Below are 54,479 nucleotides of genomic sequence, written 5' to 3'. Positions count from 1 at the left end.
GGTGTCCGGTTCATCGACGAACAAGACGTCTTGCCCAGCCAGGCGATCCGAAAACTGGAAAGTTCCACCGGGGTCAACTTTCCACATGGCTTCCTTCATTACTCTTAGACCGGCCACGTTTCTCGTTCCGAAGAAAAGGTAGTGTCCTGTGTGTCCGTCCTTTGTTATCATTTCGAAGCTCTGGACGTATGGGAATTTGCACACGGTTTTCAGTTGCTCCTGGTACAGGTCATGTAGGAACTTCTTCCGGGCGTGCCCCGCGAGCCCACGCACTTCCTTGAAGCGATCTGTACCGAAGAGTTCAGTCAGGCGTTCATCGACGTTGCCGGCTGAAGCAAACCTGTTGATGGCGTTGAAACTAAAGAAGACAAAGACCTCACACTTGTCAAAGTTGAGCAAGCGTCCTAAGAGTTCAATGGGCAGGCCTGAGATGCCAAAGGGGTCAACAAAAGCGAAGGTCGGTGCAAGTTTCTTCTTTTGCTCCTCAAGGTGAGTTAGCAGGCCCTCCGCCGTGGATTCAAAGTCTCCATGTTCTACGGCGACGCTAACGTTCTCCGGCCAAGGCTTCCGCGCCTCCATTAGCTCATCGACTACCTCGCGGAGTTGCTCACACCGTTTCCGGTCCGCTTCATTGAACAAGAACATGAACTCCCTGTGGGACATGTTCGGTCCATACCCATGATCCAACAGAGTTTCAAGAGCGATGATGGGGGAACCCGGCTCGCCGCCCTCGTATCGTCCGGGACCGGCAAACCCGTCGAAGAATAGGATGCGTCCGTTGTGTCGGCTAAGTATCGGAAACCATCCACCTAGATATCTCTGCAAGAGAGCGTGCTTGGCGGCTGTGTGTGGCTCCTGGTTCCAGATTGTTGTTTTCGACATTTGTTCCCCCAATTTGATCAGTAATCCTGGGCACTATCTGATCACGGCGCAGCGTCACTATTGCTGTGTGACATCCATAGGGCCCGCAATGAAGCAATGCGGCCTTCGCAGATGAACGTGGTTAGGGCGGTCTGAGACTGGCGCCGCGGGGTAGGGCCGTTTCCGGTGCGGCGTGGTGCAGAGGGAAAGAGGTCAGGGCTCCTTTGAATTGGTAGCGACCAAGCAAACCAATACCAAAAGAGACCCTGACATGAATAACTCTATGTCTTGTTCTGATGGCAGCTGGTGCACGCGCGCGGATGCGCTGCTCGGTGTCGATGGCGTCCACGTCAGCTCCGTCACGACCATCCAAGGCGGACTGATTCTGGGCGTCGAGACGGGGGAGGACGTCACCGGCTGCCCCGACTGCGGCGTCGTCGCGGTCGGGCACGGACGCCGGCAGGTCCGGCTCCACGACATTCCCTGTTTCGGCCGCCCGGTGCGGCTGCTGTGGGCCAAGCATGTCTGGCGCTGCCCGGATCCGGACTGCCCGAGGACGACGTTCACCGAGGAGCATCCGCTGGCCGGGCCCCGGGCGAAAATCACCGCCCGTGCCGTGAACTGGGCAACCGACGCGCTGCAGCATTTCGACACTTCGGTATCGGCGCTGGCCCACGAGCTCGTGAGACTCCTGGCACACGGTGTGGCACGGGATCCTGGCCGAGGCCGCGCGGCGGAGCGCTGACACTGGCCGGTTGGTGGGGGTGAATGCGCTCGGCGTCGACGAACATGTTTGGGCCCACACTGGTCCGCCCGGCACCGGGATGGTCACCGGGATCGTGGATCACACTCGTGACGCGGACGGCATCGTTCACGCCCGGCTGCGGGACCTCGTGCTGGGGCACTCGTCACCGAGGTGATCGCGTCGTTCCCGACCTGCTCCATCCCGGAAGTCGCCCGCCTCGGCCGGACACTCAAACAATGGAAGTTGGCGATCCTGGCGTACTTCGACACCAACGGCGCCTCCAACGCCCCCCGAAGCAATCAACCGCGTCATAGAACCACCCGCAGAATCGCCTGTGGCTTCCGCAACTTCACCAACTACCGGCTCAGATGCCTACTCGCCGCCGGAGGCCACCGCCCCTACCGGACGACACAAACCAACCATGCCTAAATGCGAAGGGCCCCTTGAGGAGGCTATGAACCATCAGATGTCGGAAAATTACGGGGGGCTCCCCTTCTTAGGCCTCACCACCCCCAAAAGAGTTCAGTTGGGGACGAATTCGCGCATTGTGACAACGGCGCACAACGATGGCTTCTCCCGGTCAGTCCGCGGTCAGTGCATCCTCATCAGGCTCTGAAGGGCTCAGCTGCTCTTCCAGCGCAGTCGCCACGGCATCGAATTCGGCCAGCGCCACAGTGAGGTCAGCAACGATCTCGCGGGCAATGATGTCAGGGGAAAACAGGTTTTCGAGTTCTTCCAGGGACTCATTGCTCAACCATGTGATGTCGAGGTTGGCTTGGTCCCGAGCGACAATCTCGTCGTAATCAAAGGCCTTAAACCGCTCGGACTCCTTCCGTTGGTCATAGGGGCGACCGGGTTTGCAGCAGGATACGAAGTCGTCAAGATCGGTCCGGCGCAAGGGGTTCTGCTTGAGCGTGAAGTGCATCTTTGTGCGCAGATCGTAGACCCACAGCTTTCGGGTCCAGGGCTGCTCGCTGGCTGGCTTCTTGTCGAAGAACAAGACGTTTGCCTTTACACCCTGGGCGTAGAACAGGCCGGTGGGCAGCCGAAGCATGGTGTGCAGGTCAAAGTCTGTGAGCAGCTTTTTCCGGATGGTTTCGCCAGCGCCGCCTTCGAATAGGACGTTGTCCGGCACGACCACAGCGGCCCGGCCGTTCATGGCCAAGATAGTCATGATGTGCTGGACGAAGTTGAGCTGCTTATTCGAGGTGGTCGCCACGAAGTCTGGACGCTCGATTTCCAGGTCTTCGCGGACCTCCCGCCCGTCCGCCCCAACCATCGTGAGGGAGGACTTCCGCCCAAAGGGCGGATTTGCCAGCACCACCGACCAACGCTCCCCCGGGTCGGCGATGAGGGAATCCTTTACCTCGATCACGGCTTGCCCGTTTGGGCCGCCAATGCCATGCAGGAGCATGTTCATCGCGGCGAGTCGGGCGGTCCCGTCGACGAGCTCTATGCCATGGGCGAAGGTCTCCCGCAGTTTTCGCCGCTCGGGTGGCGTCATAGACTCCGCGTGCTGCTCCGCGTAGTCGTGAGCGACCAGGAGGAATCCTCCCGTCCCGCAGGCCGGGTCGGTGACCGTGTCCACAACCGTAGGCTGCACAATGTCGACGATCGCCTGAATCAACGGGCGTGGAGTGAAGTACTGTCCGGCCCCAGATCCCTTGTCCGAAGCACTCTTAGCGAGCAGTGTTTCATAGGCGTCACCAGCGATGTCCGTGCCAGCAGAGGACCAGTGTTCCTTGTCGATGAGGTCCACCACCAGCCGGCGCAGCTTGGCCGGATCCTGGATTCGGTTCTGCGCCTTGCGGAAGATCACGCCTACCGTGCCAGACTGCTGACCGAGGCCGTGCAGGATGCGGTTGTACTGGGTTTCGATCTGCTCGCCCTTGGCATCTGTGAGCTGCGTCCAGGAGAATTCCTCGGGGATAATCTGCTCCGGCTTCAGTTTCCGGGTGGCTCGCTCGTGCGCCATTTTGAGGAACAACAGGTAGGTCAGCTGCTCGGTGTATTCGAGCACGCCTACGCCGTCGTCCCGCAGAACGTGGCAGTAGGACCAAAGCTTATCGATAAGGCGGCGAGTATCGGTCATTTTAGAGTGCCTCAAGAGTCATGTTCAGGTTGTCGGGAGAGGGCATGCCGGGGTCAATAGCGGCCGCTAGATATCTTTGGGTCAGCCGTCCTTCGAACGCGGTGGTGAGGATAGAGCGGCGAAGATTGTCCGCACGATTCAAGGCACTCTCAAGCGTTTGGTCGAGCCGGTTGAGATTGGCGAGTTGGCCCATAAGCTCGTGGGCAATGCGCTTACTCTCCTCGAAAGGCGGAACGACAACCGGCATCTGCTTGATCTTGGACAGACTGATGGATGCGAGGTTGACGCTCTGCCTCCCATTCCGCTCCGCCCACGCACCGCCGAGGGTGTTGGTGAGAAACGACAGGAAGTAGGGGTCGAGAACGCCGTCTCGGATTCGCGCACGAAACACGTGGTTCTGATGAATGCAATGAGGGACCTGACCTTCCCAGACCCACCCACGGGCGAGTTTGTCTCGGTCACCGCCCTCGTTGAGGAGGACGTCACCTGGCCGAAGTTCAAGTTGAACAGCTTGTTTTTCGGCAACTTTGATCTCAGTGATTTTTTTAAGGTTCAGATGGCCTCGCTGAACATTAGCGACACGGAGATAAGGGCGAGTGATATAGCCGGGGGTGGACTGCTTCTTGGCATCCTTCGTCACGCCACCCACGACTTCTGCGATGTCCCCCAGCCGGGCCGGAGACCACGATACGGGGATATCTGGCAGGTTACCGTCGTGGACATCAGTTGACTCCCATGGCTTGCGTTCTTCGGAGGAGTTTTGACCGGAGATAGCCGCTTGAATCAGCTGCCGTCGTAGTGCCTCGATTCGCACTCGATTGGTCTTCACTGTCATGATGGCCGAATCGAGGGTCATCAAATGGTCCTCGATTTCGGCGACAATGCGGGTTTGCTCGTCGAGGGGTGCGACGGGAATAGGCCACTGCTTCAGGACGGTTTGGCTTATGTTCTTCTGAGTCGCGCCTTTTCCTGCCGCTGCCAGAGCAGCGCGCTGGGACAAAAGGTAGTAAAAAAGGTACATCAGCTTTACGCCAGGGCCAGGCATAGCTGCGGCGATCGCTTGATTGGTCGTCACCTCATGGACGGTCCGGCCTAACTTGCCGATGGACCCATACATCGCAATGAGCAAGCTGCCGGAAGGCACCCATTTCGCGCTGGAGTTCAGCAACCCAAGTTCAGAAATTGAACTTCGGGTGTGGGTAAGCGGCCCGTCGGAGAGATCGCCGATGATCGCCCACGGTATGTGGCCATCGTAGTAGGACGCGGTGCCGGCCTTAGGTGTTCCCCCACTACTCCATTTGGCAACGTCTCCCAATGTCAGCCATTTCCACTTATTAGGAAGTTCCCTCACGCCGTCAGCACCTCGTTGAGCTCCTTAATATAGTCGGCGGCGTTGTCGCCTAGGTCGCGCAAAGCTCCGTCGACTCCCCCTCGTTCGGTGAACGGCGCCTCATCCAGATCGTCGGCGGAGATGCCAGTTGATACTGCTATGACTTCAATCATCCGGTCCAGCCACCATCTTTCCTTGTCGGTGAACTCCGTGCCCGCCTGCTTCTGTTGTGCTAGCCAGCTGGCGTACCGCTCACGGACAAGGTCGGCGTAGGGAACCAGCTCGTCGTCCAGCCCTGTAGCGAACCGCAGTAGCGATACCAGGTCTGTGAGCGTGTGGCGGTCACTGTGGCGCACCTTTCCAAGCTCTACTTTCTCGTAAGCTGCCCATAGCACGTCTGGAGTCCAGTTGTGCGGCGGGCGGGATATGCGCTCCGCCAGCTCCTGGATATCTGGAAAGGACACCCGGCGCTGCCTCGCCTCCGTGAGCAGCTGGAGCGCCGTGATTTCGTCCCGGTGCTCCTGCAAATAGGCCGTCCACGAGTCTACAACTGAACGCGCCAGTGCCGGGTCCACGACCCCGTGGGCGTCCAGCAGCACGTCCTTTGTCACCTCATCGATCACCCGGTCGTGAGTACGGCGCAACTCCAGGATGCGCTGACGCAGTTCCGGATTTGCCGCCAGCGGCTTGACCGCCTGATCCAGGAGCTCCTGAATAGCCTGGTCCTGGTCGGCGGCATCGGCGCTGATAGCAGCCTGGCGGTCGGTGTCCACGGCATCCACAAGATCCCGCACGATACCCTGCAACGGCCTTCCCGCGACGTCGTCGAGCTCCTTCCGTTCCTCCGGGCTAAGTTGCAGTTCCAGGGCGGCCAGACGGGAGGCCAGAGTCGCCGTTTCGTCTTCGGTGAGGGTCAATGATGACGCCTTCTCGAGCAGCCTCTGCAGCGACATGCCCTTTTTCCGGTTCAACGGGGGCTCCACGAAGTCGTGCTCGGTCACGCCAACGGCATCGACGATTACGAAGCGGGTCTTCTCCTTGGCATCGGGCGTAACAGCCTGGAAATCCGTGGATGAGATGGTGCGGGCACCGCGGCCCTTCATCTGCTCGAAGTACTGAGCCGAGCGGACGTCCCGCATGAAAAAGACACACTCCAGCGGCTTCACGTCAGTTCCAGTGGCAATCATGTCCACGGTCACCGCAATGCGCAGGGTCGGAGAAGTCCGGAATGCTTGCAAGTGCACCTTGGGGTCTTTCGCCTGATAGGTGATCTTCGCGGCGAAGCCGTTGCCCTTGCCGAAGACCTCACGGACGGTAGTGACAATCTCCTCGGCATGGGCATCGTCCTTGGCGAAGATCAAGGTCTTCGGCACCGTCTCACGGCCCGGGAAGATGTCGATGAAAAGCCGGTCCCGGAAAGTCTCCAGCACCGTACGGATCTGGGAGCGGGAAGTTACGGCGCGGTCGAGCTGTTTGTTGGTGTACTCGAGGTCCTCATCGAGTGCGACGAGTTTTTGCTCCCGGGTACGGCGGTCGACCTTCGGAACGATGATCCCAGCCTCGATCTTCCCGCCGTGCTCGGAAATCTCGGTCTTGATTCGGAATAGGTCGAAGTCCACGTTGACCCGGTCGGCCACTGATTGTGGGTAGGTGTATTCAGCAACCAAGTTCTGGCGGAAGAACGCGAAGGTCTGCTTGCCTGGAGTGGCGGTGAGTCCCACGACATGGGCGTCGAAGTACTCAAGCACATGGCGCCAGACCCCGTAGATAGACCGGTGCGCTTCATCGACGATCACCAGATCGAAGGACTCCGGCGGCAGCTGAGGATTGTAGGCCACCTCCACCGGTGATTCCGGGACGAAGGCGTCCAGCTGAGGATCGTCTTCGTCAGCTACTTCTTCGTTTTGCAAGACTCGGAACACGCGCTGGATGGTTGAGATGACCACATCCGAGGACTCAAGCATGCCTGCCCGGGTGAGCTTGTCCACGTTGTAATGCTCCGTGAAGCGGCGCCCGTCGTCGGGGTTGCGGTAGTTCTGGAACTCCCCGGTAGTTTGGTCGCCGAGGTTGTTGCGATCCACCAGGAACAGGATGCGGCGGAAGCCTCCATAGCGCAGGAGTCGGTAGGCCAGCGTCACGGCTGTATAGGTTTTGCCGGCCCCGGTGGCCATTTGAATCAGCGAACGGTCGAAGCGCTGCTCACAAAGGCTCTGTTCCACGCCTTGAACGGCGATAATCTGTGCAGGACGCAGGGACGTCTCGTCCAGCAGTGGCATGGTGTGCACCTTCCCGCGCCACGTCGGAGTCTCGCTGCCGGTCTCAGCGTCGCGAACCTGCCGGGCCAGGGTTTCGGCACGAGGGAAGCCGAATACCATCCGGGCCCTGGGCTCGGGGTCGAAACCGTTCGTATAGTGGATCTCATGGCCGTTGGCCTCGAAGACGAAAGGTAGCTCCCCATCGCGGGTGAGCACCTTGCGGCGGACGGTGTCCGGCAACCCGGAAGCATACGTAGCAGATTGCCATTCCACACCGCTGAGAGTGGTTCCCTCCGGTTTGGCCTCGATCACGCCGACCACTTTCGTGTCCACGTAGAGGAGGTAGTCGGAGCGGCCGTGTCCTGGAGCCATGATTTCCTCGCGGCAGGCTATCCCCTGACCGGCGAAAAGGTTGCGATCCTTTCGATCTTGGACCTTCCAGCCTGCGCCTCGGAGCTGTTTATCGATGAGCACTCGGGCACGTTGCTCGGCTGGAAGGTGCGGGTCCTGCGGACTTTGGGTCATGTTGTGCATCCTATGACGGGAGTTGGAGTGTCCATGTGATCGACGGTGCCGGAAGTCCGCGTGCGGCGAGGAGCGGCGGAGACAGCGCTGTTCTGGACTTCAGATGGAGCCAAGCCGGTTTGCCGCCGGAGTCACAAGGGATGCCTATGTCACTCACCCTTTGCCTGTGCCTGATGTCACGTCGTAGCGCAACGCGTCGAGAAGGCTATTCGCCATGGTTCCCGCCGCCGCTGCAGCGGTCTCGGCATTGCGTTGGGCATCCGAGGTGGCGTCAAGTACGGTCGCAAGCTGACGCTGCTCACGGAGCAGGATGAGTACGAGCTGAATGGAAGCGTGGGGAGCATCTTGCCAAGCAATACGACGACGGCTTCAAGGCTGCTGGAGCAGCTTGTACTGAATGGAGCGTTCACCACCACCGCTGCGGAATAGTGGTCCCATTACCGTGATGACGTACCGCGGCCCACCCGGCGTCGATCCGGTGACCCTTCGATTTTCACACCATAGTTCCAATCTGGACAGCGGCTGGCGCAGAAACGGACGGGGGTGGCTCCCCGGTCCGAACCAACCGTGGGAGACATGCCACATAACCCTCAGGTGGCCATTTAACGGCCCGGCACGCGCAGATGGTGCCGAGCTACTCCGTGGCGCCACGGCGGGCGCTCTATGGCGCAGGACGCCGCTGATGGGCTTCCCTAGCTGGCCCTCCCGGTGCGAAGAAGCAGTTCTGGCCAGGAACAGCCATTTAACAGCCATGTCTCAGAGATTCGGAAGGAATTCAGGCGCATCCAAGAGATGGCTCTCTGAAAGCGAAGAACTTTGAGGACGCAAAAAACCCCCGGAATCTTGCGGATTCCGGGGGTCTTATCTGGTAGCGGCGGGGAGGCTCGATCTCCCGACCTCACGATTATGAGTCGTGCGCTCTAACCAACTGAGCTACGCCGCCATAAATGAGGAAAGCCTGCGCTAGCCGGTCAAAAACCGCCTTGACACAGGCCCTCATTCAGAGCCCCCCACCGGAATCGATCCGGTGACCTCGTTCTTACCAAGAACGCGCTCTACCACTGAGCTAGGGGGGCAACGAGTAAATACTTTACCGGAAGATTCCGCTGCCAACAAATCGGCTCCGGAACGGCATGTAAAGCGTCAAAATCCGCGGAAATCAGGGGTATCCAGGGCCTCGCGGTGCCCCGGAGCCGGTCTCCCGGCACCCCCGGGCAGCCGGATGTGATCAAGGGAACTTAACGAAGAACGGGCCGGCTGTTGGGCCGGCCCGTTCTTTGGGTTGATCAGTTGCTTAGCAGCTGATGGTTACCACTTGTTGCGGGGCTTGAAGCCGCCTTCGGTGCGCGGCTTGCGGGCCGCGTCGGTGCCGACGCCGCGCTCGTTGCGGTCGCTGAAGGAGCGTCCGCCACGGTCAGCGGAGGACCGCTCGCCGTCGGTCTTGCGGAATTCGCGCTTGAAGCCGCCGTTGCCCTTGAAGTTGCCGCCACGATCCCCGCCGCCGGAGAACCCGCCGCGGCTGGCGCCCTGGCCGCCACCCTGGTAGCTGCCGCGTTCGCCTGAGGGCTTGCGGCCGTTGTCCAGTTCGAGGTGGATCAGCTCGCCGCCGATCCGGGTGCGGGACAGAGCCTTCAACTGGTCTGCACTGAGGTCCGCCGGGAGCTCCACGAGGGAGTGGTCCGCGCGGATGTCGATGCCGCCGATCTGGGCCGAGGAGATGCCGCCTTCGTTGGCAATGGCGCCCACGATGGAACCCGGCATAACGCGCTGACGGCGTCCGACGGCGATCCGGTAGGTGGCGTTGCCCTCGGTCAGGGTGCGGGTCGGGCCGCGTGAGCCGAAGCCGTCCTTGGCGCGTTCGCGCTTCTGGAATTCAGGAGCAGCAGGCAGTTCCTTGACCAGGAGCGGCTGGCCGCCCTGGGCCATAACGGCCAGTGCAGCAGCAATCTCCGAGGCGGGCACGTTGTGCTCTTCCTCGTAGGAGGAGATGAGGTCGCGGAACGCCGCAACATCCTCGGACTCGAGCGTCTCGGTGATGCGCTCGGCGAACTTGCCCAGCCGCAGCGTGTTGACCGTCTCGGCGGTCGGCAGGTGCATCTGCTCGACCGGCTGGCGGGTCGCCTTTTCGATGGAACGCAGCAGGTACTTCTCCCGCGGCGTCATGAAGAGGATCGCGTCGCCGGAACGGCCTGCACGGCCGGTGCGGCCGATGCGGTGCACGTAGGACTCGGTGTCATGCGGGATGTCGTAGTTGACCACGTGGCTGACGCGCTCGACGTCGAGGCCGCGGGCCGCGACGTCGGTGGCGACCAGGATGTCGATCTTGCCGTCACGCAGGGCCTCAACGGTGCGCTCGCGCTGCTGCTGCGGGATGTCGCCGTTGATGGCGGCGGCCTGGAAGCCCCGTGCACGCAGCTTGTCGGCCAGATCCTCGGTGGCCATCTTGGTCCGGACGAAGGCGATGACGCCCTCGAACGGTTCGACCTCGAGGATGCGGGTCAGCGCGTCGAGCTTGTGCGGGCCCATGACCTGCAGGTAGCGCTGGCGGGTGTTGGCGCCGGTCGTGGTCTTGGACTTGACCTGGACCTCGGCCGGGTTGTTCAGGTACTGCTTGGACAGCCGGCGGATCTGGCTGGGCATAGTGGCGGAGAACAGTGCAACCTGGCGGCCCTCGGGGGTCTGCTGGAAGATCTGCTCGACGTCCTCGGCGAAGCCCATGCGGAGCATCTCGTCAGCCTCGTCCAGCACCAGGTACTGGAGTTCGGACAGGTCGAGGGAGCCCTTGGAAATGTGGTCGATCACGCGGCCGGGGGTGCCGACAACCACCTGGGCGCCGCGGCGCAGGCCGGCGAGCTGGGGGCCGTAGGCGGAGCCGCCGTACACCGGGAGGACGGTGAAGTCATCGATGTGCTTGGCGTAGGAGGTGAATGCCTCGGCAACCTGGAGCGCGAGCTCACGGGTCGGAGCCAGCACCAGGGCCTGGGTCTTGCGGGACGGGCCGTTGAGGTCGTGGAGTTCGGCCAGACGGGACAGTGCCGGTACTGCGAATGCTGCAGTCTTACCGGTACCGGTCTGGGCCAGGCCCACGACGTCGCGGCCTTCGAGCAGCAGCGGGATGGTTGCTGCCTGGATCGGGGACGGCTTCTCGTAGCCGACGTCCTGCAGGGCAGCCAGCACGCGGCCGTCGATGCCGAGGTCAACGAACTTGACGCCCTCATCTTCGTCCTCGTCCTTGGCCGGGGCGGCCTTGGTCTCGGCTTCGGTGTGGGTGTCGGCCGGCGGCGCGGTCTCGGCCGCAGCGTTGGTGTCTGCCTGCGGCGCGGTCTCGGCTTCGGCCGGAACCTCAACGGGAGCAGGAGCCTCGGTGAATACCGGGGCGGAGCCGGCTGCGGGGGCAGCCGTTTCAGAAGTCTCGACGTCGCTCTGAATGGTTTCGGTTTCGACGGAGTTGTTCTGATTTTCGGGCATAGGTGAAATATCCTCATCCATAGGGGCCAAGCGGCACAACCCGAGGTGAGCGGAGCCGCAGTACGCGTGACGCTAAATCGCCGGGCATACTTTGACCGGCCGGTCACATAGAAGCCCGGCGCTTTCGCAATCCCGTGGCAGGACTTCCCGCTGCAACTCTTGGCTGCTATCCCAGCAGTCTGTACAGCGTTTTCTTTAGCCGGCTCTCCCTATGAAAATGCCCGCATCTCAATTGCGCGGGCCCCAACACTTACCAGTCTTGCCTCAAGAATTGGGCAGGAAATAAGGGATTTCCGGAGTGGGGGATATTCCAATTGTAGGGCATGGAGCCGCGCATTGGTAACCCGGGGGCCCGCGACGGCGGTGAGCTTGCGCACACGGGCAGCTGTTCCGGCGCCCCGGGGCGTCGGAAGCAATCCTGGATCCGGCCGGGGCGCTCCTGCTGCCCGTGAAGGTCGATGAAGCCGATGAGCTCACCGTTCGTCACAGCACTCAGCCGGATTAGCAGCCCGGGCGGGTTCCCAACAAGTTCACTCCAGAAGGCCACATGTTCGTCCCGGCTGAGCGTCGAATTCCATCAGGCGTCGCGGCAGAAGACCGGATCACGAGTCCAACCAGCCAACGTCAGTGCATCGTTGGTCTGCATCGGCCCGAAGGGAGACCGCATTGATGAAGTCATGGAAGGGTTGCGGGCCGTAGGGTGTGGTTCATGGCAAGGTCGATAATGTCTTCGCGCAGCGGTAAGGGAACCCGCGGCCGCCGGTTCAAGAAGCTTCCCGTTCCCGTCTCAAAGCTCCGCTGGGCGCTGGGGCGCAGGCTGATCTTCGCCGTCCCCGTCGGCTTCTATTTCGGCGGGAGGCTGAACAATGCCCTCAACGCCGATGAGTCCGGTTCGGGGACCACCGCCGCGATAGTCGTTGGCATGGGGCTGTCCTTCGCCCTTTTCCTCGCGATCATCTGGCTCCTTGGCCGCAGTCGCCGGGCAGCGTTCGTCGCATCGGGCGGGGACCCCAATGCCACCGGCGTGCTGCTGTTCGGCGCAATGGCCCCCCGCCGGCCGAACACCCGATCACGCGGACACCACGGCGGCGGCGGATCCGACGGCGGATCCGGCGACGGCGGGGACAGCGGAGGAGGAGACAGCGGTGGCGGGGACGGTGGCGGCGGTTGCGACTGACTCCGTCGGGCTGCTGCGCCTAAAGCGCGCTGCGCTCCAGCTTCTCGAACTCCAAGCGGTACTCCGGCTGGAGCCGGATCTCACCATCGGCGTCCGCGTCCCGCAGGGCCTCCATGTCCGCGACCGTGGGATCGCTGAACCACTTGCCGACCGTAACCCCATGGGTCGGCATGAAGATCCGGTGAATGTGGTCCCCCGCCTGGATGCTGCCGACCCGCACCACCCGCAGGTAGGCACCCACCCGCCCGGCGTCGCCGAACCGTTTGACCCAGTGCGGTTCCTCCATTCGGCGCTGGAAGGTGGCGCACGGGGTGCGCGGCGAGGTCACCTCGACTTCGACGTCGAGTCCGATCTTCCAGCGTTCCCCGATCAGGGCGTCGGTGACGCTGAGCCCGGCGACGCGCAGGTTCTCCCCGAAGATCCCCGGCGGCAGTTCGCGGCCGAGCTCCGCGGCCCAGTAGTCGGCGTCGTCCTGGGAGTAGGCGTAAAGCGCCTGGTCCTCGCCGCCGTGGTGGACGCGGCTGGCCTGGATATCGCCGTGCAGTCCAAGCGTGTGTACCTTGACCGGTCCGGCCACGGGCCGTTTGTCGATCGCTGTCACCCCGACACTTCCGGGATCGCTCAGCAACTGGTGTACCCGGCAGATGGCAAGAACAGAGGCGGTGTCCATGGCACCAGTGTAGGCCTGGGCCCCCGGCCAACGCTCCAGCCCGGTTGCTTTCCCCCACGGCCGCCGACACGCCGGCGCCACCGGCGTGTCGGGCAGGGTCAAAGGCGGGTGGCCGGGAGTAACCGGGCTGCAACGGGCAGGTCCCCGCCCGCAGGTGAACGTAGGATGCTCAAATGAGCCGTGTTGAAGCAACAGATGTGTCCGATGTCCTGGCGATCGATTCCCTGCTGAGCGCCGGGGAGCTGGCCCTCCGGGAACGGGTCCGCGATTTCACCGACCAGCGCATCCGCCCGGGCATCGCCGGCTGGTACGAGGACGGCGTCTTCCCGCTCGAGCTGGCCCCGGAACTGGGCGAACTCGGCGTCCTCGGCATGCACCTGGAGGGCTACGGCTGCCCGGGCCGCTCCGCCGTCGAATACGGCCTCGCGGCGCTGGAACTTGAAGCCGGCGATTCCGGCATCCGCACCTTCGTCTCCGTGCAGGGCTCGCTCGCCATGACGGCCATCCACAAGTGGGGCTCCGAAGAGCAGAAACAGGAATGGCTCCCCCGGATGGCCGCCGGCGAGCTGCTCGGCAGCTTCGCGCTGACCGAGCCCACCGCCGGCTCGGACCCGGGCTCGATGAAGACGTTCGCCCGCCGCGACGGCACCGGAGAGGACGCCGGCTGGATCCTGGACGGCGCCAAACGCTGGATCGGGCTCGCCTCGGTGGCGGACGTGCTGGTGGTCTGGGCGATGACCGACGACGGGGTCCACGGCTTCCTGGTCCCCGCCGGCACCCCGGGGCTCACCGCCACGCCGATCGGGCAGAAGCTCTCGATGCGTGCCTCGATCCAGTGCGATGTCACGTTCGACGGCGTCCGGCTGGGTCCGGAAGCGCTGCTCCCGGCAGCCCGCGGCCTGCGCGGCCCGTTCAGCTGCCTTAACGAAGCGCGCTACGGGATCGCGTGGGGTGCAATGGGCGCGGCCCGGGACTCCTACGAGGCGGCCTTGAAGTATTCCCGGGAGCGGCTGCAGTTCGGCAAACCGCTCGCCGGCTACCAGCTGACCCAGGAGAAACTGGTGAACATGCTGCTGGAGATCCAGAAGGGCACCCTGCTGGCACTCCAGCTGGGCCGGCTCAAGGACGCCGGGAAACTGCGGCCCGAGCAGATCTCGCTGGGCAAGCTCAACAATGTGCGCGAGGCGATCACCATCGCCCGCGAGGCGCGGACCATCCTGGGCGGGAACGGGATCACCCTGGACTACTCGCCGCTGCGGCACGCCGCCAACCTTGAGTCTGTGCGCACCTATGAGGGCACCGATGAGGTCCACACCCTGATCCTGGGCCAGCACATCACCGGCCTGGCCGCCTTCCGCTAGCGGCGACGTCAGGCGCTGTCGTCCCGGCGAAGGTCGAACGCCGCCGTCAGGGAACCGCGCCGCAGGACCAGAAGCCTGCACACCATGATGGCCAGGGCGCAGAAGACCCCGGCGCTGGAGGCCATGATCCAGAGCCCCGGCGTCTGGATGTCCAGGTTCTCGGCACCGAGCGCCGTGCCGATGGTCTTCGGGGAGAACAGGAACACCAGCACGGACGCACCCAGGGCTCCCCCCATAAGCCACCGCATCCCGCGGTAGCGCTGCGGCGTCTCACGCAGCGTCCATGCGAAGGCCGGAAGAACCGCCGCAACCCAGACCCAGTGGTGGGACCACGAGACCGGGCTGATCAGCAGCATGGTGAGAGCCGTCGTCGAGATGGCGACCACACGCGCCCCCTGGTCGCTGGCGGTTTTGATGATTCCTGCGGCCAGCACGACGACGAGCAGGCTCAGCCCCAGCCAAGGGATGGTGACGGTCGCTTCGGAAACGCCGAAGTGCAGCAGGGCGCCCTTGATGGAGAGGTTGTCGACGTAACCGGCGCCGCCGATCCGGGAGGTGTCCGGCAGGATTTCCAGCCAGAACTGCACGGACTCTGCGGGCCGCAGCAGGAACCCGACCAGTACCGTGGACGCGAAACCGGCGCCCATGTTCAGCAGCCCTCGCCAGTCCTTGCGCACCAGGAAGTAGAGGCCGAAGACCAGCGGGGTGAGCTTGATGCCGGCCGCGACGCCCACCACGAACCCGCTGCCGGGAAAGCCCCGGGTCCAGCGCGGGTTGCGGGCCAGCAGGTCGGCGGCCATCAGGCCCATCAGCAGGATGTTGATCTGGCCAAAAGCCAGGGTCTCGCGCCACGGGCCCAGGTTCAGCACAGCCAGGACGAATACCGCCGCCGCCAGGCGGTTGCCCGGGGAACGGAAGGTGCTGCGCCAGTCCATCCGTGCGTTCCAGTAGCGGACGGCGCGGACGGCAACCCAGACCGCCACCACGGCACCCGCGGTGTTGAAGAGGGCCAGGGCGAGCTTTTCCGGAAGCCGGGCCAGGAGGCTGAACAGCAGGGCGGCAAACGGCGGGTAGGTGAACGGCAATTCGGGTCCGCCGGCCCAGGCCACGGTTAGCCCGTAGAGGTCTGACGCCGCAGGCCCGGCCTCGTTGAGGATCTTGCCGCCGTGCCAATACACGCTGAAGTCCAGACCCTGTTTGCCCCAGGCACCCAGCCAGTGCCACACCAGGTAAACCACGACGGCCAGAGCCAGGACCGTGGAGAACCGCAGCAAGTGCCGGACAGGCAACCGCTCGAGCAGCCGGACCGGCGCGGGCTGCGGTTCCGTCGCAGCGTCCTGAGCCGTGGCATGCCTGTTTTCGGCATCGAGCAGTGACATGGATCCCCCAGTTGGTGTCGTCGAGGGCCGGCCGCGGGCCGGATCCCCGCTGTCATCCTACCGAGCCGCTACGCCGGAACCGGGACCGGGTCCTTTTTGCTGGCGTCCTTGCGGATGGTTGCACTGATCACGGCTGCGATGGTGCACATCGCGGCAGCGCCGAACCAGGCGTAGGTGTACTGCCCGGTGGCGTCCCGGATGGCGCCGGCGCCGAGCGCCGCTGCAGCCGCACCGAGCTGGTGGGCGGCGAAGACCCAGCCGAACACCACGCTGCCGTCCGCGCCGAACACCTGGCGGCAGATGGCGGCGGTCGGCGGCACGGTGGCGACCCAGTCCAGCCCGTAAATCACCACGAACACGATCATGCTGGGCTGGACGGTGGCGCTGAGCAGCAACGGGAGGACCAGCAGGCCGATGCCGCGGAACTGGTAGTAAACCGCGAGCAGGATCCGGGGATTGAAGCGGTCGGTCAGCCAGCCGGAGGCGATCGTCCCGACGATGTCGAAGATCCCGACGACGGCGAGCAGGCCCGCCGCGGTCGTCTGGGACATGCCGTGGTCGTGGGCGGAGGGGATGAAGTGGGTGCCGATCAGTCCGTTGGTGGTGGCGCCGCAAATCGCGAACCCGGCCACGAGGGCCCAGAACGTCCGCACTTTACTGGCCCGCTGGAGCACCTGCAGCGCCCGGACGGCGGCGTTGCGGCGGGGTCCTGCCGCGTCGGCTGCTGGGGCTGCGGCTGTGGCTGTGGCTGTGGCTGGAGCTGGGGCTGCGGCTGTGGCTGTGGCTGCGGCTGAGACCGGTCCGGACTTCGGCACCGGCCCGAACGCCCTGTCCATGTCCGGGTCCGGGTCCGGTTCCACCTCCGGCTCGGCACCGTACGGCAGCACGCCGGCCTCGGCCGGCGAGTTCTTCAGGAACTTCAGCACCAGCGGCACCACGGCGAGGGCGCCGGCGGCAATCAGCAGTGACGCCTGCCGCCAGCCCGGATCCTGCGCGAGGGCGGCCATGAACGGCAGGAACACCAGCTGCCCGGCGGCGCTGCCGGCGGTGAGGATGCCGATGACCAGCCCGCGGCTTTTCGCGAACCAGGTGTTGGCAATCGTCGCGGCGAAGACCAGCGCCATGGACCCGGTGCCGAGTCCGATCAGCAGCCCCCAGGTCAGCAGGATCTGCCAGGACTCGTTCACCAGCACGGTCAGGGCACTGCCGGCCCCGATCAGCACGAGCGCGACGGAGGTGACCGCACGGATGCCGAAGCGTTCCATCAGGGCCGCGGCGAACGGCGCGGTCAGGCCGAAGAGCACCAGGTTGATGCTGACAGCGGCCGAGAGCACGGTGGTGGACCAGCCGAATTCGCTTTGTAGCGGCACCATCAGCACCCCCGGCGCGGCCCGGAATCCCGCGGCGCCGACGAGCGCAAGGAACGCGACGGCGGCGACGACCCAGGCCGGATGGATCCTTCGCCGGTGAGCGGTCAGCTGGCCGGTTTTGGGGGCGCTCATGCGGCAGTTCCGTTCGCGAGGGTGGTGCCGGTGGAATCTGTCGGGGCGGCTGCCAGGGGCACGGGGTCCGGCGTGCGGCTGAGGCTGTGCCAGCTGGTGTTGTGGGCCGTGAGCCGTTCCCCGCAGACGGTGCAACTGTCCGCGGAGGTGGTGGGTTCACCGCAGCCCGTGTGGATCACATACATGTGGGCCCGTTCGGAGGGTGCCGGCAGATGCTTTTCGGCCCATTGCACGACGGCATTCAGCACCGGCAGGGCGTCCTCCCCCTTCACGGTGAGGACATACTCCTGGCGGGTGCGGCCGCCGTCGTCGTACGGCTGCCGGGTCAGCAGGCCGGCGTCGACGAGCGCCGCCAGACGTTTGGTGAGCACAGAATCCGCGACCCCAAGCCGGGCCCTGATGGCATCGAACCGGCCGTTGCCGAAGAAGACCTCCCGGAGGACGAGCATGCCCCACGGGTCGCCGAGGATGTCCAGGCCGCGGGCCATGCTGCAGGTCCGCTGGGACCAATCTGATCGAAGTGCCATGCGAACAAACTAGCTGACTATCTTCAAGAAAGCCATACCTGCGCGGAAAGCACGGGGAGGTGTCAGCGGAGCGCGGCGCGGGAGGGCCGGTAAGCAAGGGCCCAGTAAACCAGCATCGCGATGCCGCACAGCACACCGAGGCTGGCCACGATCAGCTGCCACTGGGTCTCCGGGTCCTTGCCCCACTCGGCCGCCCCGGCCATCACCGCCAGGTACTTGGGCGTCAGGTAGAAGGCGAGGGCTGAGAACGCGACGATGATCCAGCCGGCGAGGCGCATCCGCCCGTTCCGGGTAGGCACCCGGTGGATCGCGAAGCCCATGCAGGGCAGCGCCACGGCCATCCACACCCAGTGGTGGGACCAGGACACCGGACTGACCAGCAGCATCAGCACGGCGGTGGCGGAGACGGCGACGAAGTTCTCGTCCGCAGCCACCGCCCACGCGATCACGAGGGCGGCAACTGCGGCCAGCGCCAGGGACAGGACCAGCCACAGCAGGCTGGTCAGGCCCGAATCCGGCAGGCCCAGGTGCAGCAGCAGGCCCTTGACCGAGAGGTTGTCCACGTAGGCGGGCCCGCCGATCCGTCCGGTGTCCGGCAGGATCTTGGTCCAGAAGGTGAGCGAGGCGGCGGGCAGCATGGCCCAGGCCAGGGCGATCGAGCCGAAGAAGCCCGCCGCCATCCAGCCGAGGGCCTTGAAGTCGCGGCGGACCAGGAAGTACAGCCCGAAGGCGAGCGGCGTCAGCTTGATGCCGGCCGCGATGCCGATCAGCAGTCCCGCGGGCCAGCGGATCTCCCCGGCCCGGGCTTTGCCGTAGAGCGCGAAGTCGGCCAGGATCAGGCCCATCAGGATGATGTTGATCTGACCGAAGTCAAAGGTGTCCCGCCAGGGTCCCAGCAGCAGGATCGCCCCGGTGCCGGCCAGGGCCACGGCCCGGAACCGCCAGTCGGCGAAGGCATTCCGCCAGCCGCCGAGGCGGAAATAGTGCCGGGCCAGCCAGGCGGACACGACGCCGGCGCCCAGCAGTGCGGTGCTGGTGAACACAAACCCGCCGCCGCCCAGGCCCAGCGTCGCCATGGCCGCGAACAGCAGCGCCGCGAACGGCGGATAGGTGAACGGCAGACCGTCCCGCACCGCGTAAAGCTCGTTGACGCCGGCCTCACCGGTCTGCAGCACCCGGTTACCGCCGTAAAAGTAGACCTCGAAGTCGTTCAGCAGCGGATCGTAGGCCCAGTACAGCACCACCAGGGCGACGACGACGGCGAGCGCGCCGGCCGCCGTCGCGAACCAGCCGCGCCTGGTGGAGGGGATGGCCCTGGTGGTGGTTGTCACGGGTGCTTAGCTGCCTGACCCGCCGGCTGCGATCTGGGAGAAGGCCTGCTCGAGGTCGGCGATCAGGTCCTCAACGTCTTCGATGCCGCAGGAAAGCCGGATCAGGTTCACCGGAACGGCCAGTTCGGTGCCCTTGACCGAGGCATGCGTCATTTCCGAGGGGTAGTTCATCAGCGACTCGATGCCGCCCAGGGACTCCGCGAGGGTGAACACGGAGGTGGATTCGGCCACCTTGCGTGCCGCCGCCTCGCCGCCCTTGAACTGCACGGAGATCATTCCGCCGAACTTCTTCATCTGCTTCTTCGCGAGCTCGTGCCCGGGGTGCGAGGGCAGCCCCGGGTAGAGCACGGCCTCGACCTCGGGGCGCTGCAGCAGCCACTCGGCCACGGCCTGGGCGTTGTCACTGTGCCGGTCCATCCGGACGCCGAGGGTCTTGAGCCCGCGGGTGGTGAGGAAGGCGTCCATCGGGCCCGAGATGGCACCGACGGCGAACTGGACGAAGCCGATCTTCTCGGCCAGCTCCGCGTCCTTGACGATGACGGCGCCGCCGACGACGTCGGAGTGACCGCCGATGTACTTGGTGGTGGAATGAACCACGATGTCGGCGCCGAGCGCCAGCGGTGTCTGCAGGTACGGCGACGCGAAGGTGTTGTCCACCACGAGGAGGGCGCCGGCGTCGTGCGCAACCTTGGCAAGGGCCGCGATGTCGGTGATCTTCATCATCGGGTTCGACGGCGTCTCCACCCAGACGAGGCGGGTCTTGTTGGCGGCCACCGCGGTGGCGACGGCGTCGAGATTGGACATGTCCACCGGGGTGTTGCCGATGCCCCACTCCCCCAGCACCCGGCTGATCAGCCGGTAGGTGCCGCCGTAGGCGTCGTTGCCAAGCACGATGTGGTCACCCGGGCGGGTGAGGGCCCGGATCAGGGAGTCCTCCGCGGCCAGGCCCGAGCTGAAGGAGAACGCGGCGGTCCCGCCCTCCAGCGCGGCGAGCTGTTCCTGCAGGGAGTCACGCGTGGGGTTGGTGCCGCGGCCGTACTCGTAGCCGGCGCGCAGCACGCCGATCGCTTCCTGGGCATACGTGGTGGAGAAGTGTACGGGCGGCACAACGGCGCCGGTGCGCGGCTCGAAGGCCTGGCCGGCATGCACGGCGCGGGTGTTGAAGCCTGCCTGTGGCGCGGCGGAGCTTTCTGGCAAAGACATGTGCGTTCCTTTCGGCCGGTGGCCGGGCCCCCTCCGGGGAGGGGTCCCGGTGTCCGGGTCGGTTGCTGCGGTCAGTTGCTGGTTGCTGCGGTCAATTGCTCAGGTAGGCGAGCAGGTCGTGGCGGGTCAGGATGCCCACCGGGGCGCCGACGAACGTCACCATCAGGGTGTCCGCCTCGGAGAGCAGCTCGCGGGCCGTCGAGATCGATTCGAGCGAGCCGATCACCGGCAGCCGGGCCCCCATGTGTTCGGAAATCTTGTCCGAGAGTTTGGCCTCGCCGCGGAACAGCTTCGCGGTCAGGGTGCGTTCGTCCACGGCGCCGAGGACCTCGCCCATCACCACGGGCGGCTCCTGGGACAGCACCGGGATGTGCGAGACGCCGTACTCGTTCATGATGTTGATGACGTCGCGGACGCTCTCGTTGGGGTGGATGTGGACGAGGTCCGGCAGCTCCCCGGTCTTGGCCTTGAGGATCTCGCCCACGGAGGCTTCGTCGCCGCTGGCCAGGAAGCCGTAGGAGCGCATCCACTGGTCGTTGAAGATCTTGGCGAGGTAGCCGCGGCCGGAGTCCGGCAGGATCACGACGACGACGGCGTCATCCGGCAGGTCCTTGGCGACCTGCAGGGCCGCGACGACGGCCATGCCGGAGGATCCGCCCACCAGCAGGCCTTCCTCGCGGGCGAGCCGGCGGGTCATCTCGAAGGAATCGGCGTCGGTGACCGCGATGACGTCGTCGGGGACGGCCTTGTCGTAGTTGGCCGGCCACATGTCCTCGCCGACCCCCTCGACGAAGTACGGCCGGCCGGTGCCGCCGGAGTAGACCGAACCTTCCGGGTCGGCACCGATGATCTTGACCATGCCGCCGTCGGACTCGGCACGGTGCGCGGAGACTTCCTTGAGGTACCGGCCGGTGCCGGTGATGGTGCCGCCGGTGCCGGCGCCGATCACGCAGTGTGTGATCCGACCGTCGGTGTCGCGCCAGATTTCCGGGCCGGTGGTTTCGTAGTGGCTGGCCGGAGCGGCCGGGTTGGAGAACTGGTCGGGCTTGTAGGCGCCGGGGATCTCGGTGACGAGCCGGTCCGAGACGCCGTAGTAGCTCTGCGGGCTGTCGGGCGGAACGGAGGTGGGGGTCACCACGACCTCGGCGCCGTAGGCCTGGAGCACGGCGCGTTTGTCCTCGCCCACCTTGTCCGGCACCACGAAGATGCAGCGGTAACCCTTCTGCTGGGCCACGAGGGCCAGGCCGACGCCGGTGTTCCCGGAAGTGGGTTCCACGATGGTGCCGCCGGGCAGGAGTTTGCCGGTGCGTTCGGCCTCCTCGATCATCTTGACCGCGATGCGGTCCTTGATGGAACCGCCGGGGTTCAGGTATTCCAGCTTCACCAGGACCGTGGCCCCGATGCCGTCGGTAACGTGGTGCAGCTTGACGAGCGGCGTATTGCCGATGAGGTCCAGAACGGACTGGGCGTACTTCATAGGTACAAAGTTACCGTCTCCGCCCGGCAGTGGCCGCCGCAGGGCGCGCCGTGGCCGGTTCCGTTGCGGTTCCAGGGTGAGATTGCGTGGCAGGGTCCGTTGGGCCTGGTGCGAAGATTGGTCGGTGACGGGCTGGCGCTGGCTGCAGAGACTGAAGAGCTATTTGCTCCCCGCCGGCATGCTGCTGGCCGGGTGCGCTGCGCTGCTCACCGGCCTGTTGCCCGGGCCGGCGTTCCAGGGGCTGGCTGCTGGTCATCGGTCTGTCCACCCTCTCGACCGTGTTCCTGTCCCTGGTCACGACGGCGGTGCTGGCGACGCCCGTCGTCGTACTTCTGGCCCTTCACGCCCGGATCCCGCCACTGCCGTTCGCGCTGACCACCATCTGGCTGGCCAACTCCGCCTCCCTGCTGCTGCCGGTGTCGAACCTCACCAATCTGCTGGCGCAGGACCGGCTCCGGCTCAGCCCGGCAGCCTTCGCCAGTCTCGTCTGGGCACCGGCGCTGGTGGGGATCCTGGTCCCGATCGGGCTGCTGTGGCTGGCGTTCCGGAAGGACCTGGCCGGACGCTATGGGCCGCAGCGGGTCCGCCCGGTAAGGGACCGCAAGCTGCTGTACGCGGCGTCGGCGGTGATGGTCCTGCTGTTGCCGGCGCTCGTCTCCGGCGTGCCCGTGCAGGTCCCGGCGGTGGCTGCGGCGGCGGTCCTGCTGGGGCTCTTCCTCTGGCGCCGCCGCTCGGCCCTGCGCTGGTCCATGGTTCCCTGGCGGCCGCTCATGCTGACCTCGGGGTTATTCCTGGTGGTGGAGGCCCTGCACGCCAACGGCCTGACGCGGCTCCTTTCCGGCGTCGCCGGCTCCGGCGAGAGCCTTCCGGCGCTGCTGCAGCTGGCGGGCGCGGGCGCCGGAGCCGCAAACGCGGTGAACAATCTGCCGGCCTACCTGGCGCTGGAACCTTCAGGAGGCTCTCCGGTGCGGCTCGCGGCGCTGCTGATCGGGGTGAACCTCGGCCCGCAGGTGACCCCATGGGCATCCCTGGCCACGCTGCTCTGGCACGAACGGCTCCGCACCCTGAACGTCGAGATCCGCTGGGGCGGGTTCGCCGTCGCCGGCCTGGCTGCCGTCGTGCTCACCGTCCCGCCCGCGGTCGTGGCGCTCTGGCTCAGCACCGGAATGCACTGAGCGCGGGGCGCGGGGCGCGGGGCTGGGGTGCTCGGGTTAGCCCGGGCCCGGCGTCGGGCCGGGCGGGGCGGGGCGGGGCGGGGCGGGGCGGGGCCGCAGGCGGGGCCCCAGTCACCCGGGCCCCCGCCACGGCTATTAGGCGCCGATGTCGTTCGTTCCTGCGGCGGTGCCGGCCGGCTCCCCCGCGGAGACCGCGTTCTGCCAGAGGCCCAGGATGTTGCCCTCCGGGTCCCGGAAGTAGGCCGCGAAGCCCATGCCCATCACGGCCTGCTTGGCCTGGACGGTGCTGCCGCCGAGGCTGCCGATCTTCTCCAGGGCCGCGTCGATGTCCTCCACGTCCACTGTAATGACGGGGGTCTTCAGCTCGCCTTCCCTGGCGAACATTCCGCCGTTGATCGAGCCCGGCTCCGCCGGCATGCCGGATTCGTCGGCGGGCGTGGTCATCACCATGCTGTAGCCGATGTCGGGCATGGTCGTAATGGCCCAGCCGAAAGCCGATTTGTAGAATTCCCGCGCCCGTTCCTCGTCGTCGGCGGGGATCTCGAAGTGCACAACGCGTCCAGTCATGTGAGTCACCTTTTCTCTGCAGCCAGGGCGCGGGCGGTCCACGCCACAGGAGGATCTTAGTCCCGTGCGGCGTTCTGCCACAGGCCCACGATGTTGCCCTCAGAGTCCTTGAAGTACGCGTTCCAGCCCATCCCCGGAACCTCCATCTTTTCCCGGAACGTCGATCCGCCCAGCGCCGCTATCTTCGCCAGCGCGGCGTCGATATCGTCCACGTCAATGGTGACCACCGACGATTTCAGTTCCCCTTCCCGCTTGAACAGGCCGCCGTTGATGGAGCCGGGCACCGAGGGCCGGCCCTGTTCGTCCATCGGGGTGGTCATGGCCAGGCTGTACCCCATCTCCGGCATGGCTTCAAAGCCCCAGCCGAACGCCGAACCGTAGAACTCCCGTGCGCGGTTCTCGTCGTCCGCGGGAATCTCGAAATGTACTCCACCGGTCATTACATTCTCCTGGTCATAGGGATTCGGTTGATAAGGATTCGGGCCTCAGGGCAGGCGCAGGCGATCGCGCCACAGCCGGAGTCTAGTCCCGGCGCCGCCGGCGGTTAAGGGCCCAACGGCCCTCTCTGCGCAGGCCCGGGGCGCGGCGATGGTCAGCCGTTCGTGGAATCATTGTCGGATGACCATTGCAGATGTCCCCGCCGGCCTGGCTGCCGCGGCGGACGCCTCCCTGCGGTGGCATCCCGGCGGGCCTTTTGATCTGTCCCGGACGGTCGGCACGCTCCTGCGGGGGCACGGCGATCCGTCCATCCGCCCAGCGCCGGACGGCGTGTGGATGGCCTTCACGACTTCCGCCGGGCCGGCCACGCTGCGCCTGACTGCGGCCGGTCCGCCGGCGGACCCCGCCGTCGAGGTCCAGGCCTGGGGACCGGGAGCCGCCGCGGCCGCCGACTCCGTGCCCCGGATGCTGGGCCGCGACGACGACTGGTCCGGCTTTGACGAGCCAGCGTTCCACGCCACGCTCCCCCGGATGGTCGTTGAGGCCCGACGCCGCAACCTCGCCGTGCGGCTGCCCGCCACGGGCCGGCTGATTGACTCCCTCGTCCCGACGATTCTGGAGCAGAAGGTGACCGTGATCGAGGCCCGCCGCGGCTACCGCTACCTGATGTACCGGTTCGGGACGCCCGCCCCGGGTGCCGGCACGGTCGCCCCGGCAAACCTGCTGGTCCAGCCCACTGCCGAGCAGTGGCTGCAGATCCCGTCCTGGGAATGGCATCTGGCCGGGGTGGGTCCGCAGCGTTCGGCGACCGTCATGCGCGCGCTGCGTTCCGCCGTCGCGCTGGAACGGCTCGCCGCGCTCCCGGCCGCGGAGGCATCCGCGAAACTGCAGACGATCCCCGGCGTCGGCGTGTGGACCGCGGCGGAGATCGTGCAGCGCACGCATGGCTGCCCGGACTCGATTGCGGTGGGCGACTACCACCTCGCGGCCTATGTGGGCGCGGCGCTGACCGGCCGCCGGACCGACGACGCCGGGATGCTGCGGCTGCTGGCGCCGTGGGCCGGGCACCGCCAGCGGGTTGTCCGGATGATCGGCCTCAGCGGCTTCCGCAAACCAACCTTCGGTCCGCGGATGACCATCCAGGACCACCGCCGCCACTAGCACCTCCCGCGGCCCCGGCCCCCGGCCCCTCCCGCCCCTTAGCCCCTCCCACCCTTAGCCCCTCCCACCCCTACCAACGCGGGGTCACTTCCGGCCCATCCCGGCCGAGGTTATCGGCGCGATGTGACCCCGCGTTGCTTTGAGTGGGGGTCAGACGCGGGGGAGCCGGGCCCTTTTGATCCGGCCGATGACGCCCTCGAAATCCTCGGCCAGATCGTCGGCGTTGACTTTGAAGTACGACCAGCCCGCCTGGTGGAACGCTTCGTCCCGCCGGTTGTCGCGGGACTGCTGGACGCGCGTGAGGTGGGGCGGGGTTGGACCGCACCCGGTGGCCCGTGACACCGGCCCGGCGGACCCGGGGCAGCCCATGCGGTTTGCTGAGGTGGATGGTGGCGCAGCCGCCCAGCCACGGCGGGAGTCCCAGCAGGGTCAGGACGGCGGCGGTTTCGTGCGAAACCCAAGCACCGGGCGTGGCAGCGGCCAGGACGCGGGCACGCTCGATGATCTCCAGCTGCCGGCCGGCGGGCAGGTAGATCAGGCGGCCGCCGTCGGCCAGGTCACGCGCCCGCAGGCGTTTGGCCGAAACCCCCAGCGCGCGGGATTCGTAGAGCGTGAACGGCGTCTGGGCGAGGCTTCCGGGGAGCGGCGAAATGCGGACCATGCGCTCCATTGTGGCCTCGAAGCGGGACCGGCGCAGAGGTTATCCACAGGCCCGCGCCACCGTCCGCAACGCGGGGTCAGGTATCGCCCATCCGGGCCCAATTTATGGGCGCGGAGTGACCCCGCGTTGGGGTTAGAGGCCGAGGCGGGAGACTGCTTCCTGCCGCATGTCGACCTTGCGGATCTTGCCGGAGACGGTCATCGGGAAGCTCTCGCGCACGTCCACATAGCGCGGGATCTTGTAGTGCGCCAGCTTCCCGCGGCAGAACGCGGCCAGGCCGGCGGCGTCCAGCGGGGCGGCACCGGGCTTGAGGATGACGCAGGCCATCAGTTCCTCGCCGTACCTGGCATCCGGAACGCCGATCACCTGCACGTCCTGGATGTCGGGGTGCGTGTACAGGAATTCCTCGATCTCGCGGGGGTAGACGTTCTCGCCGCCACGGATCACCATGTCCTTGATCCGGCCCTCGATCACGATGTAGCCGTCCTCATCCATCCGGGCCAGGTCGCCGGTGTGCATCCAGCCGTCGGCGTCAACCGCCTCGGCGGTCTTGTCCGGCTGGTTCCAGTACCCCTTCATCACGGAGTACCCGCGGGTGCACAGCTCGCCGATTTCGCCGCGCTGCAGCACCGCCCCGGTCATCGGGTCCACCACCTGACTTTCCAGGTGCGGCATGGTCCGCCCGACACTCTCGGTGCGCTGGGCCATGGTGTCCACGCTGCGGGTCATGGTGGAGACCGGCGAGGTCTCCGTCATGCCGTAGCAGATCGCCACATCGGACATGTTCATTTCCGAGATGACCCGGTTCATCACCTCGATGGGGCACAGCGATCCTGCCATCACGCCGGTGCGGAGCGTTGACAGGTCGTAGGAGGCGAAGTCCGGCAGCGCGAGTTCGGCGATGAACATCGTGGGCACCCCGTACAGCGACGTCCCGCCGAAGTCCTGCACGGCCTCCAGCGCCGCGGCGGGAGTGAACCCGCGCCCCGGGATGATCGTGGCGCAGCCGTGGCTGAGCGCGGCCAGGTTCCCGATCACCATGCCGAAGCAGTGGTAGAAGGGCACCGGCAGCACCACCCGGTCGTGCTCGGTGTACTCCAGCAGCTCGCCGATCGAGTAGCCGTTGTTCAGGATGTTGTAGTGCGAAAGGGTGGCCCCCTTGGGGAAGCCGGTGGTGCCGGAGGTGTACTGCAGGTTGATCGCGTCGTGCGGGTCCAGCCCGGCCATCCGTGCCTTCAGCTCAGCGTGGGGGACGTCGTCGGCCCGCTTGAGCAGTTCCGCGAAGGTCCGCTCCGCCGCTGTTTCCGGGACACCGGCTGCGAGGGCCGGCAGGCCGGCGTCGGGGAGGAATACCAGTTCGCGCAGCTCCGGGCATTCGGCCAGCGCCTGCCGGGCCATGCCGGTGTAGTCGCTGTTGGGGTCCGACGGCGCCGAGACCAGCATCCGCATGCCGTTCTGCTTGACCACGAACTCCAGTTCGTGGCTGCGGTAGGCAGGGTTGACGTTGACCAGGATCGCCCCGGCCTTGGCCGTCGCGTACTGCAGGATGGTCCACTCGGCGCAGTTCGGGCTCCAGATGCCGATCCGGTCCCCCCTGGCCACACCCAGGGCGAGCAGCGCGCGCGCCAGGCGGTCGACGTCGTCGTTCAGCTTGGTGTAGCTCCAGCGCCGGGCCTCTTCGCCCGGCACTGCCGCGGCCTCGATCAGGGCGTCGTGGTACGGGAACCTGGCCACGATCCGTTCGAAATTGTCGCCGATGGTTTCCTCGAGCAGCGGGACGTCAGTGTCCCCGGCTGTGTATGAAAGCATGGTGTGACGCTACCAACACTCGGCCGGCAAGAGAAGACTAAAGCTTGGATGTCCTACGAAATCTTGGGGACATGAAGCCGCGGCCCGGTAGGGTGAAAACCATGAGTGCACCCATTGACCTTCAGGCCATCTTCATTCCCAACGACGGCGAGTTCTTCCGCGTCAAGCTCGCGCTTGAGATCGCGATTGACGACGTCGCCTCCGAACCCGGCTGTATCCGGTACGAGCTCACCGAGGCCAGCGAGGACCGGCTGGTGCTGACCGAACAGTGGGCCTCGCAGGAGGACCTGGACAAGCACTCGAAAGGCACCGCAGTCCAGGACCTTAATGAATCCCTGAGCGCCCTGCTCGCCGAGCCGGTCAAGATCGTCAAGCTCTAACCGCGCCGAGGGCAAAGACAACCGACAAACAGCAACGCGGGGTCACTCCGCGCCCATAAATCAACGAAACATGGGCGCGGAGTGACCCCGCGTTGGGGTTTGAGGAGGCGTGCGCGGGCGGTGCGGGGCGGTTAGGCCTCCGGGATCTGGCTGCCGTCCTGCGTGCCGGCAGCGGAGGCGGCTTCGGCTTGGGACCGGGCCACGTGGGCGTGCACTTCCTCCATGTCCAGGGCCTTCACGGCGTCGACGACCTGCTCCAGCTGCTGGGCGTTCAGCGCGCCCGGCTGCGAGAACACGAGCACCTTTTCGCGGAACGCCATCAGCGTCGGGATGGACGTGATGCCGGCCTCGGCGGCGAGCTGCTGCTCCGCCTCGGTGTCCACCTTGGAGAAGACGACGTCCTGGTGCTTCTCGGAAACTGCGGCGTATGTGGGTCCGAACTGCTTGCACGGGCCGCACCATTCGGCCCAGAAATCGACGAGGACAATGTCGTTGTCCTCGACGGTCGATGCGAACTGTTCACCTGTAATGTCTACGGTAGCCATGGGTCAACGGTACGCGAGCGGCCCCGGCTTGTCCCCTGCATTTCGCTGTTGGCACAGCCATGTGACGGCCCTCCGGCGCCTCCGACGGGCCGTGCCCGGCGCCCCGGAGCAGCCGGACTGTGTCCCGTTGGGAGTGCAGGACTCTCCCGACGAGAGTCAGGCCCAGGCGTGCGGCGCCGGGCGCCGGGCCCCTGGCAGGGCGTTGGTTTCGCGCCATTCGTGGATCCATTCGGGCAGTTCCAGATCCGCCGGGGGCGCACCGAACTCACGAAGGATTTCCTCCTGGCTGACCGGCTTGCCCTTGCTGACCAGGCGCGTGGCGATGAACGCGCGGGCACAGATTTCCCCGTCCGCCACCATGCGCTGCTCGAAGTAGATGGCCTTCTCGTCAAGGCCAATGATCTTGGTTTCGATCGTGTACCGCTGCCACAGCTGCAGCGAACGGCGGAACGCGATGGTCTCCCCCGCCGCCACCGGGCTCCATCCCCGGCGGCGCATGGCCTGCCAGGTGCCGCTGCGAGCCATCAGGTCGAACCGGCCCAGGTCCATCAGGGAGAAATACATGCCGTTGTTGACATGCATCGCTATGTCAATATCAGTGGGCAGGACCTTCAACGGCAGTGACGCCGCGTCCCAAATGCTCAGCCGGGAACGGCGGGAGGACGTGAACAGCAGCAAAAGAGTGCGCAGGAGCAGGTGCATGGAGGCTATGTTACCCGCGAGTAGGTCCGCGGCCAAAGACCGTGGGACTCTGTAATACCCTTGCCGGATGACAACAGACGAGACCGTCAGGACAGCGGTGCTGGACGACGCTGCCGCCATCGCGCGCGTGCACCTCCAGGCCTGGCGCGAAAGCTACGCCCACCTGCTGCCGGCCGCCGCCCTCGCGGGGCTGCAACAAGGACCGCGGGAAGCAAAATGGCGCGAAATCATCACCACCTCAAGCTCGGATATCTGGGTGGCCTGCGCCGGGGCGGACATCATCGGCTGGGCCAGTGCGGGCCCCGGACGCGATGCTGACGGACCCAGCCCCCGGGAGCTGGAGGGCATCTACGTGCTCGCCAGCCACTACGGCTCCGGGGCAGGACAACTGCTGCTGGATGCAGCCGTGGCCGACGGCTGCGCGTACCTCTGGATTGCGGACGACAATCCCCGCGCCTTCGCCTTCTACCGGCGCAACGGTTTCGTCCCCGACGGGACCACAGCCACGCACGAACTGGTCGGCACCCCGGTCCGGATTCTGCGGATGGTCCGCTGAACCGTGCCGGCGCGGCCCGGAGGTGGTGGTCCGCCGGCGCGAGCCTTGGGCGCTGATCCCGCGGAGCCGGGTCAGTCGGCGGCGACCAGTTCCACTTCGAAGCCGTCCGAATTCACCAGGTAGGCTGCGAAGTGATCCGGTCCGCCGGCGTGCGGGTAGGTGTCCGGGAACAGTTCACGCCAACCGTGCCCGACGGCGTCTGCCGCGAGGGCATCGACCTGTCGCCGGTTGCCGGCGCTGAAAGCCAGGTGGTTGAGGCCTGGCGCGGTGCGTTCGTGCGTGCGGCTGCTCAGGGCCGGGGATTGCTCGACGACGATGTAGGTGGGCCCGCGGCGCCAGCTGCACCCGTCCGGCCAGTCCTGGTACGCCTGATAGCCGAGCCGGGTCAGGAGCCAGCCCCATTCGTCCCTGGCGCGGCCAAGGTGTGGCACCCACAGCTCGACATGGTGCAGGGCGCCGAAGGAATCGTCAGTCACCCAGAGAGTCTCGCACGGCTGAGGACCGCGGGCCGGCGTCGACTGCTCGACGTCGGCAGCTCGCTGGCGTCCGGTCAGTGGCGTCCGCTCGACGTCGGCAGCTCCGTGGCGTCCGCTCAGTAACGGCCCCTCAGTGTCGTCCGCCGCTCAATACAGGATCCGCTGGAAAAGTAGGTGGTCCTGCCAGCCGCCCGCGATGTTGAGGTACGCCGGGGCCACACCGATCTCCGCGAAGCCGGCGCGTTTGAGGATCTTTTGCGAGGCGGCATTGTGCAAAAGCGTGGCAGCCTGCAGCCGGTGCAGTCCCAGCTCCTCCCGCGCCGCTGCGACGGCGAACGCGACGGCCGCGGTGCCGATCCCGCGCCCGTTGTAATCCTTGTCCACCCAATAGCCAAGGTGGGCGCTGAGGAACGGCCCCCTGACGATGCCGCTGAGGGTCATCAGCCCCACAATCGCCTCGGCGTCGGTCAGGACCCACGGGATATCGGATCCGGCGATGAACAAGGCGAGCTTGGACTGGACGCTCATCATTTGGCCATCCACGGTGAAGAACTCCTCGGCCCGCAGCGGCTCCCAAGGCGCCAGGTGCTCGCGGTTCCGCAGGTAGGCCGCGCACATGGCCTCCACATCGGAGGCCCGCAGGATCCGGATCCGGACGCTGCCGGCGAGGGGTGCGCTGTTCGCGGTCATCCGGGGCTCAGCCCGGGGTTTGCCCGTGCGGCTGGACCCGCCACCGCTGGGAATTCATCCGACGCCGGACCCGCCCGCCGAGGCGGCACGGCTTTGGGCGGGCGCAGGCGCTCCGGTGGGGCCGGATGGTCGCTACGAGAGAACATGACCTCATCCTTGCACCGCTGTCCTTACACCGCCGTCAGCCCCGCCCGGCGGACGGGTCAACCGGGGACCCGGCTCCTCCGCGCTCAGCTCCCTGCTTGAGCTTGCGCCAGCCACCGGCCCGGTTGTTGGCGATAATCTGCCGGAACAATCCGAGCAATGCCGTGGCATTGATCGGCTCGCCCTGCCGCACGGCCACCGTGCGGGCGGTCTTGTTCCCATGCCCGGAGGTGATGATTCCCTCGGGGTCCGGAACGATCCCGCCGTCGTACAGAAAGACGTTGACGTGGTCCTTGGCCGCCAGCAGCGCGCAGATATTTCCGTCCAGGACGAAGTACGGCCGGGTGATGCGCGTGATGGTCTCCCGCACGTCAGGGTCAGCGGCGTGGACCAGCGCACGGACCTCACGGCAGATCGATTGCTGCCACGCGGGCAGCGCTTCGATGAACGCATCCACGCGCGGATCACTGACCGGCAGCGGCTCAGGCTTCGTCATCGTCGTCGTCGTCGTCGCTCGAATCGGTGCCGCGGACGATCACGCTCGCGACGCCGTACAGGTCCATCAGCGGCAGGACGAGGTTGCGCAGCGGATGCCGCCCGAAGAAGCGGACCTCCATCGAGACCATCGGCTTCTGCTCATCCCCGGTCCGCCGGGTGCGCAGGATCGAGGAGCTGAAGCCCATGGTGGTGGCGATTTCGAGGACCTGCCGCAGCACCCCCTGGCCGTCGGCGTACTCGATGTGCATCACGCGGTTCCGGTCCACAGAAGGGATTCGCCGGACCGCCGGCGCCACAATGAACAGTGTGACGAGGTGGAATATGGTCAGCACCACGGCCAGGGAGACCATGCCAGCACCGCAGGCCATGCCCACCGCGGCGGCCACCCAGATGGTGGCGGCGGTCGTGAGGCCGCGGACCACGTCCCGGCCCTTGAAGATGACACCGGCACCCAGGAATCCGATTCCGCTGACGATCTGGGCCGCGATCCGCGACGGGTCGACGGCGGTTCCGGGCTCGACGACGAAGGCGAACCCGTACGCGGATACCAGGGTGAACGCACACGAGCCGAGGCCTACCAGCACGTGGGTCCGGTAGCCCGCACTCTTCTGCCGGACCTGCCGCTCGATGCCGATCAGCGAACACAGCACGAACGTCGCGAGCAACAGCCCGGCCTCCGCCAGGCTGGTGTCGGTGAAGAACGCGAACATGCCGCCCACCTTCCTGGGCCCGCCGGTCAGTGGCGGGCCGGTGCGAGACCACTCACCCTGTTGCTGACTCTAGCAAGGTGGCCGTCAGCCGTCGTCGGGGTCCGTTTCGGAGCCGCTGCCCACCTCGTTGTCCAACTCGCTGCCGGACTCGCTGCCCGGCTGGCTCGCCGCCGCCGCGTCGTGGGCATCGACGCTGTACGGTGCCCGCGGCGCCCCGGAATACAGCTCATCCAGGCGTTCGTTCAGGGCATGGGCGAGGATGTCCCGCTGGAGTGGGGGCAGGGCCATGGCTCCGTGGATGTAGGCCTCGACCTCGAACTGCCCCGCCTGGCCGCCGAGCGTGAAGTATCGCAGCCAGAGCTCTTCAATGCTGACGTCGGCGTGGCGAAGCGACTCGGCGAACCGCCGGCGTTGCTCGCTCTCGTCGCCGCCCAAGGCCATGCCGTCGTCCTACGCTTAGTTTTCGAGGGGGCCGGCCGCAGCCAGCAGTTCAGCCGCGACCCGGGCCAGGGGCTTCCCCGTCTGCCGTGAGAGCATCATCAACTGCCGGAGTGCCTCGTCATCGCTGGTGGCGTTCCGGGCGATCAAGATGCCTTTTGCCATGCTGATGGTGTCCCTCTGCGCCAGCGATTCCTGCAGGCGGCCACTCAGCGTCCCGGCAGCTTCACGGGCGTGGGTGTGGATAACAAAGAGCGTCGCCTGTTGAGCGAAGAGCTCGGCCAGACGGACCGTGCCGTCGCGGAACGGCTGACCGCCGTCCGAGTAGACCTTTACGGCTCCCAGTGCGAGACCCCCCGACACCAGGGGGCAGCTGACCGAGGATGAGATCCCCAGGGCCGCCGCGGCCGGGGCCCAACGCGACCAGCGCCGGTCCGAGGCCAGGTTCTCGACCCGGACGGTTTCCCCGCTCGCCCACGCGGTGATGCACGGGCCTTCCCCCAGCTCGTACTGAAGCGCATCGGCCGCAGCCACGACGGCGTCAGATGCGGCAGTCGTCTGGCGCAGCCCCGAACCGTTGACCAGGCTCACGCCGGCGCCGATCGCGCCCGGGATCGACGCTGTGGCAGCATCCGTGATCAGCCGGAGGGCGTGGCCCACCGTTTCTTCCGTGAGCAGCAGCCGGGTGGCCCGGGCAAAGACAGCGGTGATCTCGTCAGCCAGCGGCAGTTTTACGCTCATTGTCACCTCAGAAGTCCATGCCGGCGGGTTGCCAGCCGGCGCGTATCGCCGCAGGGTTCAAGCATACGGCGGTGCGGCTTGGGGCGCCTATATTCACTGCCCCGTACACAGCGTAGTGTCGCTAGTAGGTACATCCCGGTTTGGACAGTCAAGGGTGCTGCTATTTGGGTTGCGGGCGATCAAGAGTTCTCAGCCGCTGAGTCGGCGCGTGACGGCCACCCAGAGTTCGTAGGATTGAGGCCGGCATGGTTTCCGGTACCGGCGCTGCACCCACGCCCGAGCAACTGCAGGATCTCCTGCTGGAAAGTCCGGGGTTCACCGAATTTCTTCTGGGACTGACGACGGTCTCCGCGACCTTCCTCGGCGGTTCCGAACCCATGCTGTGTGCCATCACGGTCGAACGGGACGGCACCCCGGCCACGGTCGCCAGCAGCGGCGAGGCGGCGAGGCAGCTGGATGAAAAACAGTACGCGTTCGACGACGGCCCCTGCTTGACGGCCCTGCGGCACGGAATCACCGTCCAGGTGCCCGATGTGGCGTCGTCAACCCGCTGGGAGCACTACGCGTCCGCCGTCTCCGGCGAGGGCATAAAGTCGGTCCTGGCTGTACCGATCGCCACGGATCCGGGGTCGGCCGCCGCGCTTAACTGCTATGCCCGCACCAGTGGCGTTTTCGACGAGGCCACCGTCGCGGAGGTGGAGCGCCATGCCGTCTCGATCTCGCGGATCCTCCGTCTGGCCCTGAAAGTCCACCCGCCGGAAACCTACCCGGAACATCTGCGGGCCGCGCTGAAATCCCGCGCCATCGTGGACGCCGCCGTCGCGCTGATCATGATCCAGAACCGGTGCAGCAGGGAACGCGCCATGGAGCTGCTGCATGTGGCCGCCCGGGCAACTGATACCCGGCTCCACACCATTGCCGCGGATATCATTCAGGGCGCCTCCCTTCCGTCACTGAAATCACCGCAATAGGATGGGACAAGCCGCCGCCTGCTCAGCGGGCGGCCGGGATCGGGGGCAACCATGAGCGTCAGCCGGACTATTTCGTCGGAGTCGCGCACCATCAGCAGCAGCGTCAGCTCGCTGCTGGATTTGGTGCTGGACAGTACCGGCCCCGGTTCCGGCATGGACAGCTTCTTGTCCCGGCTGACCGGCTTGGTGGCAGGCGAGCTGTCCCGCCCGGACCGCCCGGTCTCCTGCGGGATCATCGTCAATCAGCGGAAGCAGCGTACCTGTGAAGCAGGCAATACCGGCGAGGCATCCGCCGGCGTCCTTCGGATCCCGGTAGTCCTCGACGCTGACAACTCCGCCGTCGTCAGCCTCTATTCACCGCAGCCCGACGCGTTTTCTGCGGAGGATCTCGCGGCTGCCCAGCAGTTCGTGTCCGGCGCAGCGCCGGCGCTCCTGCTGGCACTGCGGATCGCCCAGCTCACAGAATCCCGGGACAACCTGACCGCTGCCATGCAGTCAAGGACCACCATCGACATGGCGATCGGCATCGTCATGGCCCAGAACCGGTGCACGCGGGACGCCGCGTTCAGGATCCTCCGGAATACGTCCAACAACAGGAACCTGAAGATCCGCGACGTCGCGGCAGCAGTCGTGGCTTCCATCGCCGGCGACACTGATATTTTGGCGCGCTTCGAGCAGTGACCGCGCCGCGGCCGGCGGGTGACCGGCACTTCTTTCGGGCGCAAGGAGGGCATAGTGGATGACCCGTACGATCTGGAACGGTTCGTTTATGCGCAGGATGAGGGCGGAACCTACCGGAACGCCCTTGACGAGCTCCGGTCGGGCGTGAAGCGCAGCCACTGGATGTGGTTTGTGTTCCCGCAGCTCGCCGGCCTCGGGCGCAGCCCCACCGCCCGGAAATATGCCGTGGCCTCCCTGGACGAGGCGCAGGCCTATCTGGGGCATCCGGTGCTGGGTCCGCGGCTGGTCCAATGCGCCAAAGTAGTGGCCGGCCTCGAAGGGCGCACCGCCGGGCAGATTTTCGGCGGGACCGATGAGCGGAAGCTGCACTCCTCCATGACGCTCTTCCTCCGGGCGGACCCGCAGCAGGACATCTTCCGGGAAGTCCTGGCCCGGTACTTCGACGGCGTGCCCGATCCCGCCACCGACCAGCTGCTGGGCAACGAACAGGGCGCCGGCTGAGGCAGCTACTCCGGCACCGGCTAGAGCGCCGCGTCCAACAGCTTCCGGAGCCGGTTCTTCCTCGAGTTCTCCCGGACGATCCAGGCGATGTCCGGATCAGGGTTCCGCTGCAGCTCCGCGAAAAGCGGCAGGCCTTCCGCGGGCAGCGCCGCTATCGCCACGCTCCAGCCGTAGCCAAGAGCCTGGCGGAGCGTCCGTACCGACGGCAAGCGCCGGTCGGCATCCGGCAGGCCGGTGAGGCCGTACGTCACCCCGCCCAGAAGCCGGAGGGCCCTTTTCGCAGCCTCAGCAGTACGCAGGAGGCGCGGTTCGCAGACGGCGGCGACGGCGGCCCGGCGGACCAGCGGGTCCGGATCATGCGCCCAGGATTCGGCCAGTCCGAACGCGAACTCCGGATTGTCATCGCCGGCCCGCTGCACGGCCATCGCGACGCCTTCCCGGACCCGCCACCGGGCGTCGGCGGCATGGCTGTGCAGGACCTCGACCAGCCGGCGGTCCACGGGAGTTTGCCCGAGATGCCGGCCGAGCGCCACGACGCCGCACACCGTGGCAAACTCGTCGGCAGTCGCAATCAGCTCCATGGCCCGCGTGACGTCTGCCTCCTCGCCGCAGGCTGCAACCAGCTCGAGGTTGCCGCGAGGACCCGGCAAGGCACTGTGGGCGTTCAGATAGGGCATCCAGTCATCGAGTCCCTGGAGTGCGGTGCGATACTCCCCGATCCTGGTCACCGTGCCACCTTCCTCACGACATCGGAGGAAATGCCCCGTCCGACCTCGGGACCGCATACGGGTTGACCGGCCGGTCCTCGTCCCGGGCCGACGGCTCCTTCGTGGCGTAGTTGCGCGGCGTTTTCAGATCGCGGGAGCGCCGGAACAGACCGAATCCGACAGCGCCGAGTCGCCCTGCCAGCAGTGCCAGGCCCAGGACGAACAGACCGATGGCGCCTGGGTCGGCGCTGGCGGTAGCCACCTGGAAAATCGGCGTCGGGAGGACGAAAAGGGTCACCGCCATGGCAACGCCCCCCGCCGCAATGGGCCAGCTCCCCTTGGACTTCATGTTTCCCGCTCCACGTTGGCCTCAGGACCCAGTAAACCTGTTCCCCGGTCCGGACGGAAGAGTCCCCAGTGCTGCCACCGAACGGCTCTTCGGCCAGGACAAGGCCACCGCATCCGGGTATCGACGCCGGCCCCCCAGCGGAGGAGGATTAAAGGGCAGTCACGTTAAAGGAGGTCAGTGATGTGCTACCCGTACAACAGGGAATTCCGGCGGGACATCAAGAAGGATGAACCAAAGGAAACCGAGGCGCACCCGGAGCCCCGGGTGGAAGCACCCGACTTCAAGTTCTGGGCCTTCCCCCGGCGCAGCAGGGAATTCACGGTCGAGGAACCGGCGACGGCTGACCGGTCCCGCGAGAGGGTGTAGCCCCGGAAAACAACGGAAGGCTCCAGACGGGGCCTTTCGTTTTGCCGGACGGCGCCGTGCGGACGTTCCGGAGGCGGATGTTCCGAAGAACGTACGGGAGACTGGAAGTCCCCGACCACGAAGGCAGGACCGCATTGATCAATCTCCAGCAGGACCCCGAAGGCTTCATCCGCATGAAGCGCCACTTTCCGGGCAGCACCGTCATTTCCATCACGTTCACCGATGGTTCCTCGGAGGAGTTCTCCGGCGTGCAGCTCAATGCGATCTATGACGCGGCCGTGGCCGTCTACCGGGCAGAGAACCACCTGGACGCCAAGGGGTACTCCCGGGCACCGAAAATGACCGTCCAGCCCACGGACAAAATCGAGTTTGTCGCGGTGCACCCAGGCATGGCCGGCTAGCCCAGCTGCAACCCGTTGACACAGCAGAACTGACGGATTATTCTACAACCAAATGGTTGTAGATGAGCTGCGTGAGTCTGACCTTGACCGCCTGTTCCAGGCGTTCGCCGATGCCACCCGCAGGGACATTGTCACCCGGGTGACGGCCGGCGAGTCTTCGGTGTCAGGGCTGGCAGCGCACTACGCCATGAGTTTCGCCGCCGTACAGAAGCACGTGGCGGTGTTGGAACGCGCCTCCCTCGTCACGAAGGAAAAGCGCGGACGGGAGCAGATCGTGCGGGCCCACCACGATGGCCTGGAAAAGGCTCGACGGCTGCTCGATGAATACGAGACGATCTGGCGCCAGCGCGCTGACCGGATCGCCGAAATTCTCGCAGAGGACTAGGAAGAGTTCCGTCATGACCGTTATCAGTTCGCAGAAGAACGCCGAAGCACTGAGCTTCACCGTCGTCGCAGAGTTCGACGCCGGCGTCGAACGCGTGTGGCAGGTGTGGGAAGACCCGCGCCAGCTGGAGCGCTGGTGGGGCCCGCCCACCTGGCCCGCGACCTTCGAGCGCCATGACTTCGTGTCCGGAGGGAAGGCCAGCTACTTTATGACCGGGCCCGACGGCGGGAAGAGCCGGGGCTGGTGGCGTTTCACCGCCATCGAGGCGCCGCACCGGCTGGAGTTCGACGACGGGTTTGCCGACGAGAACGGCGACCCGAACCCCGACATGGGTACCAGCCACGCGGTGATGCGGCTCGAGCCCATCGGCGACCGCACCCGAATGACGATGGTGTCGACCTTCGACTCCGCCGAAGCGCTGGAGCAGGTTCTCTCCATGGGCATGGAAGAGGGCATGAAGCAGGCACTCGCCCAGATCGACGGCATCCTCGCCGAGTTCAAGGTCGGTTGAGCGCGGCCGGGCGCCGTCGGGCGATGATGCCTTCCACTGATCGGGCGGGCGGTAAGCTCATGCATGGTTGAGCGACCGTTGAGCCGGGATGACCACTGCTCGTCGGGCTTGCGCGTCCGGACCGGCTCAAAGTTGGAGGACGTATGACAAGCACGGAACACCCATCCCCCGGCACCCACTGGGGTCCCGGCGCCCCGGAGTGGGCCCGGCTCGAGGACCTCTCCAGGACCCGGCTGCTGGACACCCCCTCGGAGGAACGCTTCGACCGGATCACGCGGTTGGCGCAGAACCTTTTCGGGGTCAGCGCAGCCAGCGTGTCGCTGATCGCCGAGAACCGGCAGTACCTGAAGTCGTTTGTCGGCAGGCTGTCCCGCGAATCGGACCGGCATGACGCGTTCTGCGCGGAGACGATCAAGTCCTCTGAAACCATGATCGTGGAGAACGCCCTCACCGACGAACGCTTCCGGCATAACCCGCTCGTCACGGGCGACCCCCACATCCAGTTCTATGCGGGCCATCCCCTCACCGGACCGGGCGGCACCCACGTCGGGACGTTCTGCATCATCGATCAGGAACCACGGTCATTCGGTCTCGACCAGCAGGAAATCCTCGAGGACCTGACCCAGATCATCCAGCGTGAAATGAACCTCTCGTGGGACATCGACCAGGGAGCGCGCACCCAACGGGCCCTCTTGCCGGTCACTCCGCCGGCCCCGGCCGGTTACTCACTCGGTGTCTGCTTCTATCCGGCGTTCGGGCTCAGCGGGGATTTCTACGACCTCGGCACTACCGCGTCCGGGCACTTCCGGATCACCGTCGGCGACGCCATGGGCAAGGGGGTTGGTCCCGGTCTGGTTGCCGGGGCGGCGCGTTCCGCCTTCGCCGATGCCGGCTGGGAAGCAGACCCGTCCCGCCTTTTCCGGGACGTATCTGACCTCCTTGACGGAACCCTGGCCCGCGCCGGATCCTTCGCCTCGGTCTTCCACGCCACCATCGACCCGGCCACCGGCACCGGCCTCTATTCGGACGCCGGACAGGGGCTGACCCACATCCTGCGCGCCGACGGCAGCATCGAGCGGCTGTCCCCCACGGGGCCGCCCCTGGGGCTGGTCCCCGGCGGGGTCTGGGACCAGCGTCCGTTCGCGCTCGCCCCGGGAGACGCCGTCGTGATTCCAACCGACGGCCTCCTCGACCTTCACGGCGGCGACCTCCAGCGGCTCGCCGAAGCCATGGCGGGATGCCGGACCGCGGACGACGCGGAGACGGCCATCAAGGCAGTGTGCGACCGGCGGGGAAAATCGGTCGTCCTGGACGACATCACGGCCGTCCTCTTCCGACGGGCCGCGGACCAGCCAAAAACTCCGACGGCGGATCGGTAGGATGCTGGGGGACATAAGTCCGGGAAATCTGGATAACGGGGGAATCAGTGACGGCAACGGCAACGCGTGAAGCCACGCCGACGCGATTGGGCCAGCCGGCACCGCTCCGGAAACAGCTGCCCACCCTCCTGACGGGCGTGGACGAGATTTCACCGCTTCGGAAGCAGTTGCCGTTCCTGCTGTTCTTTATCGTGGCCGCGTCCATGAGCGCTTCGATCGTGACGCTGTCGGTGAGCGACTGGGCGGCCCTGGCGGCGGGGACGGTTCTGACGGCAGCGGCAACCGGCTACGCCGCAATGGCGACCACGCCACGGCTGGCCCGCTGGGCCGTTCTTGTGCCCTGCCTGGATTTCCTGGCGGCCGGAGCCCTGCGCTACGGCACCGGGGAAAGCCACTCCATCTACGCCTCGATCGTCCTTTTGCCGGTGCTCTGGTTTGCTGCCATGGAAGGCCGTCGCCACGTCGCCTACGCGGCCGCCGGCGCGACGGTCGCAATTATGGTCCCGTTCGCCCTCGGGTCGAGCATCGATGCCAACCCCAACGAACTCTTCCGCGGGCTGTACAGCACGATGATCTTCATCCTGGGCGCCCTCGTGGTCAACGAACTGGCGCGACGGACCCGGCGTAATCTCCACACCGCGCGCCAGCAGGCTGCGGCGGCCACCGCGGAACTCCGACGGGCCGCCCAGATCCAACGCTTCCTGCTGCCCACGAACGCCGCGCCCCTCCCCGGCTACCAGACGGCCGGGGCATGCATCCCGTCCGCCGCGGTGGGAGGAGACTTCTTCGACTGGTACCTGATCGAAGACGGGCTCGGATTCACCCTCGGCGACGTGATGGGCAAGGGCGCCGGGGCCGGCATGATCGCCGCCACGACACGGGCCGTCATCCGCAGTGCCCGGAACAGCGGCGACCCGGTGACCGCGCTGGCCCTGACGCAGGACTGTCTGACAACCGACCTGAGCCAGGCGGGCTCCTTCGCGACGCTCTTCCACGCCCGGCTCAGGGCCTCGGACGGGCGGATCCTGTACTCGGACGCCGGCCACGGGCTGAGCCTCGTCGTCCGGGCAGCAGGCAGCTGGGAGCGGCTCACTTCAGAAAACCTCCCCGTCGGCCTGCTCCCGGACACCAAATGGGAATCCTTTGAAACCCGGCTGAACCCCGGGGACATGATCGTCAGCTTCAGTGACGGTGTCCTGGACCTCTATGACGGAACCCTCGCCGCCGTCGACGAGATCGGAAAACTCGCCGCGGCCGCGGGGTCCGCGGAAGAGCTGGTCGACGCCGTGCGCCGCCGGGCCCAGGGGGCCTCGAACCCCGACGATGTCACCATCCTTGCCGTCCGGCGCGACACCCGGAGCTAACCGAGCCCTCACGAAAGGACTCCCCTGTGACCGCATCGCCCTTCCGGGTCCGCCTCGTCGTCGTCCTGACGGTGCTGACCGGGGTCAACTACGTCGCCTGGCGCTGGCTGGCGTCGCTGAACTGGGACGCGTGGTGGATCGCCGTGCCGCTCGTCGCCGCCGAAACCTACAGCCTGATCGACGTCATGCTCTTCGGGATGACCGCCTGGCGGCTGAAGACCCGCACACCGCCTGCACCGGCTCCCCGGGACGCCACCGTCGACGTCTTCATCACCACGTACAACGAGCCGATGGACCTCGTGCTGGCCACGGCGCTCGCCGCCCAGGCGATCCGGCACCCGCACAGCACCTGGATCCTCGACGACGGCGACCGGCCGGAGTTCCGGGCGATGGCCGCCGCGAACGGCCTGGGCTACGTGACCCGCAGTGCCGAGTGGAGCGGGATGCCCCGGCACGCCAAGGCCGGCAACCTGAACAACGCGCTGATGATGACCGAGGGCGAGTTCCTGCTGATCCTTGACGCGGACCAGGTCCCCGAACCGGACATTCTGGACAAAACCCTGGGCTACTTCAACAACCGGAGAGTCGCCCTCGTCCAGACGCCGCAGTACTTCAACAACGTGCCGGCCGACGATCCCCTCGGCAGCCAGGCACCGTTGTTCTACGGCCCCATCCAGCAGGGAAAAGACGGCTGGAACGCGGCGTTCTTCTGCGGCTCCAACGCCGTCCTCCGGCGGGAGGCCCTGATGCAGCTGGGGCTGGTGGGATACGTCAAGGAAACGGAAAAGAGCATCCGGCGCGCCCTCAGGGCGTCCCAGGCCGCCATCCGTAAGGCACGCAAGGCTGCCGCCAACGAATCCGTCCTCCTGCAGCAAACCCTCGACGAGGTCGAAGCGGCGACCCTCGAGGCCAGCCGCCAGCTCGACGCCGGCGAGTCCCTGAGTGAGATCACCTACCGGGCGCGGCGCCGGGTGGACCGGGCCGTCCAGGCTCTGGTGCTGTCCGACGTCTCCGCTCTCCAGGCCGACCTGGAGGAGATCGCGGCGATGTCGCCGGTGGAAATCGGCGACGCCGGCGTTCCTGTCGTGACCGAGGACGCGGTCCACCGGCTGGCCGCCCGTGACTGGTCGCCGCTCGGGGCGATCGAGTCGGTCCAGGCGGTCCTGGACGCGCTGTCGGTGGAACGGACCGGCGAGGCCCAGCCGGTGATGCCGCTGGCCACCATCTCCGTGACCGAGGACATGGCAACCGCCATGCGGCTGCACGGCATGGGCTGGCAGAGCGTGTACCACCACGAAATCCTGGCCTACGGGCTGGCCCCGGAGGACATCGGCACCATGCTGACCCAGCGGCTCCGCTGGGCCCAGGGCACCATGCAGGTCTTCCTGCGGGAAAACCCCCTGGTCCAGCGGGGACTCAAATGGGGCCAGCGGCTGATGTACTTCGCGACCATGTGGACGTACCTCAGTGGCTTCGCCGCCGTCGTCTACTTCGCCGCACCGATCGTTTACCTGCTCTTCGGAATCCTCCCGGTGACCAGCCTCAGCGCGGACTTCTTCCTCAGATTCATCCCGTTCATGATTGTGAACCAGCTGCTGTTTGCCGTGGCCGGGAAGGGCATTCCGACCTGGCGCGGACAGCAATACAGCCTCGCCCTGTTTCCGACCTGGATCAAAGCCTGTACGACGGCGGCCCGCAACGTCTGGTTCGGCCGTCCTCTCGGCTTCGCCGTCACCCCCAAGGACCGGCAGTCGGGCGGACCGCGGTGGAGCCTGATCCGGCCGCAGATTGCGGTGTCAGTCCTGCTGGTCATGGCGGCGGTGGTTGGGATTGGCCGGCTCGCTGCCGGAATGTCCGAACCGATCGGAACGCTGGTCAACGTAGTCTGGGTGGTGTTTGACCTCGTCGTCATGAGCATCCTGGTCCGGGCCGTTAGGTACCGGGGATTCCAGGCCGTTGATAAAACCTCCACCGAAAGGGCCGCCCGTGGACCTGAGCTATGAAGTGAAAGACAGCTACGCCGAGATCACGGCCGCCGGCCGGCTCAACATGGTTTCGGCACCGAAACTGCGGGAGATGGTTGCCAAAGTTGTCGCTGCGGGGTCCTCGAGGATCGTGATTAACCTTGGCGAGACCGCTTTTATGGACTCGTCCGGCCTCGGCGCCCTCATCGGATGCCTCAAAGCCGCCCGGCAGGCCGGTGGTGACCTTCGGATCGCCGCAGTTCAGCCGCAGGTCCAGATGGTTCTTGGACTGACCAGCATGGACAAGGTCCTGACCTCCTATCCCTCCGCAGCCGAGGCCTTTGGCGATGACTAACGTCCTCGCCCGGCGGACGCTCCGGCAGGCGGCACTGCCGGAAGCAATCGACGCCGTGCACGGCGAGCTGGACGGGCTGTGGAATGACGCCTCCTTTGTTCCGGACCTGGACCGCATGACCTTCGCAACCGCCGTCATCGAAGCTGCCAGCAACGTGGTGCAGCACGCTGTTCCGGAAGCATCAGCCCCGGTGGAACTCGGCGTGGACATCAGTGTGACGTCCATCAGGCTCGAGGCCCGGGTCAGCGCCTTCGGGGCGGCCTGCCCCGACCCCATCGATACTGACCCAGCCATGCCCGACGGCGAGGCTGAGTCCGGGCGCGGGCTCGCCCTCATCCGTGCCCTGGTCACCACGGTGACCTTCAACCGCCAGGACGGGACCAACACCTGGATCCTGTCCAAGTCCCCGCTGCACGAGTAAGCAGCATTCTGCCGAGGAGCCCCGATGAAGCAGCTTAGAAGCCTGGCCTGCGTTCTTGCCCTGGTGGTCGTGGGTTTCTCGGTGGCGGCGGTGCCTGCGCAGGCCGCCACCGCATCCATCAGCCTCAGCCCGGCCAAGGGTCCGGCGGGAACCACCGTGAGCGTCACCGGCACCGGCTTCCCGAAAAAGGGTTCCGGGATCCTCAACGCCGGCACCAACACGGCCGCCTTTAAGGTGAGCGCCTCCGGCTACTTCACCGCCGACGTCGTAATCCCGCTGACTGCCCAACCGGTCCTGGACGTCCAGGCCACGGCGGGGTCGGTCAAGGCTTCTGAGGCCTTCACCGTCGTCCCACCGGCGGCGACGGAACCCGCCCCGCAGGAACCCGTCATCAGCAGCGCCGCGCTTCGGTTCGGCGTCGGCACCCCGGGTGGACCGTCGGCCGCCACCGAACTGGACCAGGCCGCGTCCCTCGCCGGCGAGGCGCCGTCCGTCATTCTGTCCTACCAGGACTTCAACCAGGGCCCGCCCGTCGCCGAACTGGAAGCCGTCCGCAGCCGGGGCGCCACGACCCTGCTGACGTGGGAGCCCTGGGCCTGGGGCGGCGGCACCGAACAGCCCGACTACGCCCTGGACCGCATCACCGCCGGCGACTTCGACCCATACCTGAGGCAGTGGGGTGCGGCCCTGGCGTCCTGGGGACATCCGGTGATGCTGCGCTTCGGGCACGAGATGAACGGCAACTGGTACCCGTGGTCCGAGGGCGTCAACGGCAACGGACCCGGCGACTACGCTGCCGCGTGGCGGCACGTCCACGACGTCGTCGCCGCCACCGGCGCCGGCAACATCACCTGGGTCTGGAACCCCAACGTCCCGTACTGGGGGTCAACGCCGCTCGACGGACTCTACCCGGGCTCCGCTTACGTGGACGCCGTGGCACTGGACGGGTACAACTGGGGCACGTCGGCGGCCTGGAGCAGCTGGATTGCGCCGCCGGAGTTCTTCGGCCCGGGGCTCGCCGAAATGAGACGGCTCGCGCCCGGCAAACCGGTGCTGATTGCCGAGACGTCGTCCGCGGAACAGGGCGGATCCAAGGCGGACTGGAACACGGCACTGATCAGCTATCTTGCAGCGCAGGCCGACGTCACCGCAGTGGTGTGGTTCAACTTCAACAAGGAAACTGACTGGCGGATCAACAGCAGCACCAGCTCCAGCACTGCGCTGGCGGCCGCCCTGGCCGCGCGCCGCAACTGACCGGCCGTCGATCACCAGCTCCAGCGCTGCCCTGGCCGCGCGCCGCGACCGACCGGACGGCGGTCACCAGCTCCAGCGCTGCCCTGGCCGCGCTCCGCAACTGACCGGACGGCGGTCACCAGCGATGACCCTGCACCGCCCCGCGTTTGCCTGCCGGGCCGCCGTCTTCGCCTGCGGCGGCGTTGGCGGATTTCGGCCCCGAATCTGACGCGCAGCAAGTTCCGCTACGCTTCCGGTCGCGCGCTACTCGGATCCGGGGTGCCGCCGTCCGAATCCGCGCCCAGCGTCCGAAACAGGCGCGGAAACCGGTCCTGGCGGATCTCGGATCTGAATCAGGGCAAAGAAAAAGCCTCCGGAACCTGGGTTCCGGAGGCTTTTCCAAGGGTGGCAGATGAGGGATTCGAACCCCCGTAGGCGTTGCCAGCTGATTTACAGTCAGCCCCCTTTGGCCGCTCGGGTAATCTGCCGAACTTCAAAAGAAGATCACTCGCGGCTTCCTTGCTCAGAACGGCCGTTTCCGGTTCGTTCCGCTTCCAGTAACCGCGGGCAAGACAACTTTACAGAACTTATGCCGAAGAATCGAATCGGCGCCTTTTGGCCCCAAAAAGCCCCGAATATCAGGCTTCTCCGCGGATGCGGCCGGCGAGTTTGGACTCGAACCGCGCCGCTTGCTCCTCCGTGATCTGGTTCAGCTGCACGGCGCGGGCCAGATCGGCGTGGACGCCGTCGAGCCTGGACGAGGCATCCGCGGCCGGGCTGAAGATGATCGACGCGGCCAGCGTGGCGGCCGCCACCGTGCCCGCGGCGGTGGCGATACCGCCCGCGGCGGCTGCGGTGGAGCGGATGACATACCGGACGGCCTTGTTCTGCATGAGCTGCGCCTTTCGAACGACTCTTCCAACTCCTGCAACTCTGCCACCCAAAACTTCGTTCCCGCCTTGACTCAGCTTTGAGCGGACTGTGAACGGGACCGTGCCCGCCGGCCTTCACATCGGGGGCATCCGTACTAGGCTGGATTGCAGACACTTAGGCCCCGCACCGGGCAACCCCCAACCATCAGGAGGACAGTCATGGCAGGCGAATCAACGTTCGACGTCGTCAGCAAGGTCGACAAGCAGGAAGTCGCCAATGCGATGAATCAGGCGCAGAAGGAACTGGTCCAGCGTTACGACTTCAAGGGCGTTGGTGCCGAGGTCGATTTCAGCGGTGAGACGATCCTGATGAAGGCCAACTCCGAGGAGCGCGTGCTCGCGGTCCTGGACGTGTTGCAGTCCAAGCTGATCCGCCGCGGCATTTCCCTCAAGTCCCTCGACACGGGCGAGCCGTACCCGTCCGGCAAGGAGTTCCGGCTCGAGGCCACGATCAAGGAGGGCATTGCCCAGGACCTGGCCAAGAAGATCAACAAGCTCATCCGCGACGAGGCCCCCAAGTCCGTCAAGTCGCAGATCCAGGGCGATGAGCTGCGCGTGACCTCCAAGTCCCGCGACGACCTGCAGGAGACCATGAACCTGCTCAAGGGCTTCGACGAGGCCGACCTGCAGTTCGTGAACTTCCGCAGCTAGCAGTTCGTCCGCGGCGCAGGCTTCCTCACGCCGCGCTAACTCCTGACCCTGCACCGAAGGGCTGTCGCGCCGGTACTCGCGCGCTGACAGCCCTTTCGCGCATCGCCGCACCCCGCATCGCCGCACCCTCAACGCAGCACCCGGGCATCTCCTCCAGTGGAGCCCCCGGAACCCCAGATCCAGGTCAACCACTGCGACCGGGCCGCCCTCCGGGGGCACTTTGGCGCGGACACGCCGTCACCTGAACCGTCGTTGTCGAATTCTGGGCTCAAAGTGCCCCCGGAAGGACACAACCCGGCCCTCGGGGACAAACCCCGACACCAAACCACCGGCCGACCCTGCACCATCTACCCACCTCACGCCTCAAGGGGCGGGGATACCCCGGCCCAACATCCTCACGGCAAACGGGGGGCGGGCCGCGTCCCCGGGGGCCAGCCCCGCGGCTCCAGGGGGCGGCCGCGCTCCGGGGGCACTTTGGCGCGGACACGCCGTCACCTGAACCGTCGTTGTCGAATTCTGGGCTCAAAGTGCCCCCGGAAGGACACAACCCGGCCCGCGGGGACAAACCCCGACACCAAACCACCGGCCGACCCTGCACCATCTACCCACCTCACGCCTCAAGGGGCGGGGATACCCCGGCCCAACACCCTCACGGCAAACGGGGGGCGGGCCGCGTCCCCGGGGGCCAGCCCCGCGGCTCCAGGGGGCGGCCGCGCTCCGGGGGCACTTTGGCGCGGACACGCCGGCCGAACGGGCGCCGCCGTCGAACATTGTGCCCAAAGTACCCCAGGAAGGATGCAACCCGGCCGGGAATAACCCCTGCTAGGCCAGCGGGCGGCCGGCCATCCGCTCGAGCCGGCCGATCCGTTCGCTCATCGGCGGGTGGGTGGAGAACATCTTTGCGGCCCCGGCGCCGCGGAACGGGTTCGCGATCATCAGATGCGAGGCGTTGACCAGCCGCTGGTCCGGCGGCAGCGGTGCCAGCTGCACACCCTGCTCGATCTTGCGCAGCGCGGAGGCGAGCGCCAGCGGGTCCCCCGTGAGCTTGGAACCGTCCTCGTAGGCGTCGAACTCCCGGGTGCGGGAGATGGCCATCTGGATCAGCGAGGCGGCAAACGGCGCCAGCAGGGCCATCGCGATCGCAGCGAGCGGGTTGGCGTTGCGCCGGTCCCCGCCGCCGAAGAACAGCAGCATCTGCGCCGCCGAGGTGATCACGCCGGCGACGGCGGCGGCCACCGAGGAGGTCAAGATGTCCCGGTTGTACACGTGCATCAACTCGTGGCCGAGCACGCCGCGGAGTTCCCGGGCATCGAGCAGCCGCAGGATCCCTTCGGTGCAGCACACCGCGGCGTTCTGAGGGTTCCGGCCCGTCGCGAAGGCATTGGGGGCCAACGTCGGCGAGAGGTAGATCCGCGGCATCGGCTGCTGCGCCCGTTCGGAGAGCTCCCGGACAATCTGGTGGAGCTGGGGCGCCTCGGCCGCCGTCACGGGATAGGCCTGCATGGCGCGGATGGCGATTTTGTCACTGTTCCAGTAGCCGTAGGCTGTGGTGGCGACGCCGATCACCGCCATGATCCAGATCGGCGCGGCACTCCGTGTGCTGGAGGCCATCAGTGCGCCGAGGCCCAGCAGCACCGCCCAGAGCACACCGAACAGCGCTGCGGTTTTCAGTCCGTTGTGATGCTGATGCACTTGTCCTCCCGAGTCGTCGCGCTGCCCCAGGTCACCCCTGGGGATCACACCCGAAAAACGTCCGGCTACGGCACCGGGTTCCGCGCGTCGTACTTGAGGAACCCCATCTGCCAGTGCGCCACGGTCCAGGCCACCACAATGCACAGCAGGCCGCCGGCAAGCAGGACCCAGCCCTCACTCAAAATCTTAGTCCCGCCGCCCGCCAGCATGTCCCCCACCCGCGGTCCGCCGGCCACGACCACTATGAACACGCCCTGCAGCCGGCCGCGCAGGTGGTCGGGGGCGGACGCCTGCAGGATGGTGGTGCGGAAGACGGCGCTGACGGAGTCGGCGATTCCGGCCAGGCCGCAGCACAGGGCCGCGGGCAGCAGCCACCACGTCGCGCCGTCGGCTCCGGAGTTCCCAGCGAGCACGACGACGAGGCCGAAGCCCGCGATCGAGGCGCCCCAGCCCATCACGGACCAGACGACGGCCGTGCCCTGCCGCTGCACCGCGCCCAGCGGGCCGGAGAACAGGCCGGCCAGGAAAGCCCCGACGGCGGTGGAAGCGAGCAGGATCCCGACAGTGGTTTCGCCGCCGCCGATCATCACGGCGCCGATCGCGGGCAGCAGGGCCCGGGGCTGGGCGAGGATCATGGCGACGAGGTCGATGATGAACGTCATCCGCAGGTTGGGGCGGCTGCCCAGGAAACGGAAGCCCTCGACGACGGAGCGCAGCCCCGCGGGCCGGGCATGTTCCCCCGGCGGCATGGCGGGCAGCTTCAGCAGCGCCCACAGCGCGAAGGCGAAGGTGGCGACGTCGATGGTGTAGGTCCAGGCGAAGCCGACCGTGGCCACCAGCAGCCCGGCCAGCAGCGGACCGGCGGTCAGGGTGAGCCCGAAGCTGATCATGCTCAGCGCGTTGGCGGCGGGCAGGAGCTCCTTGCGGACCAGTACCGGGATGATGGCGCTGCGGGCCGGCTGGTTGATGGCCTGCGCGCCGCTTTGCACCGCGATGAGGACGTACAGCAGCCAGACGTTCCCCAGCTGCAGCCAGGCCTGCAGGGCGAGGCAGGCGGTGGTCAGCCAGAGCACCGAGGAGGCCAGCAGCGCCACCTTGCGGCGGTCATGGGCATCGGCGATCGACCCGCCGAGCAGGCCGCCGAAGACCAGCGGGACGAGGGCAAAGATGCTCAGCAGTCCCACATACAGGCTGTCCTGGGTGAGCCGGTAAACCTCCAGGCTCACGGCGACGAGGGTCAGCTGGCTGCCCACGGCCGCGACGGCGGATCCCAGCCACAGGCGGCGGAACGCCGGACTCTCGCGCAAGGGCGTGATGTCCGCCAGATATTTCCCCACCGGGACACTCTAGCGGCGCCGGAACGGCCCGCCGGTGACCGCAGCGCCCGACGCGCGCGTGGGCGCACCGGGTCCCGCCGCGTGCCGCCGCGACCCGCGCGGCGTAACAAGGCGCGCCTTATTATGATCGGATCATAATAAGTGCTTGAATGAGGTCATGACGGATTCGACGGGCACTCACGAAGCATGGGCTGCCGCCCTGCGTGCCCACGGCCGCCGGGTGACCAAACAGCGGCTGGCCGTGCTGACCGCCGTCGAGCATCACCCGCATTCCCCCGCCGAGCAGATCCTCACCGCGGCCCGCCAGGACCTTCCCGAGCTGACCGCGCAGTCCGTGTACGTGGTCCTGGGCGACCTGACCGATCTGCAGATGCTGCGCCGCTTCGAGCCCCCGCACTCGCCCGCCCTCTACGAGACCCGGGTGGGCGACAACCACCACCACGCCGTCTGCATCAGCTGCGGCCGGGTCGAGGACGTCGAATGCGCCGTCGGCCACGCACCGTGCCTGACGCCAAGCTGGGACGAGGACAGCAAGCCGATGACCATCCAGATCGCCGACGTGCTGTACCAGGGCATCTGCCAGGACTGCCAGCACACCCAAAAACTTCCCTCCACATCACAAAAATAAGTAACGACAAAGGAGAACGATGACTGCGAACCTTTCCGCGCCCATCACGCATACTGCGACCACCAGCCAGACCGGTGCCCCCGTCGCTTCCGACGAGCACTCGCTGACCACCGGTGCCGACGGAGCCACCGCCCTTCACGACCGGTACCTGGTCGAGAAGCTTGCACAGTTCAACCGCGAGCGGATCCCGGAGCGCATCGTGCACGCCAAGGGCGGCGGCGCTTTCGGTACCTTCACGGTGACCGGCGACGTGTCCCGCTACACCCGCGTGGCTGCCTTCCAGCCGGGCGCCCAGGTCGGCACCGCCATCCGCTTCTCCTCCGTGGCCGGCGAGCAGGGCTCCCCCGACACCTGGCGCGACGTCCGCGGTTTCGCGACCCGTTTCTACACCCCCGAGGGCAACCTGGACATCGTGGGCAACAACACCCCGGTGTTCTTCATCAAGGACGGCATTAAGTTCCCGGACTTCATCCACTCGCAGAAGCGCCTGCCGGGCTCCGGCCTGCGCGACGCCGACATGCAGTGGGACTTCTGGACCCTCTCCCCCGAATCGGCCCACCAGGTCACCTACCTCATGGGCGACCGCGGCCTGCCCCGCTCCTGGCGCGAGATGCACGGCTTCTCCTCGCACACCTACCTCTGGACGAACGCCGAAGGCGCACGCTTCTGGGTCAAGTACCACTTCCGCTCCAACCAGGGCGAGCACAACATCAGCAACGAACAGGCTGAGCAGCTGGCCGGCGCCGACGCCGACTACTACCGCCGCGACCTGTACGAGTCCATCGCCGAGGGCAACTTCCCGAGCTGGGACCTGCACGTCCAGGTCATGCCGTACGAGGACGCCAAGACGTACCGCTTCAACCCGTTCGACCTGACCAAGGTCTGGCCGCACGCGGACTACCCGCTGGTCGAGGTTGGCCGCTTCGAGCTGAACCGCAACCCGGAGAACTTCTACGGCGAGATCGAGCAGATCGCCCTGTCCCCCGCGAACGTCGTTCCGGGACACGACATCTCCCCGGACAAGATGCTGACCGCACGGGTGTTCTCCTACCCGGATGCCCAGCGCTACCGCGTCGGCACCAACTACAACGAGCTGCCGGTCAACCGTCCGATCTCGCCGGTGAACAACTACTCGCAGGACGGCTCGCTGCGCCACGGCTACAAGCCGGCGACCGCCCCGGTCTACGCCCCGAATTCCTTCGGCGGCCCGGTGGCCGACCCGGCCCGCGCGGCTGAAGGCTCCTGGGAGTTCGACGGCGCGCTGGTGCGCTCCGCCGCGACCCTGCACTCCGAGGACAGCGACTTCGGCCAGGCCGGAACGCTGTACCGCGAGGTCTTTACCGACGCCGCCAAGGCCCGCTTCCTGGACACCATCACCGGTGCCGTCAGCGGCGTGCAGAACCCCGCCATCAAAGAACGCGCCATCCAGTACTGGACCAACGTCGACGCCGAACTCGGCGCCAAGCTGCGGGCCAACCTGGGCGCAGCCCCCGCCGTCTCCGCGGCTGAGGCTGCCAACAAGATCGGCTAGTTTCAGACGAACGAAAACACCCCGCCACGGATCATGATCCGTGGCGGGGTGTTTTGTCTGGTGCTGTTACTGCGGTGAGACTGCGGTTTGGCTGTCTGCGGCCGCCGGGCGGTGGCCCTTTTTGGCCAGCTGGATCTGTTCGTAAACGTGGTGGCGCAGTTCGGTGAAGCGCGGCAGGGACCGGGTCTCGAGCTGGTCGCGGTCCTCGGGCAGGTCGATCGTGATGTCTTCCTGGACCACGGTCGGGGAGCTCGAGAGGATGATGACCCGCTCGCCGAGGTACACGGACTCGTCGATGTCGTGCGTGACGAAGAGGACCGTGATGCCCAGCTTCTTCCACACGGTGCGGATCAGGTCCTCCAGGTCGGCCCGGGTCTGGGCGTCGACGGCGGCGAACGGTTCGTCCATCAGCAGGACCTCGGGCTGGTACGCGATGGCGCGCGCAATGGCCACGCGCTGCTGCATGCCGCCGGAGAGCTGCCAGGGGTAGGAGCGCGGGACGTGGGACAGGCCCACGGCCTCCAGCGCCTCGTCCACGAGCTTGTCGCGTTCTGCCTTCGGGACACCCTGGTTTTTCAGCGGCAGCTCGACGTTGTCCCGGACCCGCATCCAGGGGAACAGCGAGCGGCCGTATTCCTGGAATACCACGGCCATCTTCTTCGGCGGGCCGACGACGCGTTTGCCGTCCAGCAGCACTTCGCCCTCGGTCGGGGCCATCAGCCCGGAGATGCACTTGAGCAGCGTGGTCTTGCCGGAGCCCGAGGGTCCGACCAGGCAGGCGAGTTCGCCGGCGCGCAGGTCGAAGGTGAGGTTCCGCACGGCCTCGATGTCGCCGCCGTCGGTCTGGTAGACCTTCTTCAGCCCGCGGACGGAGAGCATCGCTGCCGGGGCCGCTTGGGTTGGGTCAGGCTGCATTTTCTACCTCTTTCTGGCCGTGGTACCAGCGCAGGATATTCCGCTCGGCCCACTGGAAGATGAATGACATGCCCACACCCAGCAGGCCGAGCACGACGATGCCGGACCACATCTCCGGGATGGAGAACGATCGCTGGAACTGGACGATGGTGAAGCCAAGTCCCGAGGACGAGGCGAACATTTCGGAAATCACCATCAGGATCAGGCCGAGGGACATGGACTGGCGGACGCCGGCCATGATCTGCGGGCTGGCGGACGGGAGCACCAGGTACCGGACCCGGGCCCAGCCGTCGATGCCGTAGGTGTGGGTGGAATCGGAGAGCACCGGATCGACCGCGCGGACGCCCTCGATGGTGTTCAGCAGCACCGGCCAGACACAGCCGGAGATGATCACGGCGACTTTCATCGAGTCGGTGATGCCCATCAGCAGGATCAGCACCGGCACCAGGACCGGCGGCGGGATGGCGCGGAAGAATTCCAGCGTCGGTTCCAGCAGTGACCGGAGCCAACGGACCGATCCGATCAGGACACCGCCGACGACGCCGATCACGATCGCGACGACGACGCCCACCACGAGCCGGCCGACGCTGGGCAGCACATCCGTGAAGAAGCGCTCACTGAACCAGACCTTGCCGAAGGTTTCGACCAGGCCGGCGGGGGTGGGGACGAAGAAGTTGGTTTTCCCGAGGGTGGAGGCCCACCAGATCAGGATCAGCAGCACCGGCAGGCCTACGAGGTAGCCGAGAGTCTTCAGGGATTTCATACGACCACCTCGGAGCGGACCGACGAGTGCCAGCCCAGGGTTTTCTTTTCGATGAAACGCATCAGCATGTTGATCAGCACGCCGATCAGGCCGGTGGCGAGCACCAGGGCGTACATGCCGGAGATGGCGCCGCCGGACTGGGCCAGCGCGATTTCGCGGCCGAGCCCCGGCGAGCCGATCACAAGTTCAGCGGTGATCGCCAGCACCAGCGCCACGGCGCCGGCGAGCCGGACACCGGTCATCAGGTACGGCAGGGCGGTGGGAAAGACGACGTAGCGGATCCGGGCCATCCTGCCCAGGCCGTAGGTCTTGGCCGTATTGTTGGCGACCATGTCGACGTCGGCCACCCCGTAGAGCACCTGGATCAGGATCTGCCAGAAGGAGGCGTACACGATCAGCAGCAGCGAGGACTCGATTTTCACGCCGAACAGCAGCACGGCCAGCGGGATCAGGGCGACCGACGGGATCGGGCGCAGGAATTCGACCGTGGAGTTGCTGGCTTTGCGCAGGAAGGTGCTGGAGCCGATGATGAAGCCCAGCAGCACGGCGGCGACCACGGCGATCAGCAGGCCCAGGAACCAGGCCTTCATCGTCTCGCCCACCGACACCCAGAAGGCCGTGAGCCCGAAGTCGGCCACGAGCGCGGCAATGACCTCGCTGGCGGGCGGCAGGTAACGTGCGTCGATGATGCCGAGCCGGGGAATGAGCTCCCAGGTGAGCAGGAACCCGAGGATCCCGGCGAGGCCGAGCAGTTGTTTGGTTGGTAGCTTGCGGACCTGCCGGCGGGGGGGGGGGGGGGGAGGAGGGGGGAGGGCGGAGGGGGGGGCGGGGGGGTCGGCGCGGAGTCG

57 protein-coding genes and 3 tRNA genes (1 of these 60 running past the window's edge) are annotated in these 54,479 nt (G+C 66.5%); 25 read left to right on the top strand and 35 right to left on the bottom strand.

Annotation, left to right across the window (positions count from 1 at the left end; all coding sequences use genetic code 11):
• On the bottom strand, nucleotides 1-882 hold the 5' portion of the coding sequence (locus AC50YM_RS13315; RefSeq protein ID WP_494957428.1) for a three-Cys-motif partner protein TcmP. 219 nt of this gene lie to the left of the window's left edge; the window shows 882 of its 1,101 coding nt (coding positions 1-882); the start codon lies at nucleotides 880-882; its stop codon lies beyond the left edge, outside the window.
• 262 nt (nucleotides 883-1,144) lie between these two features.
• Between AC50YM_RS13315 and AC50YM_RS13310 the strand changes: the two genes are divergently transcribed.
• The 3 genes from AC50YM_RS13310 to AC50YM_RS13300 are packed head-to-tail and all read left to right on the top strand — an operon-like array spanning nucleotide 1,145 to nucleotide 2,035.
• Nucleotides 1,145-1,606: a transposase family protein gene (locus AC50YM_RS13310; protein ID WP_494957427.1), complete on the top strand. Its 462-nt coding sequence runs from the start codon at nucleotides 1,145-1,147 to the stop codon at nucleotides 1,604-1,606.
• Between the two features lie 10 nt (nucleotides 1,607-1,616).
• Nucleotides 1,617-1,781, top strand: a complete 165-nt coding sequence (locus AC50YM_RS13305) for a hypothetical protein (protein ID WP_494957426.1) — start codon at nucleotides 1,617-1,619, stop codon at nucleotides 1,779-1,781.
• Nucleotides 1,778-2,035, top strand: a complete 258-nt coding sequence (locus AC50YM_RS13300) for a transposase (protein WP_494957425.1) — start codon at nucleotides 1,778-1,780, stop codon at nucleotides 2,033-2,035. Before AC50YM_RS13305 ends, AC50YM_RS13300 begins: the two co-directional genes overlap by 4 nt.
• Before the next feature lie 151 nt (nucleotides 2,036-2,186).
• Here AC50YM_RS13300 and AC50YM_RS13295 read toward each other — a convergent pair whose 3' ends face one another.
• From AC50YM_RS13295 to AC50YM_RS13270, 6 genes are all read right to left on the bottom strand, one after another.
• Complete coding sequence (locus AC50YM_RS13295) at nucleotides 2,187-3,698, bottom strand: class I SAM-dependent DNA methyltransferase (protein ID WP_494957424.1); 1,512 nt, start codon at nucleotides 3,696-3,698, stop codon at nucleotides 2,187-2,189.
• Between the two features lies 1 nt (nucleotide 3,699).
• Nucleotides 3,700-5,049, bottom strand: coding sequence for a restriction endonuclease subunit S (locus AC50YM_RS13290; RefSeq protein ID WP_494957423.1), 1,350 nt, complete (start codon nucleotides 5,047-5,049; stop codon nucleotides 3,700-3,702).
• The gene (locus AC50YM_RS13285; protein WP_494957422.1) at nucleotides 5,046-7,808 is read right to left on the bottom strand and encodes a type I restriction endonuclease subunit R; all 2,763 of its coding nucleotides are present in this window, start codon (nucleotides 7,806-7,808) and stop codon (nucleotides 5,046-5,048) included. Before AC50YM_RS13285 ends, AC50YM_RS13290 begins: the two co-directional genes overlap by 4 nt.
• A gap of 866 nt (nucleotides 7,809-8,674) precedes the next feature.
• Nucleotides 8,675-8,751 (bottom strand) — tRNA-Met (locus AC50YM_RS13280).
• A gap of 61 nt (nucleotides 8,752-8,812) precedes the next feature.
• Nucleotides 8,813-8,884: transfer RNA gene (locus AC50YM_RS13275), tRNA-Thr, on the bottom strand.
• Nucleotides 8,885-9,116: 232 nt separating this feature from the next.
• Nucleotides 9,117-11,276, bottom strand: a complete 2,160-nt coding sequence (locus tag AC50YM_RS13270) for a DEAD/DEAH box helicase (protein ID WP_494957421.1) — start codon at nucleotides 11,274-11,276, stop codon at nucleotides 9,117-9,119.
• Between the two features lie 709 nt (nucleotides 11,277-11,985).
• Here AC50YM_RS13270 and AC50YM_RS13265 point away from each other — a divergent pair.
• Nucleotides 11,986-12,453 (top strand): hypothetical protein, encoded by a 468-nt coding sequence (locus AC50YM_RS13265; RefSeq protein WP_494957420.1) that lies wholly within the window; start codon nucleotides 11,986-11,988, stop codon nucleotides 12,451-12,453.
• A 19-nt stretch (nucleotides 12,454-12,472) separates the two neighbouring features.
• Here the strand turns inward: AC50YM_RS13265 and AC50YM_RS13260 are convergent, their stop codons facing one another.
• On the bottom strand, nucleotides 12,473-13,123 hold the full coding sequence (locus AC50YM_RS13260; RefSeq protein ID WP_494957419.1) for an MOSC domain-containing protein: 651 nt from the start codon (nucleotides 13,121-13,123) through the stop codon (nucleotides 12,473-12,475).
• 173 nt (nucleotides 13,124-13,296) lie between these two features.
• On the opposite strand from AC50YM_RS13260, the gene AC50YM_RS13255 reads away from it, so the two are divergent.
• Complete coding sequence (locus AC50YM_RS13255) at nucleotides 13,297-14,484, top strand: acyl-CoA dehydrogenase family protein (RefSeq protein ID WP_494957418.1); 1,188 nt, start codon at nucleotides 13,297-13,299, stop codon at nucleotides 14,482-14,484.
• Nucleotides 14,485-14,492: 8 nt separating this feature from the next.
• On the opposite strand, the gene AC50YM_RS13250 is transcribed toward AC50YM_RS13255, so the two are convergent.
• The 6 genes from AC50YM_RS13250 to AC50YM_RS13225 all read right to left on the bottom strand — a co-directional run bounded on the left by AC50YM_RS13250 (nucleotide 14,493) and on the right by AC50YM_RS13225 (nucleotide 21,903).
• Entirely contained in the window at nucleotides 14,493-15,863 is a 1,371-nt protein-coding gene (locus AC50YM_RS13250) for a glycosyltransferase 87 family protein (RefSeq protein WP_494957417.1), read from the bottom strand.
• A 68-nt stretch (nucleotides 15,864-15,931) separates the two neighbouring features.
• Nucleotides 15,932-17,365: an MFS transporter gene (locus tag AC50YM_RS13245; protein WP_494957416.1), complete on the bottom strand. Its 1,434-nt coding sequence runs from the start codon at nucleotides 17,363-17,365 to the stop codon at nucleotides 15,932-15,934.
• Complete coding sequence (locus AC50YM_RS13240; RefSeq protein WP_494957415.1) at nucleotides 17,362-17,892, bottom strand: winged helix-turn-helix transcriptional regulator; 531 nt, start codon at nucleotides 17,890-17,892, stop codon at nucleotides 17,362-17,364. The genes AC50YM_RS13245 and AC50YM_RS13240 overlap by 4 nt, the downstream gene beginning before the upstream one ends.
• A 62-nt stretch (nucleotides 17,893-17,954) precedes the next feature.
• A complete protein-coding gene (locus AC50YM_RS13235) occupies nucleotides 17,955-19,223 on the bottom strand; it encodes a glycosyltransferase 87 family protein (protein WP_494957414.1) in 1,269 nt (422 codons plus the stop codon).
• A 6-nt stretch (nucleotides 19,224-19,229) separates the two neighbouring features.
• A complete protein-coding gene (locus AC50YM_RS13230) occupies nucleotides 19,230-20,426 on the bottom strand; it encodes a cystathionine gamma-synthase (RefSeq protein WP_494957413.1) in 1,197 nt (398 codons plus the stop codon).
• Between the two features lie 91 nt (nucleotides 20,427-20,517).
• The gene (locus AC50YM_RS13225; protein WP_494957412.1) at nucleotides 20,518-21,903 is read right to left on the bottom strand and encodes a cystathionine beta-synthase; all 1,386 of its coding nucleotides are present in this window, start codon (nucleotides 21,901-21,903) and stop codon (nucleotides 20,518-20,520) included.
• A gap of 278 nt (nucleotides 21,904-22,181) precedes the next feature.
• On the opposite strand from AC50YM_RS13225, the gene AC50YM_RS13220 reads away from it, so the two are divergent.
• On the top strand, nucleotides 22,182-23,078 hold the full coding sequence (locus AC50YM_RS13220) for an ArsB/NhaD family transporter (protein WP_494957411.1): 897 nt from the start codon (nucleotides 22,182-22,184) through the stop codon (nucleotides 23,076-23,078).
• A 135-nt stretch (nucleotides 23,079-23,213) separates the two neighbouring features.
• Here the strand turns inward: AC50YM_RS13220 and AC50YM_RS13215 are convergent, their stop codons facing one another.
• Nucleotides 23,214-23,645, bottom strand: coding sequence for a VOC family protein (locus tag AC50YM_RS13215; protein WP_494957410.1), 432 nt, complete (start codon nucleotides 23,643-23,645; stop codon nucleotides 23,214-23,216).
• 56 nt (nucleotides 23,646-23,701) lie between these two features.
• Nucleotides 23,702-24,085, bottom strand: coding sequence for a VOC family protein (locus AC50YM_RS13210; RefSeq protein WP_494957409.1), 384 nt, complete (start codon nucleotides 24,083-24,085; stop codon nucleotides 23,702-23,704).
• Nucleotides 24,086-24,263: 178 nt separating this feature from the next.
• Here AC50YM_RS13210 and AC50YM_RS13205 point away from each other — a divergent pair, with 178 nt between their 5' ends.
• The gene (locus tag AC50YM_RS13205) at nucleotides 24,264-25,244 is read left to right on the top strand and encodes a DNA-3-methyladenine glycosylase family protein (protein WP_494957408.1); all 981 of its coding nucleotides are present in this window, start codon (nucleotides 24,264-24,266) and stop codon (nucleotides 25,242-25,244) included.
• 150 nt (nucleotides 25,245-25,394) lie between these two features.
• Here AC50YM_RS13205 and AC50YM_RS13200 read toward each other — a convergent pair whose 3' ends face one another.
• Both AC50YM_RS13200 and AC50YM_RS13195 read right to left on the bottom strand, forming a co-directional pair.
• Nucleotides 25,395-25,613 carry a putative endonuclease domain-containing protein gene (locus AC50YM_RS13200; RefSeq protein WP_494957407.1) on the bottom strand — a complete coding sequence of 73 codons (219 nt, stop codon included), beginning with the start codon at nucleotides 25,611-25,613 and terminating at the stop codon, nucleotides 25,395-25,397.
• A 424-nt stretch (nucleotides 25,614-26,037) separates the two neighbouring features.
• Nucleotides 26,038-27,714: an AMP-binding protein gene (locus AC50YM_RS13195; RefSeq protein WP_494957406.1), complete on the bottom strand. Its 1,677-nt coding sequence runs from the start codon at nucleotides 27,712-27,714 to the stop codon at nucleotides 26,038-26,040.
• Nucleotides 27,715-27,815: 101 nt separating this feature from the next.
• Here AC50YM_RS13195 and AC50YM_RS13190 point away from each other — a divergent pair, with 101 nt between their 5' ends.
• A complete protein-coding gene (locus AC50YM_RS13190) occupies nucleotides 27,816-28,094 on the top strand; it encodes a putative quinol monooxygenase (protein WP_494957405.1) in 279 nt (92 codons plus the stop codon).
• A gap of 131 nt (nucleotides 28,095-28,225) precedes the next feature.
• On the opposite strand, the gene trxA is transcribed toward AC50YM_RS13190, so the two are convergent.
• Nucleotides 28,226-28,639: a thioredoxin gene (trxA, locus tag AC50YM_RS13185; RefSeq protein WP_494957404.1), complete on the bottom strand. Its 414-nt coding sequence runs from the start codon at nucleotides 28,637-28,639 to the stop codon at nucleotides 28,226-28,228.
• Between the two features lie 156 nt (nucleotides 28,640-28,795).
• Complete coding sequence (locus tag AC50YM_RS13180) at nucleotides 28,796-29,341, bottom strand: acyl-CoA thioesterase (RefSeq protein ID WP_494957403.1); 546 nt, start codon at nucleotides 29,339-29,341, stop codon at nucleotides 28,796-28,798.
• 67 nt (nucleotides 29,342-29,408) lie between these two features.
• Between AC50YM_RS13180 and AC50YM_RS13175 the strand changes: the two genes are divergently transcribed.
• A complete protein-coding gene (locus AC50YM_RS13175) occupies nucleotides 29,409-29,897 on the top strand; it encodes a GNAT family N-acetyltransferase (RefSeq protein WP_494957402.1) in 489 nt (162 codons plus the stop codon).
• A gap of 71 nt (nucleotides 29,898-29,968) precedes the next feature.
• Here AC50YM_RS13175 and AC50YM_RS13170 read toward each other — a convergent pair whose 3' ends face one another.
• From AC50YM_RS13170 to AC50YM_RS13145, 6 genes are all read right to left on the bottom strand, one after another.
• Nucleotides 29,969-30,373 (bottom strand): VOC family protein, encoded by a 405-nt coding sequence (locus tag AC50YM_RS13170; protein ID WP_494957401.1) that lies wholly within the window; start codon nucleotides 30,371-30,373, stop codon nucleotides 29,969-29,971.
• A 147-nt stretch (nucleotides 30,374-30,520) separates the two neighbouring features.
• Nucleotides 30,521-31,063: a GNAT family N-acetyltransferase gene (locus AC50YM_RS13165; protein WP_494957400.1), complete on the bottom strand. Its 543-nt coding sequence runs from the start codon at nucleotides 31,061-31,063 to the stop codon at nucleotides 30,521-30,523.
• Between the two features lie 181 nt (nucleotides 31,064-31,244).
• Nucleotides 31,245-31,703: a DUF1801 domain-containing protein gene (locus AC50YM_RS13160; RefSeq protein ID WP_494957399.1), complete on the bottom strand. Its 459-nt coding sequence runs from the start codon at nucleotides 31,701-31,703 to the stop codon at nucleotides 31,245-31,247.
• Nucleotides 31,690-32,415 carry an MgtC/SapB family protein gene (locus tag AC50YM_RS13155; protein ID WP_494957398.1) on the bottom strand — a complete coding sequence of 242 codons (726 nt, stop codon included), beginning with the start codon at nucleotides 32,413-32,415 and terminating at the stop codon, nucleotides 31,690-31,692. Before AC50YM_RS13155 ends, AC50YM_RS13160 begins: the two co-directional genes overlap by 14 nt.
• Nucleotides 32,416-32,499: 84 nt before the next feature.
• Nucleotides 32,500-32,856, bottom strand: coding sequence for a hypothetical protein (locus AC50YM_RS13150; protein ID WP_494957397.1), 357 nt, complete (start codon nucleotides 32,854-32,856; stop codon nucleotides 32,500-32,502).
• Between the two features lie 15 nt (nucleotides 32,857-32,871).
• On the bottom strand, nucleotides 32,872-33,594 hold the full coding sequence (locus AC50YM_RS13145; RefSeq protein ID WP_494957396.1) for a GAF domain-containing protein: 723 nt from the start codon (nucleotides 33,592-33,594) through the stop codon (nucleotides 32,872-32,874).
• Between the two features lie 245 nt (nucleotides 33,595-33,839).
• Here AC50YM_RS13145 and AC50YM_RS13140 point away from each other — a divergent pair, with 245 nt between their 5' ends.
• Genes AC50YM_RS13140 through AC50YM_RS13130 form a run of 3 tightly spaced genes read left to right on the top strand, consistent with a single transcriptional unit; the run spans nucleotide 33,840 to nucleotide 35,747 of the window.
• Complete coding sequence (locus tag AC50YM_RS13140; protein WP_494957395.1) at nucleotides 33,840-34,565, top strand: GAF and ANTAR domain-containing protein; 726 nt, start codon at nucleotides 33,840-33,842, stop codon at nucleotides 34,563-34,565.
• Between the two features lie 51 nt (nucleotides 34,566-34,616).
• A complete protein-coding gene (locus AC50YM_RS13135) occupies nucleotides 34,617-35,246 on the top strand; it encodes an ANTAR domain-containing protein (RefSeq protein WP_494957394.1) in 630 nt (209 codons plus the stop codon).
• A gap of 54 nt (nucleotides 35,247-35,300) precedes the next feature.
• Nucleotides 35,301-35,747: a DUF1810 domain-containing protein gene (locus AC50YM_RS13130; protein WP_494957393.1), complete on the top strand. Its 447-nt coding sequence runs from the start codon at nucleotides 35,301-35,303 to the stop codon at nucleotides 35,745-35,747.
• Between the two features lie 20 nt (nucleotides 35,748-35,767).
• Here AC50YM_RS13130 and AC50YM_RS13125 read toward each other — a convergent pair whose 3' ends face one another.
• On the bottom strand, nucleotides 35,768-36,475 hold the full coding sequence (locus tag AC50YM_RS13125) for a HEAT repeat domain-containing protein (RefSeq protein ID WP_494957392.1): 708 nt from the start codon (nucleotides 36,473-36,475) through the stop codon (nucleotides 35,768-35,770).
• A gap of 13 nt (nucleotides 36,476-36,488) precedes the next feature.
• On the bottom strand, nucleotides 36,489-36,803 hold the full coding sequence (locus AC50YM_RS13120) for a hypothetical protein (protein ID WP_494957391.1): 315 nt from the start codon (nucleotides 36,801-36,803) through the stop codon (nucleotides 36,489-36,491).
• Between the two features lie 180 nt (nucleotides 36,804-36,983).
• Between AC50YM_RS13120 and AC50YM_RS13115 the strand changes: the two genes are divergently transcribed.
• The 10 genes from AC50YM_RS13115 to AC50YM_RS13070 all read left to right on the top strand — a co-directional run bounded on the left by AC50YM_RS13115 (nucleotide 36,984) and on the right by AC50YM_RS13070 (nucleotide 45,203).
• A complete protein-coding gene (locus tag AC50YM_RS13115) occupies nucleotides 36,984-37,169 on the top strand; it encodes a hypothetical protein (protein WP_494957390.1) in 186 nt (61 codons plus the stop codon).
• Nucleotides 37,170-37,303: 134 nt separating this feature from the next.
• On the top strand, nucleotides 37,304-37,570 hold the full coding sequence (locus tag AC50YM_RS13110) for a hypothetical protein (protein ID WP_494957389.1): 267 nt from the start codon (nucleotides 37,304-37,306) through the stop codon (nucleotides 37,568-37,570).
• 52 nt (nucleotides 37,571-37,622) lie between these two features.
• The gene (locus AC50YM_RS13105; protein ID WP_494957388.1) at nucleotides 37,623-37,955 is read left to right on the top strand and encodes an ArsR/SmtB family transcription factor; all 333 of its coding nucleotides are present in this window, start codon (nucleotides 37,623-37,625) and stop codon (nucleotides 37,953-37,955) included.
• A 13-nt stretch (nucleotides 37,956-37,968) separates the two neighbouring features.
• A complete protein-coding gene (locus AC50YM_RS13100; RefSeq protein WP_494957387.1) occupies nucleotides 37,969-38,466 on the top strand; it encodes an SRPBCC family protein in 498 nt (165 codons plus the stop codon).
• Nucleotides 38,467-38,609: 143 nt separating this feature from the next.
• On the top strand, nucleotides 38,610-39,845 hold the full coding sequence (locus AC50YM_RS13095; protein ID WP_494957386.1) for a PP2C family protein-serine/threonine phosphatase: 1,236 nt from the start codon (nucleotides 38,610-38,612) through the stop codon (nucleotides 39,843-39,845).
• 47 nt (nucleotides 39,846-39,892) lie between these two features.
• A complete protein-coding gene (locus tag AC50YM_RS13090; RefSeq protein ID WP_494957385.1) occupies nucleotides 39,893-41,209 on the top strand; it encodes a PP2C family protein-serine/threonine phosphatase in 1,317 nt (438 codons plus the stop codon).
• Nucleotides 41,210-41,235: 26 nt separating this feature from the next.
• Nucleotides 41,236-43,212, top strand: a complete 1,977-nt coding sequence (locus tag AC50YM_RS13085; RefSeq protein ID WP_494957384.1) for a glycosyltransferase family 2 protein — start codon at nucleotides 41,236-41,238, stop codon at nucleotides 43,210-43,212.
• On the top strand, nucleotides 43,196-43,528 hold the full coding sequence (locus AC50YM_RS13080; RefSeq protein WP_494957383.1) for an STAS domain-containing protein: 333 nt from the start codon (nucleotides 43,196-43,198) through the stop codon (nucleotides 43,526-43,528). Before AC50YM_RS13085 ends, AC50YM_RS13080 begins: the two co-directional genes overlap by 17 nt.
• Nucleotides 43,521-43,949, top strand: coding sequence for an ATP-binding protein (locus AC50YM_RS13075; RefSeq protein ID WP_494957382.1), 429 nt, complete (start codon nucleotides 43,521-43,523; stop codon nucleotides 43,947-43,949). The genes AC50YM_RS13080 and AC50YM_RS13075 overlap by 8 nt, the downstream gene beginning before the upstream one ends.
• Nucleotides 43,950-43,973: 24 nt before the next feature.
• Entirely contained in the window at nucleotides 43,974-45,203 is a 1,230-nt protein-coding gene (locus AC50YM_RS13070) for a glycoside hydrolase family 26 protein (protein ID WP_494957381.1), read from the top strand.
• Nucleotides 45,204-45,588: 385 nt separating this feature from the next.
• Here the strand turns inward: AC50YM_RS13070 and AC50YM_RS13065 are convergent.
• A tRNA-Tyr gene (locus AC50YM_RS13065) sits at nucleotides 45,589-45,670 on the bottom strand.
• A gap of 150 nt (nucleotides 45,671-45,820) precedes the next feature.
• Nucleotides 45,821-46,075, bottom strand: coding sequence for a hypothetical protein (locus tag AC50YM_RS13060; RefSeq protein WP_494957380.1), 255 nt, complete (start codon nucleotides 46,073-46,075; stop codon nucleotides 45,821-45,823).
• Between the two features lie 198 nt (nucleotides 46,076-46,273).
• On the opposite strand from AC50YM_RS13060, the gene AC50YM_RS13055 reads away from it, so the two are divergent.
• A complete protein-coding gene (locus AC50YM_RS13055; protein ID WP_494957379.1) occupies nucleotides 46,274-46,765 on the top strand; it encodes a YajQ family cyclic di-GMP-binding protein in 492 nt (163 codons plus the stop codon).
• A gap of 822 nt (nucleotides 46,766-47,587) precedes the next feature.
• On the opposite strand, the gene htpX is transcribed toward AC50YM_RS13055, so the two are convergent.
• Together htpX and AC50YM_RS13045 are read right to left on the bottom strand one after the other, a co-directional pair.
• Complete coding sequence (gene htpX / locus AC50YM_RS13050; RefSeq protein WP_494957378.1) at nucleotides 47,588-48,457, bottom strand: zinc metalloprotease HtpX; 870 nt, start codon at nucleotides 48,455-48,457, stop codon at nucleotides 47,588-47,590.
• A gap of 65 nt (nucleotides 48,458-48,522) precedes the next feature.
• Entirely contained in the window at nucleotides 48,523-49,794 is a 1,272-nt protein-coding gene (locus AC50YM_RS13045) for an MFS transporter (protein ID WP_494957377.1), read from the bottom strand.
• 157 nt (nucleotides 49,795-49,951) lie between these two features.
• Here AC50YM_RS13045 and AC50YM_RS13040 point away from each other — a divergent pair, with 157 nt between their 5' ends.
• The gene (locus tag AC50YM_RS13040; RefSeq protein ID WP_494957376.1) at nucleotides 49,952-50,422 is read left to right on the top strand and encodes a Fur family transcriptional regulator; all 471 of its coding nucleotides are present in this window, start codon (nucleotides 49,952-49,954) and stop codon (nucleotides 50,420-50,422) included.
• A 19-nt stretch (nucleotides 50,423-50,441) separates the two neighbouring features.
• A complete protein-coding gene (locus AC50YM_RS13035) occupies nucleotides 50,442-51,953 on the top strand; it encodes a catalase (protein ID WP_494957375.1) in 1,512 nt (503 codons plus the stop codon).
• Between the two features lie 66 nt (nucleotides 51,954-52,019).
• On the opposite strand, the gene AC50YM_RS13030 is transcribed toward AC50YM_RS13035, so the two are convergent.
• The 3 genes from AC50YM_RS13030 to AC50YM_RS13020 are packed head-to-tail and all read right to left on the bottom strand — an operon-like array spanning nucleotide 52,020 to nucleotide 54,383.
• On the bottom strand, nucleotides 52,020-52,868 hold the full coding sequence (locus tag AC50YM_RS13030) for an ABC transporter ATP-binding protein (RefSeq protein ID WP_494957374.1): 849 nt from the start codon (nucleotides 52,866-52,868) through the stop codon (nucleotides 52,020-52,022).
• Nucleotides 52,858-53,631 carry an ABC transporter permease gene (locus AC50YM_RS13025; RefSeq protein ID WP_494957373.1) on the bottom strand — a complete coding sequence of 258 codons (774 nt, stop codon included), beginning with the start codon at nucleotides 53,629-53,631 and terminating at the stop codon, nucleotides 52,858-52,860. The genes AC50YM_RS13030 and AC50YM_RS13025 overlap by 11 nt, the downstream gene beginning before the upstream one ends.
• Nucleotides 53,628-54,383, bottom strand: coding sequence for an ABC transporter permease (locus AC50YM_RS13020; protein WP_494957463.1), 756 nt, complete (start codon nucleotides 54,381-54,383; stop codon nucleotides 53,628-53,630). The genes AC50YM_RS13025 and AC50YM_RS13020 overlap by 4 nt, the downstream gene beginning before the upstream one ends.
• Nucleotides 54,384-54,479 lie beyond the last annotated feature (96 nt).

Source organism: Pseudarthrobacter sp. RHLT1-30-1 (genome assembly GCF_059383415.1).
This window is presented reverse-complemented; position numbering and strand designations above follow the sequence as displayed.

Bases quoted from the DNA above. Each gene is read 5' to 3' on its own strand.
- AC50YM_RS13310 (WP_494957427.1), top strand. From the start codon at position 1,145: ATGTCTTGTTCTGATGGCAGCTGGTGCACGCGCGCGGATGCGCTGCTC.
- AC50YM_RS13295 (WP_494957424.1), bottom strand. From the start codon at position 3,698: ATGACCGATACTCGCCGCCTTATCGATAAGCTTTGGTCCTACTGCCAC.
- AC50YM_RS13285 (WP_494957422.1), bottom strand. From the start codon at position 7,808: ATGACCCAAAGTCCGCAGGACCCGCACCTTCCAGCCGAGCAACGTGCC.
- AC50YM_RS13270 (WP_494957421.1), bottom strand. From the start codon at position 11,276: ATGCCCGAAAATCAGAACAACTCCGTCGAAACCGAAACCATTCAGAGC.
- AC50YM_RS13265 (WP_494957420.1), top strand. From the start codon at position 11,986: ATGGCAAGGTCGATAATGTCTTCGCGCAGCGGTAAGGGAACCCGCGGC.
- AC50YM_RS13260 (WP_494957419.1), bottom strand. From the start codon at position 13,123: ATGGACACCGCCTCTGTTCTTGCCATCTGCCGGGTACACCAGTTGCTG.
- AC50YM_RS13255 (WP_494957418.1), top strand. From the start codon at position 13,297: ATGAGCCGTGTTGAAGCAACAGATGTGTCCGATGTCCTGGCGATCGAT.
- AC50YM_RS13250 (WP_494957417.1), bottom strand. From the start codon at position 15,863: ATGTCACTGCTCGATGCCGAAAACAGGCATGCCACGGCTCAGGACGCT.
- AC50YM_RS13245 (WP_494957416.1), bottom strand. From the start codon at position 17,365: ATGAGCGCCCCCAAAACCGGCCAGCTGACCGCTCACCGGCGAAGGATC.
- AC50YM_RS13240 (WP_494957415.1), bottom strand. From the start codon at position 17,892: ATGGCACTTCGATCAGATTGGTCCCAGCGGACCTGCAGCATGGCCCGC.
- AC50YM_RS13230 (WP_494957413.1), bottom strand. From the start codon at position 20,426: ATGTCTTTGCCAGAAAGCTCCGCCGCGCCACAGGCAGGCTTCAACACC.
- AC50YM_RS13225 (WP_494957412.1), bottom strand. From the start codon at position 21,903: ATGAAGTACGCCCAGTCCGTTCTGGACCTCATCGGCAATACGCCGCTC.
- AC50YM_RS13215 (WP_494957410.1), bottom strand. From the start codon at position 23,645: ATGACTGGACGCGTTGTGCACTTCGAGATCCCCGCCGACGACGAGGAA.
- AC50YM_RS13210 (WP_494957409.1), bottom strand. From the start codon at position 24,085: ATGACCGGTGGAGTACATTTCGAGATTCCCGCGGACGACGAGAACCGC.
- AC50YM_RS13205 (WP_494957408.1), top strand. From the start codon at position 24,264: ATGACCATTGCAGATGTCCCCGCCGGCCTGGCTGCCGCGGCGGACGCC.
- AC50YM_RS13200 (WP_494957407.1), bottom strand. From the start codon at position 25,613: ATGGGCTGCCCCGGGTCCGCCGGGCCGGTGTCACGGGCCACCGGGTGC.
- AC50YM_RS13195 (WP_494957406.1), bottom strand. From the start codon at position 27,714: ATGCTTTCATACACAGCCGGGGACACTGACGTCCCGCTGCTCGAGGAA.
- AC50YM_RS13190 (WP_494957405.1), top strand. From the start codon at position 27,816: ATGAGTGCACCCATTGACCTTCAGGCCATCTTCATTCCCAACGACGGC.
- trxA (WP_494957404.1), bottom strand. From the start codon at position 28,639: ATGGCTACCGTAGACATTACAGGTGAACAGTTCGCATCGACCGTCGAG.
- AC50YM_RS13180 (WP_494957403.1), bottom strand. From the start codon at position 29,341: ATGCACCTGCTCCTGCGCACTCTTTTGCTGCTGTTCACGTCCTCCCGC.
- AC50YM_RS13175 (WP_494957402.1), top strand. From the start codon at position 29,409: ATGACAACAGACGAGACCGTCAGGACAGCGGTGCTGGACGACGCTGCC.
- AC50YM_RS13165 (WP_494957400.1), bottom strand. From the start codon at position 31,063: ATGACCGCGAACAGCGCACCCCTCGCCGGCAGCGTCCGGATCCGGATC.
- AC50YM_RS13160 (WP_494957399.1), bottom strand. From the start codon at position 31,703: ATGACGAAGCCTGAGCCGCTGCCGGTCAGTGATCCGCGCGTGGATGCG.
- AC50YM_RS13155 (WP_494957398.1), bottom strand. From the start codon at position 32,415: ATGTTCGCGTTCTTCACCGACACCAGCCTGGCGGAGGCCGGGCTGTTG.
- AC50YM_RS13150 (WP_494957397.1), bottom strand. From the start codon at position 32,856: ATGGCCTTGGGCGGCGACGAGAGCGAGCAACGCCGGCGGTTCGCCGAG.
- AC50YM_RS13145 (WP_494957396.1), bottom strand. From the start codon at position 33,594: ATGAGCGTAAAACTGCCGCTGGCTGACGAGATCACCGCTGTCTTTGCC.
- AC50YM_RS13140 (WP_494957395.1), top strand. From the start codon at position 33,840: ATGGTTTCCGGTACCGGCGCTGCACCCACGCCCGAGCAACTGCAGGAT.
- AC50YM_RS13135 (WP_494957394.1), top strand. From the start codon at position 34,617: ATGAGCGTCAGCCGGACTATTTCGTCGGAGTCGCGCACCATCAGCAGC.
- AC50YM_RS13120 (WP_494957391.1), bottom strand. From the start codon at position 36,803: ATGAAGTCCAAGGGGAGCTGGCCCATTGCGGCGGGGGGCGTTGCCATG.
- AC50YM_RS13115 (WP_494957390.1), top strand. From the start codon at position 36,984: ATGTGCTACCCGTACAACAGGGAATTCCGGCGGGACATCAAGAAGGAT.
- AC50YM_RS13105 (WP_494957388.1), top strand. From the start codon at position 37,623: ATGGTTGTAGATGAGCTGCGTGAGTCTGACCTTGACCGCCTGTTCCAG.
- AC50YM_RS13100 (WP_494957387.1), top strand. From the start codon at position 37,969: ATGACCGTTATCAGTTCGCAGAAGAACGCCGAAGCACTGAGCTTCACC.
- AC50YM_RS13095 (WP_494957386.1), top strand. From the start codon at position 38,610: ATGACAAGCACGGAACACCCATCCCCCGGCACCCACTGGGGTCCCGGC.
- AC50YM_RS13075 (WP_494957382.1), top strand. From the start codon at position 43,521: ATGACTAACGTCCTCGCCCGGCGGACGCTCCGGCAGGCGGCACTGCCG.
- AC50YM_RS13070 (WP_494957381.1), top strand. From the start codon at position 43,974: ATGAAGCAGCTTAGAAGCCTGGCCTGCGTTCTTGCCCTGGTGGTCGTG.
- AC50YM_RS13060 (WP_494957380.1), bottom strand. From the start codon at position 46,075: ATGCAGAACAAGGCCGTCCGGTATGTCATCCGCTCCACCGCAGCCGCC.
- AC50YM_RS13055 (WP_494957379.1), top strand. From the start codon at position 46,274: ATGGCAGGCGAATCAACGTTCGACGTCGTCAGCAAGGTCGACAAGCAG.
- AC50YM_RS13040 (WP_494957376.1), top strand. From the start codon at position 49,952: ATGACGGATTCGACGGGCACTCACGAAGCATGGGCTGCCGCCCTGCGT.
- AC50YM_RS13035 (WP_494957375.1), top strand. From the start codon at position 50,442: ATGACTGCGAACCTTTCCGCGCCCATCACGCATACTGCGACCACCAGC.
- AC50YM_RS13030 (WP_494957374.1), bottom strand. From the start codon at position 52,868: ATGCAGCCTGACCCAACCCAAGCGGCCCCGGCAGCGATGCTCTCCGTC.
- AC50YM_RS13025 (WP_494957373.1), bottom strand. From the start codon at position 53,631: ATGAAATCCCTGAAGACTCTCGGCTACCTCGTAGGCCTGCCGGTGCTG.